This window comes from Methylobacterium terricola, assembly GCF_006151805.1.
In the GTDB taxonomy this organism is placed as follows: Bacteria; Pseudomonadota; Alphaproteobacteria; order Rhizobiales; family Beijerinckiaceae; genus Methylobacterium; species Methylobacterium terricola.
In genome coordinates, this window is record NZ_VDDA01000002.1 from 55,992 (window position 1) to 109,976 (window position 53,985).

At 70.6% G+C, this 53,985-nt stretch carries 60 protein-coding genes and 5 tRNA genes (1 of these 65 cut by a window edge); 31 read left to right on the plus strand and 34 right to left on the minus strand.

Annotation, left to right across the window (positions count from 1 at the left end; genetic code table 11):
* The 3 genes in view from sdhA to sdhC are tightly spaced (at most 22 nt apart) and all read right to left on the minus strand, a layout consistent with a single transcriptional unit that may run on beyond the window.
* On the minus strand, positions 1-1,597 hold the 5' portion of the coding sequence (gene sdhA, locus FF100_RS04340) for a succinate dehydrogenase flavoprotein subunit (RefSeq protein WP_139034364.1). Its footprint begins 230 nt before the window's first position; the window shows 1,597 of its 1,827 coding nt (coding positions 1-1,597); its start codon is at positions 1,595-1,597; its stop codon lies off the left edge, out of view.
* A gap of 22 nt (positions 1,598-1,619) precedes the next feature.
* Positions 1,620-2,033, minus strand: a complete 414-nt coding sequence (gene sdhD, locus FF100_RS04345) for a succinate dehydrogenase, hydrophobic membrane anchor protein (RefSeq protein ID WP_139034365.1) — start codon at positions 2,031-2,033, stop codon at positions 1,620-1,622.
* A 13-nt stretch (positions 2,034-2,046) separates the two neighbouring features.
* Entirely contained in the window at positions 2,047-2,466 is a 420-nt protein-coding gene (gene sdhC / locus FF100_RS04350; RefSeq protein WP_139034366.1) for a succinate dehydrogenase, cytochrome b556 subunit, read from the minus strand.
* A 284-nt stretch (positions 2,467-2,750) separates the two neighbouring features.
* Between sdhC and FF100_RS04355 the strand changes: the two genes are divergently transcribed.
* A complete protein-coding gene (locus FF100_RS04355) occupies positions 2,751-3,641 on the plus strand; it encodes a LysR family transcriptional regulator (protein ID WP_139034367.1) in 891 nt (296 codons plus the stop codon).
* Positions 3,642-3,727: 86 nt separating this feature from the next.
* Here FF100_RS04355 and FF100_RS04360 read toward each other — a convergent pair whose 3' ends face one another.
* Both FF100_RS04360 and FF100_RS04365 read right to left on the minus strand, forming a co-directional pair.
* Positions 3,728-4,339 carry a hypothetical protein gene (locus FF100_RS04360; RefSeq protein ID WP_139034368.1) on the minus strand — a complete coding sequence of 204 codons (612 nt, stop codon included), beginning with the start codon at positions 4,337-4,339 and terminating at the stop codon, positions 3,728-3,730.
* A gap of 51 nt (positions 4,340-4,390) precedes the next feature.
* Entirely contained in the window at positions 4,391-5,590 is a 1,200-nt protein-coding gene (locus tag FF100_RS04365) for a TMEM43 family protein (protein ID WP_171070049.1), read from the minus strand.
* 220 nt (positions 5,591-5,810) lie between these two features.
* On the opposite strand from FF100_RS04365, the gene mntR reads away from it, so the two are divergent.
* Positions 5,811-6,269, plus strand: a complete 459-nt coding sequence (mntR, locus tag FF100_RS04370; protein ID WP_139034370.1) for a manganese-binding transcriptional regulator MntR — start codon at positions 5,811-5,813, stop codon at positions 6,267-6,269.
* Between the two features lie 20 nt (positions 6,270-6,289).
* On the opposite strand, the gene FF100_RS04375 is transcribed toward mntR, so the two are convergent.
* Both FF100_RS04375 and FF100_RS04380 read right to left on the minus strand, forming a co-directional pair.
* Positions 6,290-7,576 carry a methyl-accepting chemotaxis protein gene (locus FF100_RS04375; RefSeq protein WP_246101919.1) on the minus strand — a complete coding sequence of 429 codons (1,287 nt, stop codon included), beginning with the start codon at positions 7,574-7,576 and terminating at the stop codon, positions 6,290-6,292.
* Positions 7,577-7,706: 130 nt separating this feature from the next.
* The gene (locus tag FF100_RS04380) at positions 7,707-8,684 is read right to left on the minus strand and encodes an amidohydrolase family protein (protein ID WP_139034371.1); all 978 of its coding nucleotides are present in this window, start codon (positions 8,682-8,684) and stop codon (positions 7,707-7,709) included.
* 94 nt (positions 8,685-8,778) lie between these two features.
* Between FF100_RS04380 and FF100_RS04385 the strand changes: the two genes are divergently transcribed.
* On the plus strand, positions 8,779-9,747 hold the full coding sequence (locus tag FF100_RS04385) for a LysR family transcriptional regulator (RefSeq protein ID WP_205824761.1): 969 nt from the start codon (positions 8,779-8,781) through the stop codon (positions 9,745-9,747).
* 83 nt (positions 9,748-9,830) lie between these two features.
* Here FF100_RS04385 and FF100_RS04390 read toward each other — a convergent pair whose 3' ends face one another.
* The 3 genes from FF100_RS04390 to FF100_RS04400 are packed head-to-tail and all read right to left on the minus strand — an operon-like array spanning position 9,831 to position 11,632.
* The gene (locus tag FF100_RS04390; protein ID WP_342778983.1) at positions 9,831-10,973 is read right to left on the minus strand and encodes a MaoC family dehydratase; all 1,143 of its coding nucleotides are present in this window, start codon (positions 10,971-10,973) and stop codon (positions 9,831-9,833) included.
* Positions 10,974-11,006: 33 nt separating this feature from the next.
* Positions 11,007-11,339: a DUF167 family protein gene (locus tag FF100_RS04395; RefSeq protein WP_139034884.1), complete on the minus strand. Its 333-nt coding sequence runs from the start codon at positions 11,337-11,339 to the stop codon at positions 11,007-11,009.
* A 5-nt stretch (positions 11,340-11,344) separates the two neighbouring features.
* On the minus strand, positions 11,345-11,632 hold the full coding sequence (locus FF100_RS04400) for a YggT family protein (protein WP_048452221.1): 288 nt from the start codon (positions 11,630-11,632) through the stop codon (positions 11,345-11,347).
* A 109-nt stretch (positions 11,633-11,741) separates the two neighbouring features.
* On the opposite strand from FF100_RS04400, the gene FF100_RS04405 reads away from it, so the two are divergent.
* The 12 genes from FF100_RS04405 (at position 11,742) to FF100_RS04460 (ending at position 21,680) form a co-directional block, all read left to right on the plus strand.
* Positions 11,742-11,817: transfer RNA gene (locus tag FF100_RS04405), tRNA-Ala, on the plus strand.
* 109 nt (positions 11,818-11,926) lie between these two features.
* Positions 11,927-12,002, plus strand: a tRNA-Ala gene (locus tag FF100_RS04410).
* Between the two features lie 410 nt (positions 12,003-12,412).
* On the plus strand, positions 12,413-13,300 hold the full coding sequence (locus FF100_RS04415) for a manganese catalase family protein (protein WP_139034373.1): 888 nt from the start codon (positions 12,413-12,415) through the stop codon (positions 13,298-13,300).
* A gap of 181 nt (positions 13,301-13,481) precedes the next feature.
* Complete coding sequence (locus FF100_RS04420; protein WP_139034374.1) at positions 13,482-13,793, plus strand: metal-sensitive transcriptional regulator; 312 nt, start codon at positions 13,482-13,484, stop codon at positions 13,791-13,793.
* Between the two features lie 142 nt (positions 13,794-13,935).
* Positions 13,936-15,303: an ABC1 kinase family protein gene (locus FF100_RS04425; RefSeq protein ID WP_139034375.1), complete on the plus strand. Its 1,368-nt coding sequence runs from the start codon at positions 13,936-13,938 to the stop codon at positions 15,301-15,303.
* A gap of 246 nt (positions 15,304-15,549) precedes the next feature.
* Positions 15,550-15,843: an aa3-type cytochrome c oxidase subunit IV gene (locus FF100_RS04430; RefSeq protein WP_139034376.1), complete on the plus strand. Its 294-nt coding sequence runs from the start codon at positions 15,550-15,552 to the stop codon at positions 15,841-15,843.
* Positions 15,844-16,040: 197 nt separating this feature from the next.
* Complete coding sequence (locus FF100_RS04435; RefSeq protein ID WP_139034377.1) at positions 16,041-17,183, plus strand: Re/Si-specific NAD(P)(+) transhydrogenase subunit alpha; 1,143 nt, start codon at positions 16,041-16,043, stop codon at positions 17,181-17,183.
* Positions 17,184-17,213: 30 nt separating this feature from the next.
* Positions 17,214-17,663: a proton-translocating transhydrogenase family protein gene (locus tag FF100_RS04440; RefSeq protein ID WP_139034378.1), complete on the plus strand. Its 450-nt coding sequence runs from the start codon at positions 17,214-17,216 to the stop codon at positions 17,661-17,663.
* 4 nt (positions 17,664-17,667) lie between these two features.
* Positions 17,668-19,071, plus strand: coding sequence for an NAD(P)(+) transhydrogenase (Re/Si-specific) subunit beta (locus FF100_RS04445; RefSeq protein WP_139034379.1), 1,404 nt, complete (start codon positions 17,668-17,670; stop codon positions 19,069-19,071).
* 376 nt (positions 19,072-19,447) lie between these two features.
* A complete protein-coding gene (recJ, locus tag FF100_RS04450) occupies positions 19,448-21,235 on the plus strand; it encodes a single-stranded-DNA-specific exonuclease RecJ (protein WP_171070050.1) in 1,788 nt (595 codons plus the stop codon).
* A 126-nt stretch (positions 21,236-21,361) separates the two neighbouring features.
* Positions 21,362-21,446 (plus strand) — tRNA-Tyr (locus FF100_RS04455).
* A gap of 149 nt (positions 21,447-21,595) precedes the next feature.
* Positions 21,596-21,680, plus strand: a tRNA-Tyr gene (locus tag FF100_RS04460).
* On the opposite strand, the gene FF100_RS04465 is transcribed toward FF100_RS04460, so the two are convergent.
* A complete protein-coding gene (locus FF100_RS04465; protein WP_246101920.1) occupies positions 21,643-22,356 on the minus strand; it encodes a sigma-70 family RNA polymerase sigma factor in 714 nt (237 codons plus the stop codon). The genes FF100_RS04460 and FF100_RS04465 overlap by 38 nt on opposite strands.
* Before the next feature lie 259 nt (positions 22,357-22,615).
* Between FF100_RS04465 and ppk2 the strand changes: the two genes are divergently transcribed.
* A complete protein-coding gene (gene ppk2 / locus FF100_RS04470) occupies positions 22,616-23,536 on the plus strand; it encodes a polyphosphate kinase 2 (protein WP_139034382.1) in 921 nt (306 codons plus the stop codon).
* A 203-nt stretch (positions 23,537-23,739) separates the two neighbouring features.
* On the opposite strand, the gene FF100_RS04475 is transcribed toward ppk2, so the two are convergent.
* Together FF100_RS04475 and FF100_RS04480 are read right to left on the minus strand one after the other, a co-directional pair.
* Positions 23,740-24,054, minus strand: coding sequence for a cupin domain-containing protein (locus tag FF100_RS04475; RefSeq protein ID WP_139034383.1), 315 nt, complete (start codon positions 24,052-24,054; stop codon positions 23,740-23,742).
* 69 nt (positions 24,055-24,123) lie between these two features.
* Positions 24,124-25,134: an SDR family oxidoreductase gene (locus FF100_RS04480; RefSeq protein WP_139034384.1), complete on the minus strand. Its 1,011-nt coding sequence runs from the start codon at positions 25,132-25,134 to the stop codon at positions 24,124-24,126.
* A 247-nt stretch (positions 25,135-25,381) separates the two neighbouring features.
* On the opposite strand from FF100_RS04480, the gene FF100_RS04485 reads away from it, so the two are divergent.
* The 3 genes from FF100_RS04485 to FF100_RS04495 all read left to right on the plus strand — a co-directional run bounded on the left by FF100_RS04485 (position 25,382) and on the right by FF100_RS04495 (position 28,652).
* On the plus strand, positions 25,382-26,395 hold the full coding sequence (locus tag FF100_RS04485; RefSeq protein ID WP_139034385.1) for a zinc-dependent alcohol dehydrogenase family protein: 1,014 nt from the start codon (positions 25,382-25,384) through the stop codon (positions 26,393-26,395).
* An 88-nt stretch (positions 26,396-26,483) separates the two neighbouring features.
* Entirely contained in the window at positions 26,484-27,704 is a 1,221-nt protein-coding gene (locus FF100_RS04490; protein ID WP_139034885.1) for an NAD(P)/FAD-dependent oxidoreductase, read from the plus strand.
* Between the two features lie 45 nt (positions 27,705-27,749).
* Positions 27,750-28,652, plus strand: coding sequence for an alpha/beta hydrolase (locus tag FF100_RS04495; protein WP_246101921.1), 903 nt, complete (start codon positions 27,750-27,752; stop codon positions 28,650-28,652).
* A 15-nt stretch (positions 28,653-28,667) separates the two neighbouring features.
* On the opposite strand, the gene FF100_RS04500 is transcribed toward FF100_RS04495, so the two are convergent.
* Both FF100_RS04500 and FF100_RS04505 read right to left on the minus strand, forming a co-directional pair.
* Entirely contained in the window at positions 28,668-30,353 is a 1,686-nt protein-coding gene (locus tag FF100_RS04500) for a methyl-accepting chemotaxis protein (protein WP_139034387.1), read from the minus strand.
* A gap of 198 nt (positions 30,354-30,551) precedes the next feature.
* Entirely contained in the window at positions 30,552-30,845 is a 294-nt protein-coding gene (locus tag FF100_RS04505; protein ID WP_139034388.1) for a helix-turn-helix domain-containing protein, read from the minus strand.
* A gap of 261 nt (positions 30,846-31,106) precedes the next feature.
* Here FF100_RS04505 and FF100_RS04510 point away from each other — a divergent pair, with 261 nt between their 5' ends.
* From FF100_RS04510 to FF100_RS04535, 6 genes are all read left to right on the plus strand, one after another.
* Positions 31,107-31,619, plus strand: coding sequence for an META domain-containing protein (locus FF100_RS04510; protein WP_425463278.1), 513 nt, complete (start codon positions 31,107-31,109; stop codon positions 31,617-31,619).
* A gap of 307 nt (positions 31,620-31,926) precedes the next feature.
* Complete coding sequence (locus FF100_RS04515) at positions 31,927-33,072, plus strand: ABC transporter substrate-binding protein (protein WP_246101922.1); 1,146 nt, start codon at positions 31,927-31,929, stop codon at positions 33,070-33,072.
* Between the two features lie 339 nt (positions 33,073-33,411).
* Positions 33,412-34,293: a branched-chain amino acid ABC transporter permease gene (locus FF100_RS04520; protein ID WP_139034390.1), complete on the plus strand. Its 882-nt coding sequence runs from the start codon at positions 33,412-33,414 to the stop codon at positions 34,291-34,293.
* 5 nt (positions 34,294-34,298) lie between these two features.
* A complete protein-coding gene (locus FF100_RS04525) occupies positions 34,299-35,138 on the plus strand; it encodes a branched-chain amino acid ABC transporter permease (protein WP_139034391.1) in 840 nt (279 codons plus the stop codon).
* Between the two features lie 5 nt (positions 35,139-35,143).
* Positions 35,144-35,938: an ABC transporter ATP-binding protein gene (locus tag FF100_RS04530; protein WP_139034392.1), complete on the plus strand. Its 795-nt coding sequence runs from the start codon at positions 35,144-35,146 to the stop codon at positions 35,936-35,938.
* Entirely contained in the window at positions 35,935-36,669 is a 735-nt protein-coding gene (locus tag FF100_RS04535) for an ABC transporter ATP-binding protein (RefSeq protein WP_139034393.1), read from the plus strand. Before FF100_RS04530 ends, FF100_RS04535 begins: the two co-directional genes overlap by 4 nt.
* Before the next feature lie 81 nt (positions 36,670-36,750).
* On the opposite strand, the gene FF100_RS04540 is transcribed toward FF100_RS04535, so the two are convergent.
* Positions 36,751-38,835 carry a transglycosylase domain-containing protein gene (locus FF100_RS04540; protein ID WP_246101923.1) on the minus strand — a complete coding sequence of 695 codons (2,085 nt, stop codon included), beginning with the start codon at positions 38,833-38,835 and terminating at the stop codon, positions 36,751-36,753.
* 354 nt (positions 38,836-39,189) lie between these two features.
* Here FF100_RS04540 and FF100_RS04545 point away from each other — a divergent pair, with 354 nt between their 5' ends.
* Both FF100_RS04545 and FF100_RS04550 read left to right on the plus strand, forming a co-directional pair.
* The gene (locus FF100_RS04545; RefSeq protein ID WP_205824765.1) at positions 39,190-40,464 is read left to right on the plus strand and encodes a hypothetical protein; all 1,275 of its coding nucleotides are present in this window, start codon (positions 39,190-39,192) and stop codon (positions 40,462-40,464) included.
* Positions 40,465-40,834: 370 nt separating this feature from the next.
* A complete protein-coding gene (locus tag FF100_RS04550; protein ID WP_139034395.1) occupies positions 40,835-42,469 on the plus strand; it encodes an ABC1 kinase family protein in 1,635 nt (544 codons plus the stop codon).
* A 71-nt stretch (positions 42,470-42,540) separates the two neighbouring features.
* Here FF100_RS04550 and FF100_RS04555 read toward each other — a convergent pair whose 3' ends face one another.
* Positions 42,541-42,738: a hypothetical protein gene (locus tag FF100_RS04555; RefSeq protein ID WP_139034396.1), complete on the minus strand. Its 198-nt coding sequence runs from the start codon at positions 42,736-42,738 to the stop codon at positions 42,541-42,543.
* Positions 42,739-43,317: 579 nt separating this feature from the next.
* Here FF100_RS04555 and FF100_RS04560 point away from each other — a divergent pair.
* The 4 genes from FF100_RS04560 (at position 43,318) to FF100_RS04575 (ending at position 46,094) form a co-directional block, all read left to right on the plus strand.
* On the plus strand, positions 43,318-43,845 hold the full coding sequence (locus FF100_RS04560; RefSeq protein WP_139034397.1) for a cupin domain-containing protein: 528 nt from the start codon (positions 43,318-43,320) through the stop codon (positions 43,843-43,845).
* Between the two features lie 320 nt (positions 43,846-44,165).
* Positions 44,166-44,510, plus strand: coding sequence for a hypothetical protein (locus FF100_RS04565; RefSeq protein WP_139034398.1), 345 nt, complete (start codon positions 44,166-44,168; stop codon positions 44,508-44,510).
* Between the two features lie 93 nt (positions 44,511-44,603).
* Positions 44,604-44,693: transfer RNA gene (locus FF100_RS04570), tRNA-Ser, on the plus strand.
* Positions 44,694-44,888: 195 nt separating this feature from the next.
* Positions 44,889-46,094, plus strand: a complete 1,206-nt coding sequence (locus FF100_RS04575; RefSeq protein WP_246101924.1) for a tyrosine-type recombinase/integrase — start codon at positions 44,889-44,891, stop codon at positions 46,092-46,094.
* On the opposite strand, the gene FF100_RS38580 is transcribed toward FF100_RS04575, so the two are convergent.
* From FF100_RS38580 to FF100_RS04655, 17 genes are all read right to left on the minus strand, one after another.
* Positions 46,043-46,156: a hypothetical protein gene (locus tag FF100_RS38580; RefSeq protein ID WP_425463286.1), complete on the minus strand. Its 114-nt coding sequence runs from the start codon at positions 46,154-46,156 to the stop codon at positions 46,043-46,045. The genes FF100_RS04575 and FF100_RS38580 overlap by 52 nt on opposite strands.
* A gap of 99 nt (positions 46,157-46,255) precedes the next feature.
* Positions 46,256-46,495, minus strand: a complete 240-nt coding sequence (locus FF100_RS04585; RefSeq protein WP_139034400.1) for a hypothetical protein — start codon at positions 46,493-46,495, stop codon at positions 46,256-46,258.
* 256 nt (positions 46,496-46,751) lie between these two features.
* The gene (locus tag FF100_RS04590) at positions 46,752-46,976 is read right to left on the minus strand and encodes a hypothetical protein (protein ID WP_139034401.1); all 225 of its coding nucleotides are present in this window, start codon (positions 46,974-46,976) and stop codon (positions 46,752-46,754) included.
* Between the two features lie 14 nt (positions 46,977-46,990).
* Positions 46,991-47,191, minus strand: coding sequence for a translation initiation factor IF-1 (locus FF100_RS04595; protein ID WP_139034402.1), 201 nt, complete (start codon positions 47,189-47,191; stop codon positions 46,991-46,993).
* On the minus strand, positions 47,188-47,448 hold the full coding sequence (locus FF100_RS04600; protein ID WP_139034403.1) for a hypothetical protein: 261 nt from the start codon (positions 47,446-47,448) through the stop codon (positions 47,188-47,190). Before FF100_RS04600 ends, FF100_RS04595 begins: the two co-directional genes overlap by 4 nt.
* Positions 47,435-47,668 (minus strand): hypothetical protein, encoded by a 234-nt coding sequence (locus FF100_RS04605; protein ID WP_139034404.1) that lies wholly within the window; start codon positions 47,666-47,668, stop codon positions 47,435-47,437. Before FF100_RS04605 ends, FF100_RS04600 begins: the two co-directional genes overlap by 14 nt.
* Positions 47,658-47,927 (minus strand): hypothetical protein, encoded by a 270-nt coding sequence (locus FF100_RS04610; protein ID WP_139034405.1) that lies wholly within the window; start codon positions 47,925-47,927, stop codon positions 47,658-47,660. Before FF100_RS04610 ends, FF100_RS04605 begins: the two co-directional genes overlap by 11 nt.
* A gap of 2 nt (positions 47,928-47,929) precedes the next feature.
* A complete protein-coding gene (locus FF100_RS04615; RefSeq protein ID WP_139034406.1) occupies positions 47,930-48,322 on the minus strand; it encodes a hypothetical protein in 393 nt (130 codons plus the stop codon).
* A complete protein-coding gene (locus FF100_RS04620; protein WP_139034407.1) occupies positions 48,315-48,740 on the minus strand; it encodes a hypothetical protein in 426 nt (141 codons plus the stop codon). The genes FF100_RS04615 and FF100_RS04620 overlap by 8 nt, the downstream gene beginning before the upstream one ends.
* Positions 48,727-49,314, minus strand: a complete 588-nt coding sequence (locus FF100_RS04625) for a hypothetical protein (protein WP_139034408.1) — start codon at positions 49,312-49,314, stop codon at positions 48,727-48,729. Before FF100_RS04625 ends, FF100_RS04620 begins: the two co-directional genes overlap by 14 nt.
* Before the next feature lie 199 nt (positions 49,315-49,513).
* Positions 49,514-49,891, minus strand: a complete 378-nt coding sequence (locus FF100_RS04630; protein ID WP_139034409.1) for a hypothetical protein — start codon at positions 49,889-49,891, stop codon at positions 49,514-49,516.
* A complete protein-coding gene (locus tag FF100_RS04635) occupies positions 49,888-51,429 on the minus strand; it encodes a DUF3850 domain-containing protein (protein ID WP_139034410.1) in 1,542 nt (513 codons plus the stop codon). The genes FF100_RS04630 and FF100_RS04635 overlap by 4 nt, the downstream gene beginning before the upstream one ends.
* A 2-nt stretch (positions 51,430-51,431) precedes the next feature.
* Positions 51,432-51,683 (minus strand): hypothetical protein, encoded by a 252-nt coding sequence (locus FF100_RS04640; RefSeq protein ID WP_139034411.1) that lies wholly within the window; start codon positions 51,681-51,683, stop codon positions 51,432-51,434.
* A gap of 45 nt (positions 51,684-51,728) precedes the next feature.
* On the minus strand, positions 51,729-52,493 hold the full coding sequence (locus FF100_RS04645) for a hypothetical protein (RefSeq protein WP_139034412.1): 765 nt from the start codon (positions 52,491-52,493) through the stop codon (positions 51,729-51,731).
* A complete protein-coding gene (locus FF100_RS38585) occupies positions 52,486-52,701 on the minus strand; it encodes an NrdR family transcriptional regulator (protein ID WP_425463279.1) in 216 nt (71 codons plus the stop codon). Before FF100_RS38585 ends, FF100_RS04645 begins: the two co-directional genes overlap by 8 nt.
* Positions 52,701-53,078, minus strand: coding sequence for an HNH endonuclease (locus FF100_RS04650; protein WP_139034413.1), 378 nt, complete (start codon positions 53,076-53,078; stop codon positions 52,701-52,703). Before FF100_RS04650 ends, FF100_RS38585 begins: the two co-directional genes overlap by 1 nt.
* A 241-nt stretch (positions 53,079-53,319) precedes the next feature.
* On the minus strand, positions 53,320-53,886 hold the full coding sequence (locus FF100_RS04655; protein WP_139034414.1) for a hypothetical protein: 567 nt from the start codon (positions 53,884-53,886) through the stop codon (positions 53,320-53,322).
* Positions 53,887-53,985 lie beyond the last annotated feature (99 nt).

Here is a 53,985-nt window from a genome sequence, read left to right on the forward strand (position 1 = left end):
GGTTGTCGAATTCCAGGGTCTCGAGCAGGTCGGTGTTCCAGACCAGCGAGCGGTCGGTCACCTTCACGTCCTCGGCGCCGGCCCAGACCTTGTGGATCAGGCCCTTGCCCTCCTCCAGCACCTCGCCGGTGCGGAACACGGCGCAGTTGTTCTGCATCGTCTTCTGCATCTCGAGGCGCAGCTCCGCCGTCGGCGTGCCGCCATTGGCGTAGCGGAAGCGGTCGAGGCGGCCGAGCGCCTTGTCGGCGGAGTCCTTCGGCAGCTCCGGCAGGCGGCCGCCCTTCTCCACCGTGTCGGCGCAGCGCAGGCCCGCGGCGCGGCCGAACACCACGAGGTCGATGAGCGAGTTCGAGCCGAGGCGGTTGGCGCCGTGGACCGAGACGCAGGCCGCCTCGCCGATCGCCATCAGGCCCGGCACGACGTGGTCCGGGTTGCCGTTCTTCAGCGTCAGCACCTCGCCGTGATAGTTCGTCGGGATGCCGCCCATGTTGTAGTGCACGGTCGGGATGACCGGGATCGGCTCCTTGGTCACGTCGACGCCGGCGAAGATCTTCGCGCTCTCCGAGATGCCGGGCAGGCGCTCGTGCAGGATCTTCGGGTCGAGGTGGTCGAGGTGGAGGAAGATGTGGTCCTTGTTCTTGCCGACGCCGCGGCCGGCGCGGATCTCCATGGTCATCGAGCGCGAGACCACGTCGCGCGAGGCGAGGTCCTTGGCCGACGGCGCGTAGCGCTCCATGAAGCGCTCACCCTCGGAATTCGTCAGGTAGCCGCCCTCGCCGCGCGAGCCCTCGGTGATGAGGCAGCCGGCGCCGTAGATGCCGGTCGGGTGGAACTGGACGAACTCCATGTCCTCGAGCGCCAGCCCCGCCCGCAGCACCATGGCGTTGCCGTCGCCGGTGCAGGTATGGGCCGAGGTCGCCGAGAAATAGGCCCGGCCGTAGCCGCCGGTGGCCAGCACCGTCATGGCGGCGCGGAAGCGGTGGATCTCGCCGGTCGACTGATCCATGGCGATCACGCCGCGGCAGCGCCCCTCCTCGTCCATGATCAGGTCGAGGGCGAAGTACTCGATGAAGAAGTTGGTCTGCGCCTTCACGGCCTGGCCGTAGAGGGTGTGCAGCATGGCGTGGCCGGTCCGGTCGGCCGCCGCGCAGGTGCGCTGGGCGGTGCCCTTGCCGTAATCGGTGGTCATGCCGCCGAACGGGCGCTGGTAGATCTTGCCCTCGGCGGTGCGCGAGAACGGCACGCCCCAATGCTCGAGCTCGTAGACCGCGGCCGGGGCGTTGCGGACCAGGTACTCGATCGCGTCCTGGTCGCCGAGCCAGTCCGACCCCTTCACGGTGTCGTACATGTGCCAGCGCCAGTCGTCCGGGCCCATGTTGCCGAGCGAGGCCGAGATGCCGCCCTGTGCCGCCACGGTGTGCGAGCGGGTCGGGAACACCTTGGTGATGCAGGCGGTGCGCAGGCCCGCCTGCGAGCACCCGACGGTGGCGCGCAGACCCGCACCGCCGGCGCCGATGATCACGACGTCGAAGGTGTGGTCGATGATGGTGTACGCCTTGCCGTTCTGGGCCGGCGCGGCGGAAGCGGTGGAGGCCATGGACGGTGTTCCTGTTCTGGCGTTACGCGAAGGCCCGCAGGCTCACGCGCACGATGGCGTAGAGGCAGGCGACCGCGACGACGACGCAGTAGAAGTTGTTGGCGATGACTGCGGCGATGCGCAGTCCCTTGTCGTGGACATAGTCCTCGATGACGATCTGCAAGCCCATCCGCATGTGGTTGGTGACCGAGAGGACGCCAAGGATCAGCAGGATCGCCACCAGCGGGTGCGACACCAGGGCGACCGCCTCGGGGTAGGGCCGGCCGGCCATCAGGGCGACGATCACCACGAAGGCGAGGACGAGGGGCACGTTCGAGACCGCGGTGACGCGGTGCATCCACCACTCGCGGGTGCCGTGATGGGCGGCGCCCAGGCCGCTGACGCGGGCGCGCGGGGTGCGGATCGAGGGGCGGATGTCGGGGCGGTTGTCGACCATCTGTCTTCGTCCTTCAGCGCGCCACCAGGGCGACGATCCAGATCAGCACCGTCAGGGCGACCGAGCCGATCAGGGTGAAGCGGGCCATCGCGATGCGGGTGCCGGGCTCCATGCCGTGGCCGAAATCCCAGACCAGGTGGCGGATGCCGCCGAGCATGTGGTGCAGCAGGATCCAGGTATAGACGAACAGGATCAGCCGCCCGAGGATCGAGCCGAAGAACCACGCCACCGGGCCGTAGGCGCCGGGGCCGGCGGCGAGCGCCACGAGCCAGAGGGCGAGCAGAGCCGTGCCGCCGTAGAGCGCCACGCCGGTGATGCGGTGCGCCACCGACATCGCCATGGTCCAGGTCCAGCGATAGATCTGGAGATGGGGCGAGAGCGGTCGGACGACCGGTCTGCCGGCGGGGTTCGTGGGCCTTGCGGTGTCCGCCATCGTGATCCTCGGAATTCCCTGGTCTGTACCGGCTCTAAACTAGGTCACCTACCGGCTCCGCCGCGCGCGTGCAACGCGGCCGTCGGCCCGAGCGAGTGACAGACGTAGCAAGCTGTTTCCCTGGAATGCATCCAATTCGCAATGCGGTTCTCGTTGACCCAGGCTTCGTGGAACGCGAAGGCTGAATCCGGCCCTGGTCATCGTGGGCCGGCGCGATCTACCTTCGCGCCTGGCGAAACGATAGGGCGGGATCGCGACCGCCGGCAGCCCCGGGAGGCGACGTCATGCATTTCGACCTGGTCGACCTCAGCCTGTTCCGCCACGTGGTCGAGGCGGGTTCCATCACCCATGGGGCGACCCGGGCGAACCTGGCGCTCGCCGCGGCGAGTCACCGCATCCGCAGCATGGAGGCGTCGCTGGGCGCCGCCCTTCTCACCCGGGCGCGCCTCGGCGTCACGCCGACGCCGGCCGGACGCACGCTGCTGGCCCATGCCCGCCAGATCCTCGGCAACGTCGAGCGCCTGCAGGGGGATCTTGCCGCCTTCGCGGGCGGCGCGGCGGGGCAGATCCGCGTCCTGTCGAACACCAACGCGCTGACGGAATTCCTGCCCGAGGTGCTGTCGGCCTATCTCGCCGAGCATCCGGGGGTGAGCGTCGACATCGAGGAGCGGTTGTCGGACGAGATCGTCGGGCTCGTCGCCGAGGGCGCGGCGGATCTCGGCCTCGTCGCTGGCACGGTCGAGACCGGCAGCCTCGAGACCTATCCGTTTCGCCGCGACCGCTTCGTGCTCGTGGTGGCGGCGGACCACCCCCTGGCGGCGCGCGCCTCGGTGACCTTCGCGGAGGTGCTGGGCCACGATCTCGTCGGGCTCGACCGGGCGAGTGCGCTGACCCGCTTCCTCGCCGGCAAGGCCGGGCGCAGCGGCCAGCCCCTGCGCCTGCGGGTGCAGCTGCGCGGTTTCGACGCGGTCTGCCGCCTCGTCGAATGCCGGGTCGGCCTCGGCATCGTGCCGGAGACCACAGCGCGTCGGGCCGCCCGCACCATGGCGATCGCCATCGTGGCCCTGGAGGATCCTTGGGCGGTGCGCGACCTGACGATCTGCCTGCGCGATCTCGCCGCCCTGCCCCCCTTCGCCCAGGATTTCGTCGCCCACCTTCGGACGCCGGGGGAGTGATGCCGCCGCGCCTTCGAACCGATCCGTTCGACGGCGCGAGGCAAGCCCGAACGGGCGGCGACGCCGGCACGAGGGGATGAGGCGTTTCAGCGGGCCGGGTTCGCCTTGGTCCAGGCTGCCACGAAGGCCTCGCCGATCGCGGTGCCGAAGCCCGGCATCCGACCCGGCAGGGCCGCAGCGCCGATCAGAAGGGCGGCGTCGTGCGACCACAGGCCGATGGGCTTCTGCTCGAGCATTTGGCCGGTCGCCACCACCCGCGCCCCGGCGAGAGCGGCGCGCAGCTCGGTGAAGGCGCTCGCCGCGCAGACGATCTCCTCCCCCACCTTCACCGCCTGGATGCTGACCGTTGCGAGAAGGGCCGGCGCCGCGGGGTCGTTCGGCTGCGGGATCACCAGCGTGAGGGTGGGAGTGGTCTGCATCGTCTGGCGTCCCGGCGCGACGGTCAGGCCCGCCTGCGCGACCCTGGCGCGCAAGGCCTCGTTGAGGGCGGCATCGATCTCGGCCGTGATCCCGCAGGCCTCCCGCACCACCGGCTGGGCGTTGATGCCGCTCGCGACGCGCAGGCTGCGCAGGGACGTGAGCGGCGTACCCGGGACCGTCTTGTCCGCCGAGCCGGCCTGCTGCGCGGCGGCGGGGCCGGCCGCGAGGTCCAGGATGAAGGCGATCGGAAGGACGAAGGCGATGGGGAACCGGAGCATCGGCGTCTCCTCTCCTGTCGGGGCGCTTGTCGTGTCGAGGATTCAGGCGGGTCAGGCGGGCATCGGCCGGGCGGGACCGGCGGACCGGGTCCGTCGCAGCCCATAGAGCAGCAGGGCGACGACGACCGCCCCCGCGACGAGACCGCCGGCGAGGAGCGGGCGGTAGGCGATCCAGGCCGCGCCGATCACCGTCGGGCCGACGAGGGCGGTCGCGGCGAGCGCCACCACGGTGATCGCCCCCGACACGATCGCGCCGAGCACCGGCACGGTGCGGGCCAGCACGTTGACCGGCGCGAAGAGACCGGTGAAGCCGAGGAACAGGACGATCAGGCCGAACGCACGCAGGAGCCAGGTCTGGACGCGGTTCTCCGTCTCGCCCTTGGCGACCAGGGCTTCGGCCGGGTGCAGGCCGGCGGCGGCGAGCAGCACGCCCTCGCCGGCCCTCGCCCGGTACGGCGTCAGGCCGTCGGCGCCCTGGCGGCCGAGGAACGAGGCCGGTCCCTCCGGGGCCTGGGTGTAGGTGATGCGCAGGTCGCCGACCCGCGGCGCCTCGGGCGCGAGGCCGACATGGTAGACCCCCGCGCTCGCCCGCACCGGGCGCCCGAGGGCCTGCCGCAGGGCCGTGGCCCCGGTATCGTCCGCCGGCAGCAGGCCCGGCGCCGGCAGCAGCCGGGTCGCCTCGGCCCCCACCGGCACGGCCTCCACCCGGGCGTCGGCGGCGCCGAAGCGGCGCGAGCGGACGGGCAAGGCCGGGTTGTCGTGGCCGGGGACGCGGAAGCCCGCGGAAGGGACAGGCTGCTCCGACCATTCGCGCCGGTAGGTGAACTTCCGGTCCGCCCCCGCGCCCTGCTCGCTCTCGCGCCACTGGTACATCTCGACCTTGCGGGCGAGGGCAAGCCCGCGCGAGCGCTGGCCGAGCTCGTCGTCGGCGGCGCCGGCCGCGGTGGTGGCCGGGCCGGCGAGATGGACGAGCGTCCCGTCGAGGGACGGATCGCGCCGGTCGGTCGGCACGGTGCGCACCACCGAGCCGGCCTCCGCCAGGGAGCGGGCGACGCGCACGGCGCGGCCCTCGTTCCAGAACAGGCCGATGCAGGCGAGCGGCACCAGGACGAGCCCGAGGATCATCGACCCGACGCTGTCGGAGAGCCGTTCGGCCAGCCCCTGGGGTGCGGCGACCTCATGGTCGTCCTCGCGAAGCTCCGTATCCGGGGGGAGCTCCTCCCCCTCGCTGGCGCCGGTCTCGTGAGTCATGGCCGCCTCCGCGCCCGGGCGTGCCCCGCCACCCGTCGCCCGGCCCATTCATCCCGGCGGGCGCGGCCTGCGTCTCTCCCCAGAAGTGACGATGGGAGAGAAAATACCCGTGCCCGGGCGCCGCAGCGGCGGCCGGGATCCTCACCCTCTGCACACCCGGCCCGTCCTCGGGTAAGACAGCGGCATCCCGAGCCGAGCGACGAGGCGACGACCCCCTCCCATGCAGGATCCCCAGCACCCGCCCGAGCCCGCCGCCCTGGTCGATGCCGAGGCGCATTCCGCCGGCTTCCGGCAGGTGCGCGAGGCGCGCCGGCTCGAGCTGGTCGAGGATTACGTCGAGCTGATCGCCGACCTGATCGGCGATGGCGGCGAGGCGCGGCAGGTCGACATCGCGGCCCGCCTCGGCGTCGCGCAGCCGACGGTGGCCAAGATGCTCAAGCGCCTGGCCGAGGATGGCCTGGTGCAGCAGCGGCCCTATCGCGGCGTGTTCCTCACCGAGGCCGGCCGCGCGCTGGCCGCGGAGGCACGGGAGCGCCACCGCATCGTCGAATCGTTCCTGCTCGCCCTCGGCGTCAGCCCGGACGTGGCGCGCTGCGATGCGGAGGGCATCGAGCACCATGTCAGCGGCGAGACCCTGGAGGCGTTCCGCCGCTTCACCGCCGCCCGGGCCCCGGCCTGAGCCGCGGCACGCGCCGTCGGTCAGGCCGCCCGGACGCTCCGGAGGAACGCCTCGGTCTGGTTCTTCAACTCGCGCGAGCGCTCCGACACCTCGGACGAGGCGGTGGTCACCCGCGCGGCGGTCCGGCCGGTCTCCTCGGCGGAGGCCGACACGCTCGCCGTGCCGCTCATCACCTCGCCGGCCCCGGCGGCGGCCTGGGCGACGTTGCGGACGATCTCGTGGGTCGCGGCGTTCTGCTCCTCGACCGCGGCGGCGATCGTCGTCGTCAGGCTGCTGATCTCGCGGATCCGCGCGCCGAAGCCACTGATCGCCGTCACCGCCTGCGCCGTCGAATCCTGGATCCGGGCGATCTGCGAGGAGATCTCGTCCGTCGCCTTGGCGGTCTGGTTGGCGAGCTCCTTCACCTCGGCGGCCACGACCGCGAAGCCGCGCCCCGCCTCGCCGGCCCGCGCCGCCTCGATGGTGGCGTTGAGTGCCAGAAGATTGGTCTGGCCGGCGATCGACGAGATCAGGCTGACCACGTCGCCGATCTTGCTCACCGCGCCGCTCAGCTCCTGCACCAGGCGCGCGGTCCCGTCGGCCTCGACCACCGCCGCCTCCGCGAGGCCGGCCGAGCCCTGGATCTGGCGGCCGATCTCGGTGACCGAGCCGCCCAGCTCCTCCGAGGCCGCCGCGACCGTGCCGATATTGGTCGAGGTCTGCGTGGCGGAGCCCGCCACCGCGCTCGATCGCGCGCTGGTCTGGTCGGCGGTGCCGGCCATCGCGGCGGCCGCCGCCTGCATCTCCGCGGCGGCGTTCGACAGGCTGGCGAACAAGGCCGAGGATTCCGCGGCGAAACCGGCGATGATCTCCTCGAGCTGGCGGGCCCGCGCCTCGTCCTTCGCCTTGGCTTCCATCTCTTCGTTGATGTCGACCAGCGAGCCGCAGATCCGCAGCGGCACGCCGTTGGCATCGTAGGACGCGCCGCCGGTGGCGCGGAACCAGCGCGGCTGGCCGTCCGGCATCACGATCCGGTACTTGACGTCGTAGGCGCCCTGGTTCTTGACGTCCTTGATCGCCCCCGCGAAGGCGGTCATGACGCGGTCGAGATCCCCGGAGTAGATCCGGCTCGACCAGGATTCCAGCTTGTCCGGGTATGACTCGACGGTCGAGTAGCCGACGACGCGACGGAATTCCGGCGTCCAGGTGACCCGGGTCTTCGGATGCGCGAGGTCGCCCTGATGCGGGACGACCTCCCACAGCCCGACGCCGGCGCGCGTCGCAAGCAGTTCGAGGAATCCATCCTTGCGTGAGAAGCGCGTCAGCATCGGGTCACCGGGTCGTTCGTTCTGACGACCTCTTTACGACAAGAAGGTGAAGGAGACGTTACGGCAGCGTTCCGGTGCCTATACCGCAAGCACGCGGTCGAGACGTGCGCGAGTATCCGCGGCACACATCTCAGCTTGCCTTGGTCAAGCGCTCCCAGTTGCCGTGCGCGAACATCGCCCGTTCCGCCTCGCCGAGCGGCCCACGTTCGAGGAAGCCGCGCGCATCGCGCCCGGGGCGATACTGGTAGGGGTAGTCGGTCGAGAACAGCAGGCGGTCGGGTCCGACGATCTCGACGCAGCGCGCCAGGTACGCGTCGCTGAACATCCCGCTCGCGGTGACGTGGAGATTGTTCCGCGCGACCTCGGCGATGCGCCGCTCGAGCCCGGCCGCCCGGTCGAGGGCGGCGAGCCGTTCGAGGTAGAACAGCACCACCTCGCCCCAATGGCCGAGGATGACCTGCAGGCTCGGCAGGCGGTCGAACACGCCGGCCGCGACGAGGCGGACGAACTGCACCCCGGCCTCGTAGTGCCAGCCGAGCCCGTAGGCCGACAGCGCCAGGTCGACCTGGGGTGAGATGCCCGTGTAGAGCGCTTCGCACACCGCCCGCTGCGGCACCTGCGGGTGGATGAACAGCGGCACGCCGAGGACCGCCGCGCAGTCCAGGAGCGGCCGGAACTCCGGGTGGTCGAGGTTGCGCTCGCGGGTACGGCCGCAGAGCATCGCGCCCTTGAGGCCGAGATCGCGTACGGCGCGCTCGAGTTCGCGCGGCGCCGCGTCCGGCGCGGGGGTCGGCAGCGCCGCGAGGCCTTGGAAGCGCCCGGGATGCCGCCCCGTCGCCTCGGCGATGCGGTCGTTGACGCGCCGCGCCAGATCCACGGCCCGGTCGGGTGCGAGGGTGTGCAGGCCCGGGGTCGTGAGGGACAGCACCTGCACGTCGACGCCAGCCTCGTCCATCAGCCGCAGCCGCTCCTCGCCGAGATCTTCCAGGCGCCGGCCGATCTCGCCGACGTCGAAAGCGCAGGCCGGGTCCGGCACCGAGGCGGGGTCGGCCCAAGCCTCCCTGACCTCGGGAGTGAGCAGGTGCTCCTCGACGGCGATCAGCTTCATCTCTCGTCCCTCCTGGGTCGCTGGCATCCGGAGCGTCGGAGGTAGACCGTTGGCGAACCGTGCGGAACGCGCAGCAGGCACACGCGATTGATGCATGGTGCGCAGTCCCGCCGAGGCGAGCCGCGCCGCGGAATGCACGGCCATGCCCGACCTCAGCCTTCTGCCCGCGCTCGACGCGCTTCTGACCGAGGCCAGCGTGGTCCGCGCCGCACGCAGGATCGGCCTCTCTCCGTCCGCGATGAGCCGGACGCTCGACCGGCTGCGCGCCGCGACCGGCGATCCCCTCCTCGTGCGGGCGGGACGCGGCCTCGTGCTGACGCCGCGCGCCGAAGCGTTGCGCGACCGCGTGCAGCGGGTGACCCACGACGCCGTCTCGCTCCTGCGACCGGTCGACGGGACGCTCGACCTCGGCTCGCTCACCCGCACGTTCACGATCCGCGCCAACGACGGCTTCGTGGAGGTTGCCGGCGCGAGGCTGGTCGCCGCGGCCAAGGAGGCGGCGCCGGGCGTGCGGCTGCACTTCAGGGCCAAGCTCGACAAGCAGGCGCGGCCGCTGCGCGACGGGACGGTCGACCTGGAGATCGGCGTGCTGGGCGAGAGCGGCCCGGAGATCCGCGTCCAGGCCCTGTTTCGCGACCGGTTCGTCGGCGTCGCGCGCCGGCATCATCCCCTGTTCGAGGGGCCGATCACGCCGCAACGCTACGCGGCGTGCGAGCACGTGGTGGCCTCGCGGCGCGGCGTCCGGTCGGGCCCGGTGGACGAGGCGCTGGCCGGGCTCGGCCTCACGCGGGAGGTGATCGTCGTGGTGCCGGGCTTCGCAGCGGCCCTGGCCCTCGCCGCGGGCTCCGACCTCGTGGCGCTGCTGCCGCGATCGTTCGCCGTCGCCCGCGCGGCGGCCGGCTTGACGCCGCCCGTCGCGATGTTCGCGCTACCGCTGAGCGTGGCCGGGATCACGGTCTCGCAGATGTGGCATCCGCGCCTGGACGCGGATGCGGGCCATCGCTGGCTGCGAGGGCTGGTGCTGGAGACCATGTCGCTCTGGTCGAAGACCGGCGGGCCGTGATCCGGTTCGCCTGGCCGTGCTTGGAGCGGAAGCCGCATCGAGGGCCGGGGCGCCGTCCGATCGCAGCGTGATCGGGCGACGCTCTAGCGCGGCATCAGCACCCAGTAATCGAGGTCGAGGATCACCGCCGGGTCGTAGCCGTCGCCGGTCTTGTCCGGATGGGCGCCGCAGGGCTGGTTCTTGGTCGCGACGGTGCGCAGGCGGAGCGCCCCGACGTCGCTGCGCCCCGGCAGGTCGGCCACCGCGAGGACCTCGCTCCAGGCATAGACCGTATCGCCGGAGAACAGGGGGGCGACGTGGCGCCCGGCATTGATGCCGGCGATCGCGAAGGCGTTGCCGAGGCCGTTGAAGCTGAGGGCGCGGGCGAGCGAGATGACGTGTCCGCCATAGATCAGCCGCTTGCCGAACCGGGTGTCCTTGGCGGCGTAGCCGTCGAAATGGACCTTGGCGGTGTTCTGGAACAGCCGGGTGGCGATCTGGTGCTCGGCCTCCTCGACGGTCATGCCGTCGACGTGGTCGATGCGCTCGCCGACCGCGTAGTCGCCGAGGCGGTGCGGGCTGCCGGCGAGGCCGAGATCGTAGGCCTGCGCGTTCAGGGGCGGCAGGCCGGCGGCGAGATCCTCCGGCGCCACCGCCTTGGCCAGGGTCGGCACCGCCTCCACGGCGATCGCCGCCTCGGGGTCGCGCTTGCGCACCAGCACCCAGCGGCAATAGCTCAGCACCACCTCGCCCGCCGCGTCGGTGCCGGTGGAGCGGACATAGACCACGCCGGTCTGCCGGTTCGAGCTCTCCTTGAGGCCGATCACCTCCGAGACCGTGTTCAGGGTCTCGCCCGGATAGACCGGCCGCAGGAACCGCCCCTCGGCGTAGCCGAGATTGGCGACCGCGTTGAGCGAGATGTCCGGCACGGTCTTGCCGAAGACGACGTGGAACACCAGCAGGTCGTCGAGGGGCGCCCGGGTGTAGCCGAAGGCAGCCGCGAAGGCGTCGGACGACTGGACCGCGAAGCGCGGGCCGTAGAGCGCGGTGTAGAGCGCCACGTCGCCGGCGGTCACGGTGCGCGGCGTGGCGTGGCGGATGGTCTCCCCGAGGCGGAAATCCTCGAAGAAACGGCCCGGATTGGTCTTCATCGTCGCCCCTCGTGCGAGAGCCTGCCGGGCGCGAAGGCGCCGGGCAGGCTCCGGATCGTTTTGGCCGGCCGGGAGCGTGCCGTCCGGCCGGTGCATCGGGGAGAGTTGAGGGTCAGCCCCCTCGGACGGTCAAGCCCTACCGACGGGTGGTTCGCCGGTCAGGGCCGCGAGCCTGTCCGCCAGGGCCGGGCCGTCGCCGTCGACGCGGAACAGCTTGATCCGGGCCGTCGCCCCGGCGGCCAGGGTCACCGCCGAGGCCGGCAGGCCGAGGGCGCGCCGCAGCACGTCCCGGACCGCCGCGTTGGCCGCGCCGTCCTCCGGCGCCGCCCGCACCCGCACCTTGAGCACGGGCGACCCGTCGTCCCGGGTCTCGACGCCGTCGAGCGCGTCGCGCCCGCCGCGCGGGGTGGCCCTGACCCGGATCTCGATCCCCTCTCGGGTGATCCGCCAGGGAGCGGCCACAGCCGTCACGCCATTCCGGCGAAGATCTCGAACATCAGGTTGCGCAGGAAGAACAGGCCGAGGACCAGGATGATCGGCGAGATGTCGATGCCGCCGAGGTTCGGCAGGATGCGCCGGATCGGCCGCAGGGCCGGCTCGGTCACCCGGAACAGGAACTCCCCGATCTGCGACACGATCGGGTTGCGCACGTTGACCACGTTGAAGGCCACGAGCCAGCTCAGCACCGCGCTGGCGATGAGCAGGTACACGTAGAGCGTGATGATGTTGTCGATGAGCCAGAGAATCGAGCGCATGCGCGGTCCGTGCGAGCCCGGGGCGCCCGCGCGCAGTCGCGGCGCGGCGAGGCCACCAAGGGAATTGACAGGCTGAGAAAGGGCGGCCTAAAAGGCACCCGCCTCGGACGGGGCTGTAGCTCAGATGGGAGAGCGCCGCAATCGCACTGCGGAGGTCAGGGGTTCGAATCCCCTCAGCTCCACCAGGCCCACCTTGCATGGTTAACGCAGGGTTGGCCGGGGACGAGGAAGGTGGTACGGAGCCACCGGGTAAGTCAGATCGCCTCCGGCGATCGGTTAATACCCGCTTTCGGCGGGGCTGTAGCTCAGATGGGAGAGCGCCGCAATCGCACTGCGGAGGTCAGGGGTTCGAATCCCCTCAGCTCCACCAAACCCCTCGGTTGGTGGTCGTCGTGACTGATATGAGGTGACCGGGGATCGGCGAAGGCCGTGCCTCGGTTTCGTCGCGTCCGGCGAAGGCCGGCGGGTCCGGCACGGCCCGATGTGGCCGGCTTCTTCGTGGCTCCAGGCCGCGTCGATGCGGTCCTCTCCCCTGGAGAGTAGGGCCGCCTCGACGAACCTGCGCTCCTCCTGGCACCGGAGCTTTGGCCGGACGGTCCGGCACCCCGCGTGGGAGCCAACATCCCGCGGCGCCAAAAACCGCCCGTCACGCTCGAACCACTCCACCGGCCGGGCGTTGGTCGGCGATTCCAAATACCCATACTGAGTATGACTATTCAGGGGTGGGTGTGAGCGGCGCACGGCGCCCGGGATCGCCGGATCACGGCCAGGAGGGCCCCGATGTACTATCACGACAAGCGCCTGCAGTACCCGGTCAGGGTCGAGAAGCCCGATCCCCTGTTCGCCCGCCAGCTCCAGCAGGCGATCGGCGGCATCGAGGGCGAGATCCGCGTCTGCCTGCAATACTTCTTCCAGGCCTGGGGGGCGCGGGGCCCCAGCACCAAGTACCGCGACGTTCTGCTCAACACCGCCACCGAGGAGATCGGCCACATCGAGATGCTGTCGACGGCGGTCGCGCTCAACCTCGAGGATGCGCCGGCGACCTTGCAGGAGACCAGTGCCCAGGCCAATCCGATCGTCGGCGCGGTGATGGGCGGAGAGCGGCCGCGCCACGTCGTCGAGGGGATGCTCCAGCGCCACCTGCTCTCCACCGGCCTGGCGGCCGCGCCGGTGAATTGCGACGGCGTGCCCTTCGACTGCTCGCACGTCTATGCCAGCGGCAACCTCGCCGGCGACATGTTCTGCAACGTGGCGGCGGAGGCGACCGGCCGCACCCTGGCGGTGCGCCTCTACAACTCCACCCACGACAAGGGCATGCAGGACATGCTCAGCTTCCTGATCGCCCGGGACACCATGCACCAGCAGCAATGGCTGGCGATCATCGAGGACCTGGGCGGCCTCAAGGAGTCGCTGCCGGTGCCCAACAGCTTCGACCAGTCGAAGGAGGCGCAGGAATTCAGCTACATGTTCATGGGGACCGCGCGCGACGGCACGCCGGTTCCTCCCGGGCGGTACTCGGAGGGCCCGTCGATCGACGGCAAGGGCCAGTTCCACTTCAAGGCGTTCGAGCCCCTCGGCGAGGAGCCGGTGCTCGGCCCCGCCCGGCCCGATTCCGGCGCGCAGAAGGAGCAGATGACCTCGCCCCCGGTCACCAACAGCAAGACCTAATCCAACGGGACGGGGCAGGCGCGCGGATCGGGCCTTGAGAATGAGCTTGACCTGCGCGCCCCTGATGGAGGATCGATTGCCGTTCCTTAGGGACAGGGCGGTACTCGATCACCAGACCCGACGTCGCCCGGGCCGACCGCGCCCTCCCGGACGAGCGGCCCCCGGTCGGGGAAGGCACATCATGGATTACCAGTACGTCGACGGCCGGCTCCAGATCCGCCGGACCGAAGAGGAAAAGAAGCCGATCCTCCAGCGCCTCAAGCGCATCGAGGGACAGGTGCGCGGTCTCCAGGCGATGGTCCAGGAGGATCGCTACTGCCTCGACGAGGTGCAGCAGATGAACGCCATCACGGCGGCGGTGCGCGAGGCGGTGCTCCAGCTCATCAGCACCCATCTCGACGCCTCCGTCGCCTACGCGGTGCGCGCCGAGGACCATGACGGCGCCGTCGAGGAGATGATCCGGGTGCTGCGCGCCGCCCTGCGCCAGACCTGACCGGCCCGCGGCCGGCGAGAGCGGACGACGCGGGCGCCCCGCGCTGTCCGGTCGCCCTGGCGGCGGCGGGACCCGGGCTTATCTAGGCCTCATGTCCGATGCGCGGTGTGCCGCGCGCCACCTCGCACGAGCCTTGCCCCCGATGTCCGCCTCCGACAGCGAAGCCAATCGCTTCTCCGCCCGCGCCGCCCGCTACGCCAAGGTCGGCGCCAATGTCGGCGGCGTCGCCGCCCGGATGGCCGGCGCGCGGCTTCTCGGCCGCAAGGGCGAGGACGTGACGAGCGCTGCCGCCCTCGCCCAGGCGCTCGGCGGCCTCAAGGGCCCGATCATGAAGGTGGCGCAGCTGCTCGCCACCGTGCCGGACCTGCTGCCGCCCGAATACGCCTCCGAGCTGCAGAAGCTGCAATCCGAGGCGCCGCCGATGGGCGCGGCCTTCGTCAAGCGCCGCATGGCCGCCGAGCTCGGGCCGCTATGGCGCGCGCGTTTCGGCCAGTTCGACCTGCGCCCCGCGGCGGCGGCCTCCCTCGGCCAGGTTCACCGGGCCGAGACCCTGGACGGCGTGCCGCTGGCCTGCAAGCTGCAATACCCGGACATGCAATCCGCCGTCGAGGCTGACCTGAAGCAGCTCGAACTCGCCTTCGCCCTGCACCGGCGCATCAGCTCGGTCATCGACACCCGCGAGATCGCCAAGGAGATCGGCGACCGGGTGCGCGAGGAGCTCGACTATACCCGCGAGGCCAAGAACGCCGCGCTCTACGCCGACGTGCTGGGCGGCGTTGAGACCGTGCGGGTCCCGGTCGTCCATCCCGACCTGTCGACGAAGCGCCTGCTGACCCAGGGCTGGCTCGAGGGCGAGAAGATCCTGAACTTCACCGCCGGCCCGCTGGAGGTGCGCAACCGCCTGGCGCATGCGATGTTCCAGGCCTGGTGGCACCCCTTCAGCCGCGCGGCGGTGATCCACGGCGACCCCCATCTCGGCAACTACACGGTGTTCTCGGAGGGCGGCGAGCCGCAGGGCATCAACCTGCTCGATTACGGCTGCATCCGCATCTTCCATCCCCGCTTCGTCGGCGGCGTGGTCGATCTCTACAAGGGCCTGCTGCACGGCGACGAGGCGCGCATCGTCCACGCCTACGAGAGCTGGGGTTTCCGCAATCTCACCCGCGAGCTCGTCGACATCCTCAACATCTGGGCCCGCTTCATCTACGGGCCGCTGCTCGAGGACCGGGTCCGCACGGTGGCGGACGGCGTCAAGCCGAGCGAGTACGGACGGCGCCAAGCCTTCGAGGTCCATCGCGCCCTCAAGGAGCGCGGTCCGGTGACCGTGCCGCGGGAATTCGTGTTCATGGACCGGGCGGCGGTCGGCTTGGGCGCGGTGTTCCTGCACCTGCGCTCGGAGCTGAACTACCACCGCCTGTTCGAAGCACAGATCGATCGCTTCTCCCTCGACGAGCTGGCCGCCCGCCAGCACGCCGCCCTGGAGAAGGCCGGCCTGCCGCAGCCGGCCTGAGGCGGCGCGCCGCCCAGCCTGGAACCGGAAAAAGGTGCGGATCCGCACCTCCGGCCTGTGCTCCATGACGGTCCCGGATCGCGGTCCGGACCGCTCTCCGTGCCGAAGACGCGAGCCCCGCCAAGGATTTGTCGCCGAACCGGGTGCTGCCGTCACGGGCGCCCGGCCCGCCTATCGGCCGATTGCCGGGACCTTGGGCATGCGCTAAAGCCCGGCCAACGAGCACAAGACGGGGTCTACCGCATCATGGCCAACATCGATCACGCCACCGACTCCGCCTACAGCCCGGAGATGGACGGCCCGACCCACGAGGCCACCTACCGGGGCTTCGTCACCTTCGTCGAGATCGCCACCGGCGTCGTGATCTGCTGGGTCCTGTCCCTCGCCGTCGGCGGCGTGCGCGAGGCCTGGATCACCGCCATCGTGGGTGTCGTGCTCGGCGGTGCCGCCGGAGCGGTCGGCGCCCTTTCCCCGGCGATCGGCTGGCGCGCCCCCGCGGCCGTGGCGGCGCTGCTCGCCGTGCTGCTCGCATTCTACTAGGAGGCGGGCGGCCTGCCCGCCCTTTCTCCACAGCGCATATAAATTGTGCGTGACTTAATCGTTAAAGATTTGTAACCGGAGCCGTTCCCTCACGCGAGGGAACGGCTTTACAGTTGTGGGGCAGGCGTGGCCTTGTACATGCCGACCCTCAGGGGGGATCGGCGCACCGCGCCGTGTATCGACCAAAGGAAGTCTGAATGCGGATCGCGGTCCTATCCGAGACCGATCCGGCGGAGCCGCGGGTCGCGGCAGTCCCGGAAACGGTGAAGAAGTATAAGGCTCTCGGGGCCGAGGTAACGGTGCAGTCCGGCGCGGGCCTGAAGGCCGGCGTGCCGGACGCCGATTACGAGGCCGTCGGCGCCTCGATCGCGCCCGACGCCAAATCCGCGGCCGAGGGCGCGGACGTCGTCCTCAAGGTGCGCCGCCCCGGCGCCGACGAGCTGCCGGCGTTGAAGCGCGGCGCGATCGTGGTCGCCATCATGGATCCCTACGGCCACGAGGCCGAGGTCAAGGCGATGGCCGATGCCGGCGTGTCGGCGATCGCCATGGAGCTGATGCCCCGCATCACCCGCGCCCAGGTCATGGACGTGCTCTCGAGCCAGGCCAACCTCGCGGGCTACCGCGCCGTCGTCGACGGCGCCGCCGTGTACGGCCGGGCGCTGCCGATGATGATGACCGCGGCCGGCACCGTCCCGGCGGCCCGCATCTTCGTGATGGGCGCCGGCGTCGCGGGCCTCCAGGCCATCGCCACCGCCCGCCGCATGGGCGCGGTGGTGACCGCCACCGACGTGCGGCCCGCCGCCAAGGAGCAGGTCGAGTCGCTCGGCGCCAAGTTCGTCGCCGTCGAGGACGACGAGTTCAAGCAGGCCGAGACCGCCGGCGGCTACGCCAAGGAGATGTCGGCTGAGTACCGCAAGAAGCAGGCGGAGCTCGTGGCGAGCCACATCGCCAAGCAGGACATCGTGGTCACCACCGCGCTGATCCCCGGGCGGCCGGCGCCGAAGCTCGTCACCGCCGACATGGTGGCGGCGATGCGGCCGGGCTCGGTCCTCGTCGACCTCGCGGTCGAGCGCGGCGGCAACGTCGAGGGCGTCAAGGCCGACGAGGTCGTCGAGACGCAGAACGGCGTCAAGATCGTCGGCTACGCCAACGTGCCGGGGCGCCTCGCCGCCACCTCGTCGAGCCTCTACGCCCGCAACCTCTACGCCTTCGTCGAGACCCTGGTCGACAAGGCCTCGAAGGCGCTGGCGGTGAAGTGGGACGACGAGCTCGTCAAGGCGACCTGCCTGACCCGCGACGGCGCCGTCGTCCACCCGAACTTCCAGCCCAAGGCGGCCTAAGGCCGCTCGCCCGCAATCGGAGGAGACCTCATGGCCACCCTTCCCCCCGACCAGGCGGCCGAGCAGGCGCGTGCCGCCGCCGCCGCCGCCCGCAACGCGGCCGACATCGCCGCCCGCGCCGCCGACCAGGCGGCGATCATCGCCGACGGCCTCGGTCACGGCGTCGCCGCCGCGACCCACGGCGCCATCGACCCGACCGTGTTCCGCCTCGCGATCTTCGTGCTGGCGATCTTCGTCGGCTACTACGTGGTCTGGTCGGTGACCCCGGCCCTCCACACCCCGCTGATGTCCGTCACCAACGCGATCTCCTCGGTGATCGTGGTCGGCGCGCTCCTCGCCGTCGGCGTCCCGCTGATCGAGAAGGGCACCGGCTGGGCCCGCTTCTTCGGGTTCATCGGCCTGGTCTTTGCCAGCGTGAACATCTTCGGCGGCTTCCTCGTCACCCAGCGCATGCTCAGCATGTACAAGAAGAAGGCCTGAGGCGATGTCGGAGAACGTCTCCTCGCTCCTCTACCTCGTCTCCGGCGTCCTGTTCATCCTGGCGCTGCGGGGCCTGTCCCACCCGACCACCTCCCGGCAGGGCAACCTGTACGGCATGATCGGCATGGGCATCGCCATCCTGACGACGCTGGTCGGCCATCCGCCGGCCGGCGCCAGTGCCTGGTTCCTGGTGATCCTCGGCCTCGGCATCGGCGGCGGCGCCGGCGCGCTGATCGCCAAGCGCGTGCCGATGACCGCGATGCCGCAGCTCGTCGCGGCCTTCCACTCCCTCGTCGGCCTCGCGGCCGTCGCGGTGGCGGCCGGCGCGCTCTATGCGCCGCAGGCCTTCGGCATCATCGAGAACGGTGCCATCCACAAGCAGTCGCTGTTCGAGATGGGCCTCGGCGTCGCCATCGGCGCCATCACCTTCACCGGCTCGGTGATCGCGTTCCTGAAGCTCGACGGCCGCATGTCGGGCAAGCCGATCATGCTGCCGCAGCGCCACGTCATCAACATCGTGCTCGCGGTGGTGCTGGTGGCCCTGCTCGCCGGCTTCATCGGCGGCGGCAGCAAGCTGCTGTTCTGGCTGATCGTGATCCTGTCCTTCGTGCTCGGCGGCCTGCTGATCATCCCGATCGGCGGCGCGGACATGCCGGTCGTGGTCTCGATGCTCAACTCGTATTCGGGCTGGGCGGCCGCGGGCATCGGCTTCACGCTCGGCAACCTCGCGCTGATCATCACCGGCGCGCTGGTCGGCTCGTCGGGCGCGATCCTGTCCTACATCATGTGCCACGCGATGAACCGCTCGTTCATCTCGGTGATCCTGGGCGGCTTCGGCGGCGACGCCGCGGCGGCCGGCGCTGGCGGCGGCCAGGTCGAGACCCGGCCGGTCAAGCAGGGCTCGGCCGACGACGCGGCCTTCATCATGAAGAACGCCGAGAAGGTCATCATCGTGCCGGGCTACGGCATGGCGGTGGCGCAGGCCCAGCACTCGCTCCGCGAGATGGCCGACCAGCTCAAGAAGGCCGGCGTCGACGTGAAGTACGCCATCCACCCGGTGGCGGGCCGCATGCCGGGCCACATGAACGTGCTGCTCGCCGAGGCCAACGTGCCTTACGACGAGGTGCACGAGCTGGAGGACATCAACGGCGAGTTCCCGCAGGCCGACGTGGCCTTCGTGATCGGCGCCAACGACGTCACCAACCCGGCCGCCAAGACCGACCCGGCCTCGCCGATCTACGGCATGCCGATCCTGGACGTGGAGCGGGCCAAGACCGTGCTGTTCATCAAGCGCGGCATGGGCTCCGGCTACGCGGGCGTCGAGAACGAGGTGTTCTTCCGCGACAACACCATGATGCTGTTCGGCGACGCCAAGAAGGTGGTCGACGAGATCGTCAAGAACTTCTGATGCGGAACACCCCGCGAGGGGTGGACGAGACGGGGCTTCGAGCCCTGGAACGGAGAAGCGGGGCCCTCGGGCTCCGCTTTTTTTCTTTGACAGGCGCGTAGGTGAACCCTCCCCCCTCGGCGGGGGAGGGTGGCGAGCGGATGCGAGCCGGGAGAGGGGCAGCGCGACGCTGATCGGGGTGGCGCCCTTCATGGAATGCGCGACCTTTCCGGAAGCGGCGTCCCCTCTCCCGGCCCCCTCCGGGGCCACCCTCCCCCGCAGAGGGGGGAGGGTTAAGGCGGCGCCCTTCCGCCATGAGGCGGGACATCGACCCACAGGTGTCGCCCGGCTGCGGCAGCGCCCGCCCGCGAATCCCGCTACACTCCGCCCCGTGTCCATGCTCCTCGATCTGCCCCGCCCGCTCCTCGACGTTCACCGCTCCGCCCTCGGGCGGCCCTGGCACGAGCGCTGCGCCTCGGCGCCGGCGCAGAGCCTGGCGGTCGCCATCGCGCAGGGGCACGGCCTGCCGGAGGTGCTGGCCCGGGTGCTGGCCGGGCGCGGGGTCGACCTGCACGCCGTGCCGGGCTTCCTTGAGCCGCGCCTGCGCGACCTGATGCCCGACCCGTCGGTGCTGGTCGACATGGAGGCGGCGGCCGACCGCCTGGCCACCGCGATCCAGGCGCGCGAGAAGGTCGCGATCTTCGGCGATTACGACGTCGACGGTGCGGCCAGCGCCGCCCTGCTGGCGAGCGCGCTGCGCGACCTCGGCGTGCCCTACCGGCTCCACATCCCCGACCGGATCACCGAGGGCTACGGCCCCAACGTCGCGGCGGTGCGGATGCTCGCCGAGGAGGGCGCGACGCTCCTCGTCACCGTCGATTGCGGCACCGCCGGGCACGAGCCCCTCGCCGAGGCCGCCCGCCTCGGGATGGACGTGGTGGTGCTCGACCATCACGGCGCGCCGGAAGTGCTTCCCCAGGCCCGGGCCGTCGTCAACCCGAACCGCCTCGACGACCTGTCGGGCCTCGGCCATCTCTGCGCCGCCGGCGTCGTCTTCCTCACCCTGGTGGCGCTCAACCGGCGCCTGCGCCGCGACGGCCTCGCGATTCCCGACCTGATGGCCGGGCTCGACCTCGTGGCGCTCGCCACCATTGCCGACGTGGTGCCGCTCCACGGCCTCAACCGCGCCTTCGTGCGCCAGGGCCTCGCGGTGATGCGCGGGCGCGGCCGGCGCGGGCTCGCCGCCCTCCTCGACGCGGCCGGCCTGTCGGAGGCGCCGCAGGCCTGGCATCTCGGCTTCCTGCTCGGTCCCCGGATCAATGCCGGCGGGCGCATCGGCGATTCGACGCTGGGCGCCCGGCTGCTGCTCTGCGAGGACCCGATCGAGGCCGCCGGCATCGCCGCCCAGCTCGACCTGCTCAACCGCGAGCGCCAGGCGATCGAGGCCGCCGCCGTCGCCGAGGCCGAGGCCGAGATGGGGATGCGCCTGGAGCGCGATCCCGACCAGCCGGTTCTCGTCGTCGGCAGCCCGGACTGGCATCCTGGTGTGGTCGGGCTGATCGCGGCGCGGCTGAAGGAGCGGTTTGGCCGCCCCGCCTTCGCCTTTGCCCTGCGCCAGGACGGTACCGCCACCGGTTCCGGCCGCTCGATCCCCGGTGCCGATCTCGGCCGGGCGGTCAGGGCCTGCGTCGAGGCCGGGCTCGCCGCCAAGGGCGGCGGCCACGCCATGGCGGCGGGCGTGACGCTCGCCGCCCTCGACCTCGACCGCTTCCGCGAGGCGCTGTCCGGCGACCTCGCGGCCTCGGTGGCCGAGGCGCGCCTCGGCGAGGCGCTGCTCGTCGACGGTCTCGTCTCGGCCGGCGGCGTGCAGCCGGACCTGGCCGATGCCGTCGAGCGGGCCGGCCCGTTCGGCCAGGGCGCGCCGGAGCCGGTCTTCGCGCTGGCCTGCCACCGGGTCGCCGATGCACGGGTCGTCGGCACCGGCCACGTCAAGGCGCAGCTGCGCGGCCGGGACGGCGTCGCGGTCGGCGCCATCGCGTTCCGGGCGGCGGAGTCGCCGGTCGGGCGGCTCCTGCTCTCGCATATCGGCCGCGACGTCCACGCCGCCGGCACCCTCTCCCGCGACCGCTGGCGCGGCGCCGACCGCGTCGAGCTGCGTCTCTGCGACGTGGCGGAGGCCGGCTGAGCAACCGCGCGCGGCCGACCCGGATTTGCCATCCGACCCGGGTCTGTATCCGGCTTGACACCCCCCGGCCGCCCCACCATAAGGGCCCCGTCGCCGAGAGGCGGCCCCTGCCGGCGACGGCAGCGTGGGGGAATGTCCCGAGCGGCAAAGGGGGCGGACTGTAAATCCGCTGGCTATGCCTTCGTAGGTTCGAGTCCTACTTCCCCCACCATTTCGTCTTTCAGCATCCTCCCTTGATCGCGGTGCTTCGTGGCACCTGTCTTGGGAACCGTTTGGGGTTGTGCTCACCTTGACAGGGGCGGGCCGCCCCATCTAAGAACCCGCCGCCGACGCGGCGGCTCCTGCCGGTGACGGCAGCGTGGGGGAATGTCCCGAGCGGCAAAGGGGGCGGACTGTAAATCCGCTGGCTATGCCTTCGTAGGTTCGAGTCCTACTTCCCCCACCATCTCTCCCCCTCGATTCCCGCCGAGGCGCCCGCGTCCTGCGGATGACTGCTCCGTCACCTCGCCGAGCGCCGTCAGCAGCGCCGCCCGGGCCCGGCTCACCCGGCTCTTCACCGTGCCGACCTGGCAGCCGAGACGGAGCGCCGCCTCCTCGTAGGTGAAGCCCTCGGCGCCGATCAGCAGCAATGCCTCGCGCTGGGCCTCGGGCAGGGCCTGCATCCGCTCCTGGACCACCCGCAGGGTGCTGGCATGGTCCTGGTCGGCGGGGGCCGCCAGTTGACCGGCCAGCAACCCGTCGCCGTCCTCGACTTCCCGGCGCCCCTTCCGCAGGTCCGTGTAGAACTGGTTGCGCATGATCGTGAACAGCCAGGCGGTGAAGTTGGTGCCGGGCTGGAATCGATGCTGGTTGGCCCAGGCCCGGGCGCAGGTTTCCTGCACCAGATCGTCGGCCCGCACCCCATCGTGCGACAGCGAGAGGCCGAAGGTGCGCAGGGCCGGCAGCGCTGCCATCAGAGCGTTACGGAAGTCGAAGCTGATCGCCTCTCCCCGTGCCGCCAGCACTGCCTCGAACCGCGCCAGCAACTCGGCAAGACGCGCCGGGAGCGCCGCCTGCCCGGTCGGCGTGAAGTAATCCTGCAGAGACTGACGAAGATGGTCTCCGAGAATATGGCGGGACAACGAGCTGGTCGGCACGGGTGATTCGGTCAGGGATATAGTCTGATCGGTCTTCATTGTCGGGACGTGGCCCCGTATTCGGAGTGGACTGTTTCTTTTTAACGGTTCGAAGCTGACTGACAAGGCAAGCCTGACGGTATCGCGCGGCGCGGCCGTTCTCGCCGTCCCCGGCATGCCGGCGCTGCGAGGCCCGGCGCTTCTCACGGCTGTCATGCGCCGCTGCTTCAAGGCGAACCCGGGACGAGAGAGGGGTGGGTCGGCCATGGACGAGTTCGAGGCGTCGCGGCAATCGGCGGTGATCGAGGCGCTGCGGCGCGAGATCGCGGAGGCCTACGACGAGGAACTGGAGCTCGAGATCGAGGAGGAGCGCCTGGCCGGGCTCGTCCCGCCGCCCGAGGGCACGGGGCCGGCGCTCGACCGCCGGATCTACTTCCGCGAGCTGCTACGCCTCCAGCACGAGCTGGTCCGGCTCCAGGACTGGGTCCACACCCACAGGCTCAAGCTCGTGGTGCTGTTCGAGGGGCGCGATTCCGCCGGCAAGGGCGGGGTCATCAAGCGCATCACCCAGCGTCTCAACCCGCGGGTCTGCCGCGTCGCCGCCCTCCCCGCCCCGAGCGAGCGCGAGCGCGGCCAGTGGTACTTCCAGCGCTACGTCAGCCACCTGCCGACCGGCGGCGAGATGGTGCTGTTCGACCGCTCCTGGTACAATCGCGCCGGCGTCGAGCGCGTCATGGGCTTCTGTTCCGAGGCGGAGGTCGAGGAGTTCTTCCGCGCGGTGCCGGAGTTCGAGCGCATGCTGGTGCGCTCGGGCGTCGTCCTGGTGAAGTACTGGTTCTCGATTACCGATGCCGAGCAGGCCCACCGCTTCGAGATGCGCATCCGCGATCCGCTCAAGCAGTGGAAGCTGAGCCCGATGGACGTCGAGTCGCGCCGGCGCTGGGAGAGCTACACCCGGGCCAAGGAGGACATGCTGGCCCGCACCCACATCCCGGAGGCGCCGTGGTGGGTGGTCGATGCCGTCGACAAGCCGCGCGCCCGCCTCAACTGCATCAGCCACCTCTTGGAACAAGTGCCCTACGGCACGGTCGAGCGCCCGCCCGTCCATTTGCCCGAGCGGGTGCGCAATCCCGACTACGTCCGCGGCCCGATCCCGGCCGCGATGTACGTGCCGGCGCGGTACTGACACCGCCGCGCCTTCGAACGGATCGGTTCGAAGGCGCAAGGCAAGCCCGGACGGGTGCCGGCGCTGATGCGCCGGACGCCGTGGCGGTGCGGGACCGAGCGGCGAATGGCCGGCGCGCTCCGACAGGCCCTCGGGCATCCGAGGCAGGGAAGGCCGACGACGAGCGGTCGGGAATACCCCCGACCACGCATCGAAACCGCCGCTCACCCCGCCGCCGTGAACAGGATCACCTCCGCCCCCTCCCGCGACCGGCCCCGGTGCTCGGCGCCCACCGGCACCACGCAGCACTGGCCGGGGCCGAGATGGAGCGTGTGGTCGCGGAACTCGACGCTGAAATCGCCGCTCCAGACAATGACGGTCTCGGTCGTCCGGTCGTGGCGGTCCCAGCGGCCCTCGCCGCCGCCGGCCACCCGCACCAGCCGGACCGCGACGCCGCCGAGAACGGTCGTGCTCTCGCGTTCGCCCTGGTCGGCGAGGCGCCGGAACTCCTGTCCGAAATCCAGGCCACTCAGACTCATCCCGTCCTCCCATGCGTGAGGCAAGGCTGACCGGGGGCCCGCCGGCTGTCGAGCGGCGGGCCGGCTCGATCAACGCCGCCCGCTGCGTCTTGCCGCCGCGAGCGCCGTCCCGCCGACCAGCCCTGCCGCCGCGATCAGGCCGATATGCAGCCACATCGGATCGGCGGCGACGACGCTCCCCTTGGCGCGCGCGTCGAACCGGCCATGGGCACCATGGTCGCGTCGGGCATCGACCGGGTCGAACAGGTTGTCGGGCCTTCCCTTCTGCGCGGCTTGCGACGTCATCTCGCCGCGGTAGCCGTGGCGGGCGAGGTAGTGGTCGGTGAGGGCGGGGGCGGCCTGCGCCCCGAAGATCGCGAGCCAGGACGGGGTGCCGATCCACAATTCCCGCGGCGCGTCGTGGGCGGCGCGGATGATCTCCTCGGCGATCGCCTCGGGCTGGAAGATCGGCGGCACCGGCTCGAGCTTGCGCGGCAGGCGCGAGCGGGCCCAGTCGAATTGCGGCGTGTTCACCGCCGGCAGCTGCACCATGGTGAGGCGGATGTGGCTCCGATGGTGCAGCAGCTCGGTGCGCAGGCTGTCGACGAAGCCGCGCACCGCCGCCTTGGCGGCGCAATAGGCCGATTGCAGCGGGATCGACCGGTAGGCGAGCGCCGAGCCGACATGCACGATGGTGCCGCGATCCGCGTTTCGCATGTGGCGCAAAGCCGCGAGCGTGCCGTGGACCTGGCCGAGATAGGTCACGTCGGTGACGCGCTGGAACTCCTCCGCGGTCATCTGCTCGACCTCGGCGTAGACCGTCACCATGGCGTTGTTGACCCAGACGTCGATGCCGCCGAACTCCTCGACGAAGGCGTCCGCCGCCCGGTCGACCGCCCGCGGATCGGCGACGTCGGCCCGGTAGCCGAGCGCCTGGCCGCCGACCGACCGGACCTCCTCGACCGCCGCGGCGATGCCCGCCCGGCCCCGCGCCACGATGCCGACGTTCCAGCCCCGGCGCCCGAACGCGACCGCGACTGCGCGCCCGACCCCGGCGCTCCCGCCGGTCACCACCACGGTGGGGCGCGAATTCCCGCTCATGCGACTGCTCCCGATGACATTGCGTCAGCCCCGACAACGCGCCCGGAGCGTTTCGGGTGCAGGGCCTCACAGCGATGCGGCGGCGGCGTCACGATGGGGTCGGGCCAAGGCACGCCGCCGGACGACATCGGCATGGCAGCGCTCCCGAAAAACCGCATCCCTCGGCTCGAATCCCCCTTCCCCCGTTCTACCTCCGTCCCCCTACCCTCATCCGCCGCCCGCGGCGGCGACCGGTCAGGAGGAGAGGATGAAGGCCTTCGTCGTCCGACAGCCCGGCGGCCTCGACCGCCTGGAGATCGCCGAGCGGCCCGATCCCGGGCGGCCCGGACCCGGCGAGATCCGGGTCGCGATCCACGCGACCTCGCTCAATTTCCACGACCTGCTGGTGGCGGGCGGGCGCTCCCCCGCCGCCGATGGCCGGATCCTGATGTCGGACGGGGCCGGGATCGTCGAGGCGGTCGGCGACGGCGTCACCGCGTTCGCGCCCGGCGACGCGGTCGTGTCCTGCTTCTTTCCGCACTGGGCCGACGGGCCGCCCCAGACCCCGGTCGGCAACTTCGCGCAGGTGCCCGGCGACGGGATCGACGGCTTCGCCCTCACCCATGCGGTGCGGCCGGCGGGCGCCTTCACCCATGCCCCGCGCGGCTGGAGCTTTGCCGAATCGGCCACCATCACCACGGCGGGCCTCACGGCGTGGCGGGCGCTCGTCGGCGATGGGGGCTTGAAGGCCGGCGACACCGTGCTGGCGCTCGGCACCGGCGGCGTCTCGATCGCGGCGTTGCAGATCGCCAAGGCGATGGGGGCGGCGGTGATCGTCACCTCCTCCTCCGACGCCAAGCTCGAGCGCGTGCGGGCTCTCGGCGCCGACCACACCGTCAACTACCGCACCCAGCCCGATTGGGGCCGGCAGGTGCGCGACTGGACCGGCGGGCGCGGCGTCGACCATGTCGTCGAGGTCGGCGGGCCCGGCACCCTGGCGCAGTCGATCGAGGCGGTCCGGGTCGGCGGCCACATCGCGCTGATCGGCGTGCTCACCGGCCGGGCCGGCGAGGTGCCGACCGCCGCGCTGATGGCGAAGCAGGCCCGGCTCCAGGGCCTGATCGTCGGCAGCCGGCGGCAGCAGCAGGATTACGTCGCGGCCCTCGACCGCACCGGGATCCGCCCGGTGATCGATCGCAGCTACGGCTTCGACGAGCTGCCCGAAGCCTTCCGCCACCAGGAGAGCGGACGCCATTTCGGCAAGCTCTGCGTCGCCTGGTGAGCCGGCGCCTTTGCGGCGCGCGAGGGGTCGCGGCGGCGCGCGACGCCCACGCTCGACGGCGTCGCGGCTTCCGGGATATGTCGTGTCCATGAACGGAATCGTGGTGGTCGGCACCGGCCAGGCCGGCTTTCAACTCGGCGCCTCCTTGCGGGAGAACGGCTATGCCGGGCCGGTCACCCTCGTCGGCGACGAGGCGGGCCTGCCCTACGGCCGGCCGCCGCTGTCGAAGGCCTACATGCTCGGCAAGACCGACGCGTCCGGCCTCTCGCTGCGGCCGGACGCCTTCTTCGCCGAGCACCGGCTCACCCTGCGTGCGGGGGAGCGGGCGATCGCGATCGACCGGGCCGAGCGACGGCTCCGCCTCGCCTCGGGGGAGGCGGTCCCTTACGACCACCTCGTCCTGGCGACCGGCTCGCGCAACCGCCCGCTTCCCGTGCCCGGCGCCGACCTGCCCGGCGTGCACCAGCTGCGCACGCTCGCCGATGCCGACGCGCTGAAGGCGGCGCTCGCCGGGGCCCGGTCGGTCGCGGTGGTCGGGGCCGGCTTCATCGGGCTCGAATTCGCGGCGGTCTGCGCCCAGACGGGCGTGCCGGTCACGGTGATCGAGGGGCTGGACCGGCCCCTCGCCCGCTCGGTCTCGGCCGGCATGGCGGCGTCGATCGAGGCGTCCCACGTCGCGGCCGGGGTGCGGTTCCTGTTCGGCAGCGCGGTCGCCGGCATCGTCGGGCCCGACCGCGCCCGGGCGGTCGCCCTCGCGGACGGGTCCGAGATCGAGGCCGACCTCGTCCTCGTCGGCATCGGAGTGGTGCCGAACGCCGAGCTGGCGGCCGCGGCGGGCCTGCGGGTCGAGAACGGGATCGCGGTCGACGCGATGCTGGCGACCGAGGATCCGGCGGTCTCGGCGATCGGCGACGGCGCCAGCTTCCCCTCGCCCCACGCCGAGGGCGCGCGGGTGCGGATCGAATCGGTGCAGAATGCCGTCGACGGCGCCCGCTGCGTCGCCACCCGCCTCACCGGCCGGCCCGCCGCCTTCACGGCGGTGCCGTGGTTCTGGAGTGACCAGGGCCCGCTCAAGCTCCAGATCGCCGGCCTGTGCCAGCCGCACGACCTCGCCGTGCGCCGGGGCGACCCGGAGCGGGGCGGGGTCTCGATGTTCTGCTACCGGGGCGGGCGGCTGGCCGGCGTCGAATCGCTCAACCGCCCGGCCGACCACATGATCGCCCGCCGCCTGCTGCAGGCCGGCCGGTCCCCGACTCCCGACCAGGCCGCGGATCCCGGCTTCGACCTCAAGGCCCTCGCGCTCGGCTGACGCGCCATGCTACGGCCGCGTCACGTCTCACCGGAGATGCACGCGATGTCAGCCGCGCCAGCCGTCGATCTTCACGCGCGGGGGCCGGGCGGCCTGCTCGAAGGCACGTGGCAGCCGGCGGCGCCCGGCGCGCCGGTCGTCCTGATCGTCCCCGGTTCCGGCCCGACCGACCGCGACGGCAACAACCCGGGCGGGGTGGCGGCGGGCACCTACCGGCTCCTCGCCGAGGGGCTGGCGGAGCGCGGGATCGCCTCGCTCCGCATCGACAAGCGCGGCATGTTCGGGAGCCGGCCGGCCGCTTCCGATCCCAATGCCGTTACGCTCGGCGACTATGTCGACGATGTCCGGGCCTGGATCGCCGAGATCCGCCGGCGCGAGGCCGCGGCGCCGGTCTGGCTGCTCGGCCACAGCGAGGGCGGGCTGGTCGCCCTGGCCGCGGCGGCGGGCGGCCCCCTCGGCCTCGCTGGGGTGATCCTGGCCGCGGCGCCCGGCCGGCCGCTCGGCGCGGTCCTGCGCGAGCAGCTCGCCGCCAACCCGGCCAATGCGGGCCTCATGGACGAGGCGCTGGGCGTCTTGGCGCGGCTCGAGCGCGGCGAGCGGGTGGACAGCGTGAGCCCGGTCCTGCGGCCGCTGTTCCGGCCCGAGGTGCAGGATTTCCTGATCAGCCTGCTGCGGGTCGATCCCGCTGCGCTGATCGCCGGACTGCGCGGGCCGGTGCTGATCCTCCAGGGCGGGCTCGACCTTCAGGTCGGCCGGGCCGACGCCGAGACGCTGCACCGGGCGAACCCGGCCTCGCGCCTCGTGCTGCTGCCGGAGGCCAATCACGTCTTCAAGGCGGTCGCCGCGGACGACCGGGCCGCGAACATTGCGGCCTACAGGGATCCGGCCCTTCCCCTCGCCCCGGGCCTCGTCGAGGCGGTCGCCGCCGCCGTCGCCGGCGCGCCATGACGGCGTGCGCGGGCGTCACGCGGCGCGGATCGTCTCGACGAAGCGGCGCATCTCGGCGCTCAGGCGGTCGGATTGCCGCGACAGGCCGGTGGCGGCGTCGAGAACCTGGGCCGCGGCCCGGCCGGTCCCCTCCGCCGCCTCCGCGACGCCGCCGATATTGCCGGTGACCTCCCCGGTGCCGGTGGCCGCCTGGGTGACGTTGCGGACGATCTCCTGGGTCGCGGCGTCCTGCTCCTCCACCGCTGCGGCGATCGCGGCGACGACGCCGCTGATCTCGCGGATGCGGCCGGCGATCCCGTCGATGGCCGCGACCACCGAGCCGGTCGCCTCGCGCACCGCCCCGACCTGGCCGGCGATCTCGTCGGTGGCGCGCGTCGTCTGGTCGGCCAGCGCCTTCACCTCGGCCGCCACCACGGCGAAGCCGCGCCCCGCGTCGCCGGCCCGGGCCGCCTCGATCGTGGCGTTGAGCGCCAGGAGGTTGGTCTGGGCCGCGATCGTCGAGATCATCGCGGTGACGTCGCCGATGCGCGCGGCGGCCCGGCTGAGCCCATGGACCGCCTCGTCGGTGCGGGCGGCCTCCGCGACCGCCGCCTCGGCGAGCCGGGCCGAGCCGTCGACCTGGCGGCCGATCTCCTGCACCGATACGCCAAGCTCTTCGGCCGCGGCCGCGACGGTGTGGACGTTCGCGGCGGCCTGGTCGGCGGCGACCGCGACGGTGGTGGACCGGCTCGCGGCGGCGGAGGCGGTCGCGGTCATGGTCCGGGCGGATTCCTGGAGCCCGGCGGAGGCCGAGGCGATCTCGCCCGAGATGCTCCCGACCTCGCGCTCGAACGCGTCGGCGAGGCCGAGCAGCAGGCGGCGGCGCTCCCGGGCGGACGTCGCCGCGGCGTCCTGTCCGCGCTCGAGATCCTCCGCGGCCTTGTGGGCCACCATCGCCTTGATCCCCTCGACCGCGCGGGCGACCGACCCGATCTCGTCGCCCCGCCGGGTCTCGGCGAGGCGCGCCTCGACTTCGCCCCGCGCCATGCGCTCCATCGCCCCGATCAGGCGGCCGAGCGGGCGGGTGATGCCGAGGACCGACAGGAGCATCGCCACGGTGAAGCCCACCACCAGGATGACGATGGCGAGCAGGAGGTTCGTCCGGTGCGCGGCGGCGGTGTCGGCGGCGATCTGGCCGGCCTCGACCTCGACGGCGGCGACGATGTCGCTGGCCAGCGCGCCGATATTCTCATGCGCCGTCTTCATCAGCGGATCGACCACCTGGCGGACGTGAGCGGCGGCCCGGGCGGTGTCGCCCGCCTCGATCATCCGGCGCGCCGCGAGGCCCTCCGCCATGAAGCGGTCCATCTCGGCCGCCCGGGCGGCGATCCGCGTCGCGAAGGCCGGCTCCAGCGCCGGCAAATCGGTCAGGATCCGCCGCAGCCCGACCTGGGCGCCGTCGAACGCGGCGAGGTACGACTGCCGGGTCGCGGCATCCGGAGCGGCCAAAGCGCGGTCGAGATCGTAGCCCGCCTCGAACAAGAACCGGTTCGCGCGTCGCGCATCGGCGGCGCCACGGCTCTCGTGCTCGACGAAATGCTGGTAGCGGGCCGCGATCACGGTCATCTGCGAGGTCGAGTACCACAGGGCGGCGCCGGCGAGCAGGCTGAGGAGGCCGGTAACCGAGGTGATCCTCGCAGTGATCGGAAATCGTAAGGACATTTTTCCTCGCGCGGCGGCGTTCATCCCGCTCGCGAGAATTCGGTTCTAAATATTAAAAATTCAATTTACTCAACGGCATTGAAAGAACTATATGATTACAACTTGTGATTTTATCAGGCTGTGACAGATATCCGCCATCGAAGAGACGGCACCGCCGGGAGCGCGACGCGGCCGGACTGCGGCCGCGTCGCGCTCCCGTCAGCGGTCGTTCTCGGTGGTGAGCTCGCTCGGGTGGATGCCCTTGTCCAGTGCATCCTCCGGCCGCAGCCGGGCATCCGGATCGGCACCGTTCGTCAGCTCGATGCCGGCGGCCACGAGGGCGCCGCGGATCGCGGCCCGCTGCTCCGGCGAGGGTGGGTAATGGCCCTCCTCGAACTGGCGGATGCTCGCCGCGTCGACGTTGGCGCGCAGGGCCAGCGCGTCCTCGGACCAGCCCAGCAGGTCCCGCGCCCGGCGCAGCTGCGCCGCCGTGATGTCGTCTCCACCGTTCACTGAGAGCCGTCTCCGCTGTCTCGTGGATCGTTGGCGCCGCGTGCGGCGCCTCTCGGATCGTTGGCGCCGTCCCCGACGCCTGGGCTAACGGCGAGGCTCCGCTTTCGTTGCCACATCGGCAAGGTTTCGCGAGTCGTGCCACATTATGGTCAAGCTTGCCGCATAAATGCAACAGTCGTCGGCAAGATGCCGATGGGAGGCGGCCTTCCCCGCGGCCAGGGTTGCGGGCCGGGAGGTGCCTCTTTAGGGTCCGCGACCATTATGACGATGCAGATGGGGATTGCGATGAAGGCGATGCAGGTTGCGCTGGCCGCCGGTGCCGTCGCGCTGTTGGCGTCGGCCACGCAGGCTTCGGCGCAGAACATGCTCGGCTACGGCCAGAAGAACCGGGACAAGGCCAACACGCCGCAATACATCCCGCCGCCCAAGGCGCAGGAGAAGGTCTTCCCGCTCGATTCGACCTGGACCGCGGTGAGCCTCAACGGCAAGCCGTTCGCCGGCGCCGAGCGGCCGAGCTTCATCATCGACAAGCAGTACCGCGCCCGCGGCTTCGGCGGCTGCAACACCTTCGCGGCGACCGCCTTCCCGCTCAAGGAGCAGCACCTGGCGGTCGGCCCGCTGGCGCTGACCAAGCGCAATTGCGACAAGGCGGTCGGCGCCTCGGAGATGCAGTTCCTGACGGCGCTCCGCACCTCGGGCCAGTGGGACCTCGTCGGCTCGCAGCTGGTCATCAAGAGCCAGGCCGGCGAGCTGCGCTTCGACCGCGCGCTCTAGAGCCCTGCCCGATCGCGCTGCAATCGGACAGCGCTCTGCATCTTCGAGTTCGCCGCATCGGCTTCGACGGGCCGGGATCCGCGTCGTCGGACGATGATCTGAGCCTCGTTCTGTCGCATGGGATCGGAACGGCCCCGCCACCCGGCGGGGCCGTTCCCGCATGGGCGGGCCATCGGAATCGATTTACCGCCGCTCCCCAGTGCTTTAAGGCGCTTCTCGATTCCAGTGCCGGAGCCCGGCGGGCGAACGTGATCCGGCGCCGGCCAACCAGAAACAGCGGATGCGAGGAGGAACCGGGATGCGGTCGATGTCGAGGAGAGTGCTGCTCGCGGCGGCACTGCTGGGAAGCAGCCTGCTGGGGGGGCCGTTGACCGGCGCGCAGGCGCAGGACAAGACGCCGGTGAAGCTCGGCGCGATCGAGATCCTGACCGGGCCGAACAGCCGCTACGGGATCGCGATCCAGCGCGGCTTCGACCTCGCGCTCGCCGACATCAACAAGGCCGGCGGCGTGCTCGGCGGCCGGCCGCTGGCCCTCGCCTACGAGGATTCGGCCGGCGCCAAGGAGCAGGCGCTCAACGCCGCCCGCAAGCTCATCGGCCGCGACAAGGTTCCGCTGATCCTCGGCCCCACCCTGTCGAACGAGATGTTCGCGGCCGGCCCCGTCGCCAACGAGCGCAAGGTGCCGATCGTCGGCACCTCGACGACGGCCAACGGCATCACGGCGATCGGCCCCTACGTCTTCCGCACCTCGCTGCCCGAGGCCGACGTCATCCCGGTCACGCTCAAGACCGCGCAGACGAAGTTCGGCATCAAGCGCGTCGCCGTGATGTACGGCAACGACGACGCCTTCACCAAGTCGGCCTACGACGTGATGAAGGCCTCGCTCGAGAAGCTCGGCATCGAGACCCTGACCACCGAGACCTTCGGCTCGAAGGATTCGGATTTCTCGGCCCAGCTCACCAAGATCAAGGCGCTGAACCCCGACGCGATCGTCCTGTCGGCGCTGGTCGAGGCGGCGTCCGGCATCGAGCTCCAGGCGCGCCAGCTCGGCATCCCCGAGAAGGTGTTCTTCATCGGCGGCAACGGCCTGAACTCGCCCAAGCTCGGCGACATCGCCGGCAAGGCGGCGGACGGCACCCTCGTCGGCAGCCCGTGGTTCATCGGCAAGCCGGACGCTGCCAACCAGGCCTTCGTCAACGCGTTCAAGGACAAGTACGGCGGCGACCTGCCCGACCAGTTCGCGGCCCAGGCCTACGACACCCTGTTCATCGTCGCCAAGGCGATCGACGCGGCCGGCGCGCCCGACTCCGAGAAGATCAAGGATGCGCTGATCAAGGTGAAGCACACCGGCGTGATGGGTCCGTTCTCGTTCTCGGACAGCCGCGATCCGGCGGACACCTCGGGCGTCGTGGTGCTGGTGATGAAGGGCGGCAAGTTCCAGCTGCTGCAGTAATCGCGTCGTTCGACAGTGTATCAAGAATAGGTCGCGGGATCCCCTCTCCCGAGCGGGAGAGGGGCAGGGGTGAGGGTGTGACGCCTCCGCGTGAAGCACCGACCGTCGTGCTGGCAGCGGGATGGTCTGAGCCCTCTGCGGAACTGGAGCACCCTCACCCCTCACCCCTCACCCACACGGGAGAGGGGAACCGCGCGTCAACTTTTTGGCGCTGCGCCACCAACCCCCACCGATTGACCCGCCGCGTAATATCGGCCACGTCGCAGCCTCGTCATCCCGTTCGGCCCGCCGGCCGAAAGCCGCGGGCGCCGGGCGCGCCCCCACTCCCAAGCCCCCACCATGCTTGAGCAGCAGCTCGTCAACGGCGTCGTGCTCGGCGCGACCTATGCCCTCTTCGCCATCGGCTTCACGCTGATGTTCGGGGTGATGGGCGTCATCAACCTCACCTACGGCGTCTACTTCGCCCTCGGGGCCTTCGCGGCGCTCTGGAGCACGCAGAGCCTGGGGCTGCCGATCTGGGCCGCGCTCCCGGTCGGCGCGCTGATCGCCGGGCTGATCGCGATCGTCCTCGACACGCTGCTCCTGACCCGCCTGCGCAAGGCGAAGGCGCCGGAGCTCGCCTCGCTGATGGTGACGCTCGGGGCGACCCTCTTCCTCTATGCCGGCATGGCGGCGTCGCTCGGCACCGAGATCCGGCGCTTTCCCGCCGACGTGTTCTCCGGCGGCGCCTACAGCCTCGGCGACGTGCGGGTCGGCACGACCCAGATCCTCATTCTCGCCGCCGCGATCGTGCTGATGCTGGCGCTGCTGGCGCTGGTGCGCGGCTCGCGGATCGGCCTCGCCATCCGGGCGGTGGCCGAGAACCCGGACGCCGCCGCCCTGATGGGCATCAACGGCGCGCTGATGCTGCGGGTGGTCTCGTTCCTGTCCGGCGCCATCGGCGGCGCGGCCGGCGTGCTCGTCGGGCTCAACTTCAACGCCATCCAGCCCTTCATGGGCGAGCACATGATGCTGCGGGGCTTTGCCGTCATCATCGTCGGCGGGCTCGGCGACCTGCGTGGCGCCCTGCTGGCCGGCTTGCTGCTCGGCCTCGCCGAGGTGCTCACCGCCGCCTACCTCTCCTCGACCCTCAAGGACATGATCGCCTTCGCGCTCCTCGTCGCCACCCTGTGGTTCCGTCCGCTCGGCCTGTTCGGCCGCGCCGCCGCCAAGCGGGCCTGAAGACCATGTGGGAAGCTCTCGACGACTTCTACTGGACCTACCAGAGCCTGATCCACGCGATCGGCGTGAACGGCATCCTGGCCCTCTCGGTCTACGTGGTGCTGGCGGTGGGCCAGCTCTCGCTCGGCCAGGCCGCCTTCATGGGCGTCGGCGCCTATACCGGCGCGCTGCTGACCGTGAAGTTCGGCGTGCCGTTCGGCGTCTCGATGGTCGCCGCCGCCCTGGTGCCGGCCCTGCTGGCGCTGGTCGTCGGCGGGCCGACGCTCCGGCTGACCGGCGTCTACCTCGCCATCGCGACGATCGGGCTCGGCGAGATCACCCGCATCGTGTTCCTGAACTGGGACTATGCCGGCGGGGCGCTCGGCCTCTCGAACATCCCGGAGCGCGGCGGCATCGCGGCGATCTACGGCACGCTCGCGGTGCTGCTCGTCGGCCTGACCCTGGTGGCGCGCTCCCGCGTCGGCCGGGCCATGGAGGCGATGCGCGAGGACGAGGCCGCGGCCGGCGTGATGGGGGTGAACCTGCCGCGCTATCGGCTGGTGGCGCTCGTCGTCTCCTCGGCGATGGCCGGGGTGGCGGGTTGCCTGTCGGCCCACGTCTCGTCGTTCATCGGCCCGAACGAGTACGGCTTCGAGGCCGCGGTGACGATCCTGAGCTACGCGCTGTTGGGCGGCATCGGCTCGCCGCTGGCGCCGGTTCTCGGCTCGACCATCCTGACCCTGCTGCCGGAGGTGCTGCGGCCGCTCGCCGATTTCCGCCTGATGGTGAACGGCCTGATCATCGTGCTCGCCGTCCTCTTCATGCCGCGGGGCATCCTGCCCTGGCGCATCGCCCGGACCGGCTGACGATCATGGCTCTTCTCACCGTCCAAGGGCTGACGCGCCGCTTCCAGGGGCTCGTCGCCGTCGATGCTGTCGACTTCACCGTCCAGCCCGGCACCGTCCACGGCCTGATCGGCCCGAACGGTGCCGGCAAGACCACCCTGTTCAACCTCGTCTCCGGAGTGCTGGAGCCCAGCGCCGGCAGCGTGCGCCTCGGCGACCAGCCCCTCGACGGGCTGGCGCCCTACCGGCGCACGGCGCTCGGCCTCGCCCGCACGTTCCAGAACATCCGCATCTTCTCCGAGATGACGGTGCTGGAGAACGTGATGACCGGCCTGCACACCCGGCTCTCGTCCACCTGGGGCATCCTGCTGCGCGGCTCACGCTTCCGCGCCGAGGAGCGCCAGGCCAAGGCCAAGGCCCGCGACCTGCTCGCCTTCGTCGGCCTGTCCGAGGCGGCCGAGACTCGCGCCGGCGACCTGCCCTACGGCGACCAGCGCCGCCTCGAGATCGCACGGGCGCTCGCCTGCGAGCCGCGCCTCGTCCTCCTCGACGAGCCCGCCGCCGGCATGAACCCGGCCGAGACCCACGCCCTGCTGGGTCTCCTACGCCGCCTGCGCGACGAGCGCGGCCTGACCCTGCTGCTCGTCGAGCACGACATGCCCCTGGTGATGAGCCTGTGCGACCGCCTGACGGTCCTGAATTTCGGCCGCCGGATCGCCGACGGCACGCCGGCGGAGGTGCGCGCCCACCCGGCGGTGATCGAGGCCTATCTCGGCACCGGCAGCCACGAGGTCAGCGTCAGCCGGGGAGCGGTGTCGTGAGCGAGCGAGGTTCCGCCGAACTCCTGGCCGTCGAAGGCCTGCGCCTCGGCTACGGCCGGGCCGACGTGGTCCACGGCATCGGCCTGACGGTCCGGCGCGGCAGCATCGTGTCGCTGATCGGCTCGAACGGCGCCGGCAAGACCACGATCCTGCGCAGCCTGTCGGGCCTGATGAAGCCGCGGGCCGGCAAGGTCCTGTTCGGCGACGCGGATCCGGTCGACATCGCCGGCGAAGCGGCCCACCGCATCGCCCGGCGCGGCATCGTGCAGGTGCCGGAGGGCCGCCAGGTCTTCGCCAACATGACGGTGGCCGAGAACCTGCGCCTCGGCGCCTACCACGTCCCGGGCCCCGAGGCCGCGCGGCGGCAAGCGGCGGTCGAGGCGCGTTTCCCGCGGCTTGCCGAGCGGCTGCGCCAGCAGGCCGGCTATCTCTCGGGCGGCGAGCAGCAGATGCTGGCGATGGGCCGGGCGCTGATGGCAGAGCCGGTCCTGCTCCTCCTCGACGAGCCCTCGATGGGTCTCGCGCCGCTGATCGTCGACGAGATCTTCGCGATCATCGCCACCCTGCGGGCGGAGGGCCGCACCATCCTGCTCGTCGAGCAGAATGCCAGCGCGGCCTTGGCCATCGCCGATTACGCCTACGTGCTGGAGACCGGCCGGATCCGCTTGCAGGGCCAGGCGGCGGAGATCGCCCGCAATCCGGAGGTGACGGCGGCGTATCTGGGGGTGTGAGGGCGGGGCGACCGGTGGCAGGGTCGCTCAGGCGCGCGTTCGAACCGTCGGGACGGTCGGCACACGCCTCGGACGCGGTCATCACTGCCACATCCCCGCCTTGCGCGCCTTCGCGTTCGCCTCCGCGGCCTGCAACTCGGGCGGGGCGCCCGGCGCAGCCCGTCCGGCGCCGTTGAACAGCACCACCTCGGACAGGTCCTGGTCGCCGGCGCGGCAGCGGTAGAGGTCCGCCCCGCCCGCCGGCTGGCACGTCACCTCGCGCCGGCGCAGGTACTGGCGGAACTCGCGGGCGAGCGCGCCGCCCTGCCCCTCGACCCCGGCGAGGCGGACCGCCTGACCGTCGAGACGCAGGCGGCCGGTATCGATCACGCGCGGCACGCCGCGGAGCGCCGGGGATGCGGTGGGGCGTTCGCCCGGGTTCTGCCAGGCCGGGCGGGACGCAGCCCGGGGCGTGCTGCCGGTCTCGCGGGCGGTCTCGCGCGCCTCGGCGACCGGCGCCGGGCGGGCCTTGGCGATGCCCGCCGCAAGATCCTGGAACAAGGCCTCCGGCCCGTCGCCGGCACCGGTCTCGGCTGCACCGCCCGAGACGTAGGTGCCGATCAGGAGGTCGCCGACAGGGCCGACGAACAGCCCATCCCGGCCCGCCTCGTCGTCGCCACCTGCCGGCGGCCGGGCGAGGCCGGAGAGCAGCGTGAGCAAAGCCGTCCGCCGCTCCGCCGCCGGCATCGCTCCGGCGACCAGGCGGTCGTAGACCGGGCGCCCGTCGCGGCCGAGATGGCGCAGGCTCGCCGAGGCGGCGCGGCGGGCCTCCGGCGTGTCGGCCAGCGGCGCGCCGCCGGCGATCACCGCCTGCACGCCGCCATCCGGTCCGAGAATCAGGAGGCCGGCCCGCGCCGAGCCGCGGCCGGCGGCGTCGAGGCGACGCTCCACCGCCTTCTCGGCCAGGGTCTGCACGGCGCGGTCGAGGGTGGTGCGCAGCACGGCCTCGCGGGGCGTCCCGGGCCCGAGCCGGCCGGCGGCCTCGGCGAGCACGAGGTCGGGAAAGCCGCTGCGGGTCACCGGCGTGGTGCCGAGCGGGCTGAGCCCGTCGAGGGCCCGCCCGGCCTCCGCCGCCTGCCCGGCGGTGAGGCGTCCCATCATCATCATCTCGTCGAGGACATCGCGGCCGAGCCCCCGCACGGCCAGCACGTCGCGGTCCGGCTGGAGGTCGGGCGCGCGGGACAGGCCGGCGAGGACGGCCGCCTCGGCGGTGCCCAAGGATGCGGCCTCCTTGCCGAACAGCGCCCTCGCGGCGGCGTCGATCCCGGTGAGGCCGGGGCCGAAACGGGTGAGGTTCAGCGCCCTCGCGAGGATGCGCGGGCGGTCCTCGCGGGCCTGGAGCCACAGCACCAGCATCGCCTCGCGGACCCGGTCGGCGAGGCTGCGCGGTTCACCCGGCCCGGCTCCGATGAGGTCGCGCCGCACGAGGCGCTGGGTCAGGCGCGGGCTGCCGGCCCGCGGGCCGTCGCTGATCGTGTCGCGGAACGCCTGGTTGATCACCGCGGCGATTCCCGACACGTCGAGCCGATAGCGGTCCTCGAACCAGGGATCCTGCGCGGCGACGAAGGCCTGGCGCATCACCGGCGCCACCGCGTCGAGGGCCAGCGCATGCCCCTGCACGCCGCCGCGGCGGGCGACCGGCGTGCCGTCCTCCGCCTGAACGGTGAGGGTCGAGACCGGCGTCTGCGGCCCGGCGAGCGGCGGCAGCGTCGCGGCGCACCAGACCAGGAACAGGCTGCCAAGGCCGAGGGCGCCCAAGGCCGCGAGCAGCACGGCCCGGCCCCAGGGCAGCGCCCCGGCCCGCTGCGCCGCGTCGCCGGCGCGGATCGCCAGCGGATGGGCGCCGAGGCGTCCGGTCGCCCGCTCCCAGGCGGGCGAGAGCCGGCGCAGGGGCGCGGCGGCGGCCGACAGGACGGGCTGGAGGCGCCCGGCCGCGGCGATGCCGGCCCGGGCGGCACCGGCGCGGAGCAGCGCGACGCGCTCGGCGGCGAGCGTGCGACCCGCGGAGAGGCGCGGCGGCGCCGGTGGGTCCCCGGGTTTCACCTCCCGGGGGCCGGATTGTGCCTCCCGGGGGACCGGCGGCGGGCTGGCGAGGTCGAGCCAGTCCCGGCCCGGTTGCGTCGTCATCGGCTCCGCCACCATCCTGCGCGATCACCTCCGGTTCCGATGCCCTCGCCGACGGGCGCGCGGACGGCCCGGCCCGCGAAACGGCTACGGTCACCGAGAACGTCGGCCCGGCGGAAACAGTTCCGGCAGACCACGGTCGCGCGGCGCGTGCGAGGCGGCGGGTGCAGTCCGCGCCATGTCCCAGGCCCATCAGGCCGCGATGCAGCAAGTCTTCATTCGCAAGCTTGACGGTTTCTCGCGCTGGCACGTCGAAGTGTGTCTGAATAGTTCGGAACGATAATTTGAGGACGGCGTTTTGAAGCATCTTCGAGGCGCCGGCACCCCAAGTGTCGGCGCGCAGGGAGGCGAACGACCATGAACAGAGTGACAGTTGGACTGGCCGCGCTGCTCCTCAGCACTTCGGCTTACGCCCAGACAGCTGGCAGCCCGGCGTCGGGCGGGACCCCTGGCCGCGGCGGCGAGATGAGCCAGTCCGGTCCCAAGGCGGGAGCTGCCGCCGGGGCGCAGGCCCGCGGCGAGGTGGGCCGAGGCGAGGCCGGCAAGGCGGACGGACAAGCCGGGATGCGCGCCGAGCAGGGCCGCCAAGGGGCCGAGCAGGGGCGCGCCGGCGGGATGGACCGCAAGGACACGGCCGACCGGAAGGATCCGACCGACCGCAAGGATATCGATCGCAAGGACATGGCCGACCGCAAGGGCGACCGGGACGGCCGCCGGGCGATGGACGAGCGCCGCGAGGGCGACCGCCGGCTTGACCGCCGGGACGAGCGCGCCGAGCGCGTCGAGCGTCGCGAGGGCCGGGCCGGCTTCCGCAGCGAGGCCCGCGAGGACCGGTTCACCACCATCGGCGGCCGCCGCTACGTGACGATCTCGGGCCAGCGGGTGCTCTACGGCTCGCCCGAGTATCGTCGCCTCGTCGTGGTCGAGCAGCGTGAGCAGCGCGTGCGCCCCGGCCGGGTCGAGTACGTGACGATCTCCGGCCGCCGGGTGCGGGTCGGCTCGCCCGAGTACCGCCGCCTCGTGATCCGCGAGAAGAGCGGTCCGCGCCGCTATGTCGTGGTGCGCGGCCAGCGGGTGATCTACGGCTCGCCGGAATACCGTCGCCTGATCGTGTCCGAGCGCACCGGTGCCGACCGCTACGTGACGATCTCGGGCCGCCGCGTCCTGATCGGGTCGCCGGAATATCGCCGCCTGTCGGTGAGCGAGCGCACCAGCGTCACCGGCAGCGTCCGCAGCCGCGAGGACGTGCGCGCGAGCGAGCGCCGCGAGGATCGCCTGAGCCGCGGCGAGTCCCGCCGCGACGGGATGGCGGACCGCGAGCGCAACCGCGACCTGTCGCGGGGCGAGGCCAGGCAGGACGGCAAGAACCGCCGCGAGATGGGTGAGCGCGACACCGCCCGGCCCGAGCAGGCGGCGGGCAACCAGCCGGGCCGCAACGCCGGCGAGCGCGGCATGAACGAGCGTCAGGCCAACGACCGCCAGATGGGCGGCCGCGGCCCCGGCCCCGAGACCACCGGCAGCACCCAGCGCGGCGCCCGTCCGGGCCAGGAGGGCGGTGCCAAGTCGATGGACAACAAGGCGATGCCCGAGGGCGGCGCCAAGGCCGGCGCGGGCGCCGGCGGCCGGATGTAATCCGCCGCGACCGTCCACCGTCGAGGGCCGAAGAAGGCCGGTCCCGGGGCAGCCCGGGGCCGGCCTTCTCCGCGTGGGGGCGCCCCGCGGGAGCCCCGGAGCCGCGACCCCGGATGCGATTGTGCTGATCCGGGTCATGCGCTACCGCCGTTCAGCCCTCGCCGGCCGCCCCTTTCCCGCCCGGTTGGCGCTCCATGAAGGCGCATGACCGCGTCGCGCGGAGAGCGGGACGGCCCGGACGGACCGGGGTCGAGAGTACCAGGATGCCGATGCGTGCGCCCATCCCCATCGCCGGCCCGGGCGATTCCCTCGCCCGGCCCGCCCCGGCCGGCCCCCCCACCCATGCCAGCCGAGCAGATTCGACGCGCAGATGCTGAAAACCGCCATCGTCGCGGCGCGCGACCGCCAGCGCCTCCAGGAAATCGCCGGCATCCTGATCGGATTCGGGGTCAACAAGGTCGTCGACCGCCTCGGCCTGCGGGCGATCCCGCGGCTCGCCTGGCGCAGCGCCCCCGCCGTCGACCTTGCGCGTCTGTCGCAGCCCGAGCGCCTGCGCCGCGCGATCGAGGCCCTGGGGCCGACCTTCATCAAGCTCGGCCAGGTGCTGGCGAGCCGCGCCGACCTCCTGGCGCCGCAATGGACCGAGGAACTCGGCAAGCTGCACGACAAGGTCGCGCCCCTGCCCTGGGACGTGATCCGGCCGCAGCTCGAGGCCGATCTCGGCGCCCCGCCGGCCGAGATCTTCTCGGAATTCGACACCAACCCGATCGCCTCGGCCTCGATCGCCCAGGTCTACCGCGCCCGGCTCGAGACCGGCGAGGAGGTGATCGTCAAGGTCCGGCGCCCGGGCCTCCAGAAGATCATCGAGGCGGACCTGCGGCTGCTGTCGCACGCGTCGCGCATCGTCGAGACCGAGTGGCCCGAGATGGCCCGCTACCGGCCGACCGAGCAGATGCGCCACATCGCCAACGGCCTGCGCGAGGAGCTCGACCTCGCCAACGAGGGCCGCAACTGCGAGATGCTGGCGGCCCTGTTCACCGACCGCGAGGACGTGGTCTTCCCCAAGGTCTATTGGGAATACACCTCCGAGCGGGTGCTGGTGCAGGAATTCATCCACGGCATTCCGCCGACGGACACCAAGCGCCTGGAGGAGGCCGGGCTCGACCGCAAGGTGCTGGCCCAGCGCGGGGTCGACGCCTTCCTGCAGATGGCGATGATCGAGGGCCTGTTCCACGCCGACCCGCATCCGGGCAACCTGCTGGCGATGCCGGGCAACCGCATCGCCTTCATCGATTTCGGCATCGTCGGCCGGCTGTCGCAGCGCCGCCGCTCGCAGCTGCTGATGCTGATCGGCGCGATGCTGCAGGAGGATGCCGACGGGCTGATGGCGGTTCTGCTCGACTGGACCGGTGCCAGCAACCCGGACCTCACCAAGCTCGAGGCCGCCTCGCAATCCTTCGTCACCCGCCACAACGGCGCGACGCTCAATCTCGGCCTCGTGCTCACCGACTTCATGACGATGGCGCGCGAGAACGATCTCGCGATGCCGACCGACCTCGCGATCCTGTTCAAGGGGCTGGTCACGGCGGACGGCGTGATGCGCCAGCTCGACCCCGCCTTCGACCTGTTCGCGGCGGCCGGCCCGACGGTCAGCCGTCACATGCGGGCGCAGTTCTCGGTCAAGGACATCAAGGGCAAGTTCCAGGGACTGGCGACCGGCCTCTACGGCGCCGCCTCCGAGCTGCCGACGCTGATCCACCTGATGCTGGTGCGGCTCAAGCAGGGCCGGGTCACGGTCGAGATCGAACTGAAGGGCATGGACAAGCTGACCCGCGGCATCGAGCGGGCCGCCGCCCGGGTCGCGGTCGGCCTCGTGGTCGCGGCTTTCGCCACCCAGCTCGCGCCGCGGCTGATGGAGCACGGCACCCCGGCCTTCGCCACCATCGGCATCCTGGTCCTGACGATCGGGATCGGCTGGATCCTGCTGCTGGCCCGAAACCGCTGATCAGGCCCCCCGACACGGGCAGGGGCCGCCCCCGGAGGGACGGCCCCTGCCCTTTCGCGTCTCCGGTCCGCTCAGGCGGCGAGGCGGCGGCCGCGCCGACGCGCGTGCAGGTCCTGCGCCGCCCGGGTGGCGTGGCGCGGGCTGCGGAACACCTGGCCCTCCAGTGTATGGAAGTCCGGGTGGGCGGAGAAGAAGCGGAAGCCGTCGGGGTCGGGAACCACGATGCCGGCGGAGGTCTCGCCGACCTCGACGATGCGGGCAGGCTGCATGGGCGAATGTCTCCGGTCGCGGCCGCTCGGGGCGCCGCGGAAATCACGTCATGGCATGGGGTAGCAAGAGTCGGGCCGGCCTCTGGCGGCCCTGGCGGACGGCGCGCGCCTCAGGCGCGGCGGCCGCCGCAGCGACAGGGCGCGCGAAGGAGCGAGGCCGGAACGGGACGGCCGGCGAAGGGCATGCGGCAGGGCAGCATCGCTTGTTTGTCTCCGGGTTGGCCCATCGGCGCCGCGCGGGCGCCGGGGTGCTTTAGCGTTTGGTCTCGCGGCGCAATCAGCCTCAAATCACCGCGGCGCCGGGGCCGGCAACCAGCCCCGACTGCCAGGACAGCATCGGCCGGCAGCGCCTGCTTGTCAACGAGAATGTTCTTTTTATGGAACAGTTTGAAAGACAAGAAGCTTCCCGTTCCGAGCTTTGCCAGAGGACGATCGCTGCGTCACCGCCCGTTACTCCGCCAATGGCTCGCGTGCGATCGAAGCTCGTTCTTTAAAACAAACACGGCGCGGTGGGGTTGCCCTGGCGTGGCGCCACGCCGTGGCGCAGGATGCGGGCCTGACCCTTTCCGGAGAGCGCCGATGACGGACGAGCCGCACGACCACGCCCACCCCCACGATCACCACCCCCACGATCACCACGCCGACGAGACGTCGCGCTGGAAGCATGACGGCGTCCGCGTGATCACGGGCGACAGGCTCGATCCCAATACCGCCCAGACCCCCGGCATGTTCCGCCAGGCGGCGATCAACCACGCCCGGGTCGGCGCGCAGAAGATCTGGGCCGGCACCGTGGCGATCGAGCCCGACGCCAAGACCGGCGTGCACCATCACGGCGCCCTCGAGAGCGTGATCTACGTGGTGCGCGGCCGTGCCCGGATGCGCTGGGGCGAGCGGCTCGAATTCGTCGCCGAGGCGGGCCCCGGCGACTTCATCTACGTGCCGCCCTTCGTGCCGCACCAGGAGATCAACGCCTCTCCGGACGAGGCGCTGGAATGCGTGCTGGTGCGGTCCGACAACGAGGCGGTGGTGGTCAACATCACCGACATCGAGCCCGTCGAGCGGCCCGAGGCGGTGTACTGGGTCGACCCGATCCACAAGCATCCGTGACGCCCGCCTCCGGCCCCCCGCGGACGCTGGAGGGGCAGGATAACGCCGGAGTGTAGTTCCGGTTCCCTGCGGGCGGTTTCAAACAGCCCGCAGTCTCCCGCGGGGCGGTGTCTCAGGTTTCACCCGGATCTCACACCCGCTGCATTGCGCCCGGGACCACCCCGCGGAGCCGGGCGGAGGCCCGCCCTCCGCGACGACAGTGGCCCCTGCGCACCAGGTCTCGTGATGACTTGGAAACCGAGGATTTCGTGGCTGCGGTTAATCCGCTGTTAAGCACGCCGGGCGACCCTGAGGGCAATCCAGAACCTCCGAGGACCCTCATGCCCGCGCCGCAGGCCCGCTCGCCTTCCCCCGACGATTGCCCGGTCTCCCTCGACGTGCTCGGCACGCTCTACCGCGGCGATGCCGAGGCGGTGGAGACCGTCCTCGCCGACATTCCGTCGCGCACCCGCGCCCGCCTGGCCGCCTACCTCTATGGCAAGAGCCACCTCCACGCGCTGGGCTTGCGCGTCGCCTCCGCCTGCAGCGAGACCGATCTGGTGCGGGTGGCCGGAACGGCCGGGGCGGTCCTGTTCGCCCAGTCCCGCACCGCGCCCCGCCCCGCCGAGGCCCGTCACCCCGGCCAGCGCCGCATCAGCCTGGCGGGCAGCCGCTCCGTCGCCTGATCGGCGCCCGGCACACGATTTCTCGCCGATCCCGCTTGTGGTTCGGCGAGAACCCATGCTAATGCCCCGCCTGCGCTGGCAACGGCGCGCCGCGGAGAGGTGGCAGAGCGGTTGAATGCACCGCACTCGAAATGCGGCATGGGCGCAAGTCCATCGGGGGTTCGAATCCCTCCCTCTCCGCCAATAGTCAATCCGATCGCAAAAGATCCTAAGCGATCATACGGTGTCAGAACCGGCGATTTGCTCGCTGACACCAAGGGGTTAGATCCGCCAGATGCGGATCTAACCCAGCCCGAGGGGTGTTGATAGCCGATCATGTCCGGTCCTATGGTCTCATCGCAATGGTGGGGCTGATGGTAGGGTGCCGTGGCGCGAGAGGTGAACCGCCTGTCTGCTCGTAGGGTGCAGACGCTTTCCGAGCCCGGGCGGCACGCTGACGGCGGCGGCCTTTATCTCGTTGTGGACAAGAGCGGGGCCAAGCGGTGGGTCTTTCTGTTCCGCTTTGCCGGCACGCGGCGAGAGATGGGCCTTGGGCCGGTCAACGCCGTGCCTCTGGCTCGGGCGCGCGAATTGGCGAGCGAGGCGCGGCAGCAGGTCGCTGGTGGGGTTGACCCTATCGCGGAACGCCGCGCTCCACCAGAAGCGCCCCCGCCGCCGAAGGTCATCACCTTCGCAGAGGTGGCAGACGGATACATGGCCGATCGGGAGAAATCCTGGCGCAACCCGAAGCACCGTGCCCAGTGGCGAACGACCCTCATGGTGCAGGGTAAGCACGTATGGTTGATGCCGGTCAGCGCCGTTGATACGGAAGCGGTGCTGGAGGTGCTTCGGCCGCTCTGGCACGAGAAGTCGGAGACGGCCAAGCGCCTGCGAGGCCGCCTCGAACGCATCCTCGACGCGGCGCGGGTCGCCGGCCATCGATCCGGCGAGAACCCGGCGCGCTGGCGCGGGCACCTTGAGGTCTTGCTGCCGCGCCCTGGAAAACTGGTGCGGGGACATCATGCAGCCCTGCCATTCAAGGCAGTCCCCGCTTTCGTGCAGATGTTACGCGCCCGGAAGGCCCCGACCGCCAGGGCTCTTGAGCTTCTGATCCTGACGGCGGCTCGCTCCGGGGAGATCCGGGGGATGCGCTGGGGCGAAATCGACATAGCAGGGGCGCTTTGGACGGTCCCCAAGGAGCGGATGAAGGCAAAGCGTCCGCATCGCGTGCCACTGTGCCCGCAGGCTATCGCGATCCTGTCGGCGCTCCGCCCGGCTGAGCCATCAGACGACCAGCTTGTCTTCCCGAACGGCAACGGTAACGTGCTGAGTGACATGGCGTTCGCTGCGCTTCTGAAGCGTGCCGAGCATGAGGACATCACGGCTCACGGCTTTCGCTCATCGTTCCGAGACTGGGCCGCGGATGAGACCGATCATCCCCGCGAGGTTATCGAAGAAGCCCTGGCGCACCTTGTCGGCAGCGCTACCGAGCGAGCCTATCGGAGAGGTGATGCGCTCGGTAAGCGACGGGCGCTCATGAACGACTGGGGAGCCTATGTCTGCGCACCACCCAAATCGTCCCCTTCCAATAAGGCGACAAGCTGAGCATAGGGGATGACGGTGTTTCTCCCGATCCGCACAGCGCGTAGCTTGCCGCTACGGATCATGCGCCACACTGTCGGCTCGCTCACGTCGAGCTTCTTGGCCGCTGCGGGCACCTTCAGCGATAGGGGCGTGTTCTCGGTGATGGGCACGCTACTCACGCTTTATCTCCTTTCGGCTTGAGTGTTGCCAGTTGGCAACTGTGAGGTGGGGAGGGCTTTGCGAGGGTCGTTCCGCTCGACGTAGGCAACGACCGCGGCTGCCTCGGTCCTGCTGACGCGCTTGCCGTGCGCCACGGCCTTGACGATCTCGAACGTGAGCGCCGAGACTTCGCAGAGGAGGCGGTCGTAATCGCGGGCTGCGCGTGCGCGGTCCAAAAGGTTCTCAGCTTCTGCGATCGTCATCCTCTACCCCTCCCCTTGTGTGGTGACCGGTGCGGGGCGGCGCTCGAACCCTCCACACCAATCGTCAAACGCGACCCACGGCCACTCGCCACGGGACACCGTCATCGGCTGTGACGGCAGGCCCGTTTCGAAGCCTCGCGTGGTCAGAGCGCCCGGCACCGTGAAGACCGGCGGCATTCGCCGGCAGCGGCCCCACGGACGGTCTTCTTGGTGGGCGCGCTCGGCGCCCCACCAGCGGCAAACTTCGCACCAGTCATCACCCGACATCGCCACCTCCCCGCCGATGCTCGGCCGGCACACCGCAGAGATGTTTCCACTTCACCAGCTCGTCGCCCTCGGGGTTGTCGAAGAAGCGCACGTAGGCGTCGCCGTCCGGGAAGACGCTCACCAGGGTTCCGTGGCGGGTTCCGAACTGGCACTGCACCTCATCTGGAGGGCGCACCGTGACACCGTTGCCATCCACAAATCCGGGCTCAATCACGCTCGCCTCCCTCGCTAGCCCCGCACAGATGATCGGCCTCGGGCCTTGCTCGGGATCCTGCCCTGACTGGCATCAACGCCCAGGCTGAACGCAGCGCTGTTGAGCACGGCCTGCGCGTGAGGGTCGTTCATGCTGCGGGCGCGATCGGCGAGCCAGGTCACGTCGGCGCGGAGGCCGTCGCGGTAGCCGCGGCCGTAGTCGGGGAGGCTGCTCATGGCTTGCCCGCCTCGGCTGCTCGCAGGTAGGCCCCGTCGAGTTCCATCTTCCAGAACACCGCCTCGTCTATCGCGCTTTGGTCGATCCGGCCGCCGAACAGCACGTAGAGGGCAGCGGCGTTCGCTTCTGCTTCAGCGAGACGCTTCTTCACGTAGGCGACCTCGCGCGGCGTGTTGCCCGCGGCCATCGCCTTTCGCAGGCGCCCGATGCGGATCATGAGATCGTCGGTCAGCGGAACGGTTCTAACCTTGTGCATTCTGTTCACCTCCCTCGTTGACTGGGATGCCGGAGGCGCGGGCGCGGGAGAGGAGAACCCGGTTCGCGGCCGTGATCGCTTCAACGAATGCCGGCCCAGGGCCGAGCTTGCCGTTGTGCCGGGGGCGCCAGGCGTCCCAAGCCGCAGCGATCATCTCCGGGTCGGGTTGCTCAAGGCCGCAGACGAGGACGCGCAGCCCTGCCTTGGTGCTATTCGGCATGGGCGATCTCCCGTCCCTTGTTGATTGCCGCCCAGCAGGCGCACTCGCGCGAAAAACCGCCGTCGTCACGATGAACGCACTGGAAAACCAATCCGCCTAGATCGCGCTCAAGCATGAGATCGTCGAAGTCGTCGTCTGAAAGCCCCTGCGGATTGCTGCGGCGGAAAGCGCACACGTCGCACGCTTTCCGCCAGGGCTTGCCATCCGGGTGCGCCGGCTTGGTGTCGTCGTGGAAGCGGTCGTTGCTGAGATAAAGCATCGTCACCGCTCCCCTTCCGGATGGCTCGGGGTGGGGTACTCAGCGCGGCTGACATCGATCGACGGCCAGCGCTTCGCGTAAAGCGACAGATGCACCTTGGCACCCTCGACCATCTGGGCGGCGCTGATGGTGAGGCTGGGCGCGAAGATGATGCTGTTCGACCCGCCGCGGCTGTCGACGCTGTAGTCCCAGAACGCGAGGGCGGAGTAGCCCTGGGCGCCGAGCCGGGTCAGGGCCGCCACCCTCTCCCCGACGGAAGACGGGAAGCAGAGGCTGCCGTCGAAGCGGGAAAGCGGATGCCTGTAGGTCCGCTCTTGCCGGCCGTTCCCATGCCACAGGAAGTGCCCGGCTTGCCCGTGGCAGCCGAAGTACAGCCAAGGGCGCTCACTACCCATGATCGGCCTCCCGTGCGAGAAGGGCGGACAGGAGGGCGGCGATCAGGGCGAGGCATTCACGATGCGGCCCGTCGCCAGGCTTCAGGTCGGCATGGAAGCCTTCGTGGAAGCGCTCCTCTGGCCATTCAGCCTTCAGCCGCTCGGCCGCCGGGCCGTTGTAGTCGGGGCCGATGCTGGCGTGGCCGGTCAGGGAGCACAGTCCGGAGGATGCCCACCAGTCGGGCAGGACACGGCGGATAAGGTCTCGCGCCTCGTCCACCCGCAACGTCGGGTGAAAGCCAAGGCCAAGCCACCGCTTGGGCCAATCGTGGATAGGGCCGCCGAGCAAGGCCAGCAAATCGGCCTCAAGCATGAGGTCGCCGCCCTCGGCCTCCTCCACCCTCGCCAGCAACGCGCGCAGCTCGTCAGCCCTCGACACGGGAGGTCTCCTGGGTAGGGGTGGATGAAAGGGCTCGATCAAGGGCGCGCAGTTGACCGAGATAGACTGGCACCGTCACGTTGTCGGACGTGCCAGGGGAGCCGCTACGCATGCAGTCCCAGTTGGAGGCTATACGTGCAAGGGGAGCCGCAGCCTTGCTCAGGGTGCTGATAGCCTCCTTCGCCCTGCGCTCGCTTTCCGCGAGGGCGGTGGAGAGAGATTGTATCTGATCTTGAAGGGACTTTAGGTCAGGCGCCTCGACTGCGTCGACCGCGCTGTCGTCCTTCGGATCAAGCCCCTTCGGGTCTTGCCGGCTGACGCCGCTTCCATCGGCTGGCGCGGGCTCTTCGTCGTCCGGACCATCAACCCCGAAACAATGTCCGCCGCAGCATTGCCCGACATCATACAGCGACCGGTTCGGGCAGGGATGCCCGTCATCGGGGGCAAACAGCATCGGCGTCCAGGCCGTCACCGGCCATTCGATTGGCAGCCCAGGCGCATCTTTGCCCGTGAGCGTGTACCAGCGCCCGTCTTTTCGGTAGCCGATACCGCCAGAGATGATGACGATCTCCATCGGGATCACATCATCCGGGTGGTACCAGGCGACCGTGTCCGATCCTCTCAGGCGGCGCTCGCTGAAGCTGCGCGAGGGATCGAAACCCTCCGGGCGGGAACCCGCAGGGGTCCCGGGCGAAGCCTGAGAGCCCGTCCCGGAGGGCGCGCCCTTCTCATCTCCCCCACACACAGGGGCACTGGTACGGTCAGAGGACATCTCAGAGCCCTCCCTGCCGCGGAGCACGAACCAGCGTGACGCCCTGGCGCTGAAGCTGACCGGCGACGAACCGAGCCGTTTCCGTGTCACAGCCGGCAGCCCAGAGCATCACTTCCTCGTCGCTGGCTGGTCGGCCGTCGGCTGCTTCAGGGAACGAGCGCTCAGGTTCGATGCGCTCTTCCAGCACAACGGTTGGCTGGTACATGTCGAGGTCGCGCGCCCAGTCCGCACGGGTCATGCGCTTCTCGGCCTGAAAAGCCTTCTCGTCGGCGAACCGCACGGGGACGCCGATGGCCTTCATGGCGATCTCAATCTCGCCGAGGACTGCAGACTTGCCGCAGCCTACCGGCCCGGCCACGATCACGCGCACGTTGGTCATCGATCGTTCTCCTCTCTGGCGAGGGCGATGCGGCGGCGATAGTCTTGCCAAGCGCGCAGGATCATCAGTCCAACCGCCCCGATGGAAAGCTGTGCGACTCCCACCCAAAATATGAGCGAATTATCTAGTGAGGCGAGGATCAGGACTGCGCCGGCTATGCCTGCGATGAATAGAAAATCATCCAGATCACGCATCCTGGCCCCCGCTCTTCTCCTGGGAGGGAGAGAGAGAGAGAGAGGACGCCATGCCTCGGGCTGCATGCTTGGGCAGTGGTCGACGTTACTGGACCAGCACGCGCCTTCAGACCAGCACGGCGGGTGCTCTCCCTCGCGCGTCGCCTGCCACTGATCGCAGACGTGCTCATTCTCGGTCATGCCAGCTTCCGGCACGAGCTTGGCACGGAAGGTCATAAAGCCAGTCCTGACCTCGACCTCGGTGTCCATCGGCGCCGTCTCTAACGACTGCCAACCGCCGGGCGCCTGGCCTTCGGCCACCGGGCTCGCGGCCTCCGGCCTCGGCAGCATCGTGGCGAGCCCTTGCTTCTCCGACGTGGCGTTGAACTTGGCGACGACAGCCGCATCGAGATCGATGCCGGCGGTGATGGCGCACAGGTCGGCGCAGATCACGACATCGGCGAGTTCCTGCGCCAGGTCATCCAAGGTTGCCCGGGAGCCGCGCCAGCCTTGGCGTTCGCGCTCCAGCTTCTTAATGACGTTCTGCGCCTCGCCGCACTCACCGCCGAGTTCGTTGCCGCGGAAAGACAGGTCCGGCACCTGATCGGGGCACCATTCGGCCTGCCGGGCGATGTTGGCGGCGTGCAGAGCGCGTAGGGTCAGCCCGTGCCCGTCAGGGCGGCGCCCCTCAGTCCGGCTCCCCTCCTCCTGACGGGAGGGAGTGTGGAGATCCCGAATGTGCTTGAAGATGGCTGCCGACGCCTGCCGCATCTTGCCAGCGTTAAGCATGACCGAAGCTGCATCGGCAGTAGCGGCATGGGGCGTGAGGTAGAACAGGGCTTCGGCCGCTTCCCTCGCCACCTGGATCTCTGTCTGGGTTGGTGGGGATAGCGCCTCGCCTACGGCGATCGGGGCCAGCGACAGGATGCAGTAGCCGTCCTGAAGCCCGAACTCGCCCGGCTTGAGGATGTTGGTGATGCGGCGATCAAGCGCCGGTGCCGGCAGATAGCCGCGGGCGGGATCATAGCAGCGCAGACGCACAGTCTGACCGACATGGTAGCCGCCGCGATCATCCTTCCGGAACTCGAACGTCTTCTCGCCACGAGCCACCGGCCAGAACACGTCTGGGTGCGACTTGAACTCGTGGTCGATCTTTTCCCCCTCTATCAAGGAAGGGGGAGCATCCTGGGCCATACCTGCGGTATCGGTAGGCAACTCCTTCACAGCTTGGTAGGCCGCATAAAAGCTGTCGGTCCGCGCTATGCCAAGCGCGCCGCTATGATCCGGCGAGAAGTTGCAGGCAGCGGCGTGCCGGAGCTTCTGAATTGCCTCAAGGGCTGCTTGGCGGGAAATGAGATCGATCATGCTCAGGCCTCCCGGGTCGGGAGGGAGGAAGGCTCTTCAACCGGCAGGCGCACGATGGCCTCAACCGATTTCAAGTCGAGGCTGTATATGTCCAGCCAAGTCTGATGCGGCGCGCCCTGCTGGTTCATGCGCACGCCGTTCAGCGATCCGTCAGTGCCCGCCCGAGCACCATATTCCGTGACGCCGTCGATGATGACGCTGTTGCCGGACTTGAAGAAAATCTTCATGCGAAACACAGTGCCTTGTTCGATCACGGCTCTATTCTCCTGGCGTAGCGGGGTCAGGCGGAGGGGATAAGCTCAAGAGAAGCAGGCGCCCACTTCGGCTTGTCCGCCTCGATTTGCGCGAAGTTCGTCGGGTGCTGCCGGCGGAGATCCGGCGTTCGAGGACCGGCGATCCAGCCAGCCGCCAGGGCAGAGCCAACTCGTCGGCGAAAGCTGAAGGTGCTTGAAATCGGCACGGGTGACCGGCCGCTCGCCAGCCAGGATCAGGAGCTTGATCGCCTTGACCTTCCACGCCGTGAGGCTAACCGGTGCTGGGACTCCTGCGGCCACATCCGGCACATAGTCCGGCAGTGCGCAGCGCTTCTGCGGCAACCATTCGTGCCAGAGCTGCATGTCGTGCCGCCAATAGCTCTCAACCGGAAGGGCGGGGCTAAACTCAGGGCCACGAGCCCATTTATCGTAATAGCCTTCGCCTGGGCCGCCGTGGTGCTCAATCACGGTGATGCCGAGGGCATCGCAGATCGCCCGGACATCGCTGTTGCACTTCCCCGCCGGCACCAGGACGGCGCGGTAGTCGGGTCCCTCGTGATCTCCGTACCAAGACATGCGCGGCGGCAGGACCTGGGCGACGACACGGGGGTTGAGCGCCAGCTTCGCCTCGATACCGACCTGGACACCGTCCGACGCCCTGACCAGCAGGATGTCGAACCCGGCGGTCTCTGGGTAGGCGACCCACTGAGGCTCGTCCCGGCGATGCTTCGTTGCCGCGGCGACGAAGGAAGAGCAGAGGTCGGCTTCCGAGATCGCCCCACCCTGCCTCTTTGAGAAGTGATCACCCACGCCTCACCTCCCCTGAGAGAGGGAGAGCGGAAGACGAAAGAAGCTCATAGACAGCTGTCAGAGCGTCATAGTCGCCCTCTGGCACCTCGTAGGTGTTCCAGGTGTATCCGCAGTCGGTACAGCGACGACGCCTCTTGACCGTCTCTGCGGTTGATCGGCTATCGATGACCCGCACCTCGGGCCACTGGCAGTGACGGCAGATCATCATCAGACGCCCTTTCTCACGTAGCCAGAAGCGCGGCGCTGCGGCGGGGCCTTGTCGAACCCTCGGCTTTGCAGCTTCTTCGCACCGTTCTTCGGGATGCCGAGGTTCTGAGCCTTGGCCCGGCGAGCGTGACCGGCAGCGGCGTGGTCGGCTGCGTCCTTCTCAGCCTTGCAGCCGTAGTGCGCGGGGCCGCAGTTCTCGTCGATGTCAGGGCCGCCGAGTTCAAGCGCGATGCGGTGCTCGATGAACCAGCGGTCACGCGTGCCGTCGATCGGTAGCCCGCAGGTGATGCAACGACCTCCTGCGGCCTCCCAGATGCGCAACACACGGCCGCGGCTCATGGATCGGCGCTTGGTAGTGCCCACGTCTACGAAGGCCATCAGCGACGCCCCCTGAGGTGCGCAGCCACCATCCTCGCAGGGATGATCGCGTAATTGACTGGACGCCCCTCGTAATCGCGCTCCCATCGCCCGCCGTAGATCCGCCCGTCGGGATGCTCGGCGGCCTGTAAGACCCGATACCGCTCGGCAGCCGTCTCTATGACGGACTCAAGGGATCCGGTGCTGATAGGGGTGAGGGCCGAGATGGCGCGGCCCTGGCAGAGGCAGAGGCTCCACTGCATCACGCGGCATCCCTCTGCCACATCTCGAACTCAGCGGTTAGAGAGCCCCAGCGATCATTAGCGTAAGCATCGCCGCTGATCTCGCGTCTGCTCTCAACTCCGCAAAAGATGCGGACGACTTCGGCGGCGACCTCAACATCAGTCAGCGGCTTGCCGCGCTGTCCACAATTGTAGCCTGCGGTGTCCCATAGGCTTGGGCGAGAATGCTTTAGCCAATGCTGAAACGTCAGGCTGCCACACGTCATCGCGACCTTGCCGGCAAGAGACACAGGCTTGCGCTCAGAAGCGGGAGAGGCCGATGCCGGCCGGCTGCCCTCGCTGACGCGAAGGCGATCGGCCTCTCCCTGGGCTGAGTGGTTTGAACGCTGCTCAGCCGTCTCTTGCTGCCGGCGATCGTGCGCCGTAGCAGCCTCTTTTGTGATCCTTGCGAGTGCGATGGACGTTCCAGGGCTGCCGAGAAGACTGAAGGCATCAGCCGCAGCGCTAGGCTCGACATCGAGGACAATACGCATCGTGCCGTCCACGAGTGTGCTCATCTTGACGTATGAAGCGAGGACGGCGCTCATTCGACATCCTTTCGGCGCTTGAACACGGCCACGGGCCTGTGATGGCAAGTTGAGCGTCCGCTATTCGCATGTCCGACCTTCACCCATTCATTGCGAGTG

Coding starts and splice junctions, on each gene's coding strand:
- FF100_RS04380 (WP_139034371.1), bottom strand. CDS start 8,684: ATGAAGCTGATCGCCGTCGAGGAGCACCTGCTCACTCCCGAGGTCAGG.
- FF100_RS04520 (WP_139034390.1), top strand. CDS start 33,412: ATGCTTGAGCAGCAGCTCGTCAACGGCGTCGTGCTCGGCGCGACCTAT.
- FF100_RS04365 (WP_171070049.1), bottom strand. CDS start 5,590: ATGACTCACGAGACCGGCGCCAGCGAGGGGGAGGAGCTCCCCCCGGAT.
- FF100_RS04430 (WP_139034376.1), top strand. CDS start 15,550: ATGGCCAACATCGATCACGCCACCGACTCCGCCTACAGCCCGGAGATG.
- FF100_RS04540 (WP_246101923.1), bottom strand. CDS start 38,835: ATGACGACGCAACCGGGCCGGGACTGGCTCGACCTCGCCAGCCCGCCG.
- FF100_RS04360 (WP_139034368.1), bottom strand. CDS start 4,339: ATGCTCCGGTTCCCCATCGCCTTCGTCCTTCCGATCGCCTTCATCCTG.
- FF100_RS04400 (WP_048452221.1), bottom strand. CDS start 11,632: ATGCGCTCGATTCTCTGGCTCATCGACAACATCATCACGCTCTACGTG.
- FF100_RS04545 (WP_205824765.1), top strand. CDS start 39,190: ATGAACAGAGTGACAGTTGGACTGGCCGCGCTGCTCCTCAGCACTTCG.
- FF100_RS04475 (WP_139034383.1), bottom strand. CDS start 24,054: ATGAGTCTGAGTGGCCTGGATTTCGGACAGGAGTTCCGGCGCCTCGCC.
- FF100_RS04560 (WP_139034397.1), top strand. CDS start 43,318: ATGACGGACGAGCCGCACGACCACGCCCACCCCCACGATCACCACCCC.
- FF100_RS04525 (WP_139034391.1), top strand. CDS start 34,299: ATGTGGGAAGCTCTCGACGACTTCTACTGGACCTACCAGAGCCTGATC.
- FF100_RS04595 (WP_139034402.1), bottom strand. CDS start 47,191: ATGAGCAGCCTCCCCGACTACGGCCGCGGCTACCGCGACGGCCTCCGC.
- FF100_RS38580 (WP_425463286.1), bottom strand. CDS start 46,156: ATGATCCGTAGCGGCAAGCTACGCGCTGTGCGGATCGGGAGAAACACC.
- FF100_RS04510 (WP_425463278.1), top strand. CDS start 31,107: ATGACGATGCAGATGGGGATTGCGATGAAGGCGATGCAGGTTGCGCTG.
- FF100_RS04555 (WP_139034396.1), bottom strand. CDS start 42,738: ATGCAGCCTGCCCGCATCGTCGAGGTCGGCGAGACCTCCGCCGGCATC.
- FF100_RS04515 (WP_246101922.1), top strand. CDS start 31,927: ATGTCGAGGAGAGTGCTGCTCGCGGCGGCACTGCTGGGAAGCAGCCTG.
- FF100_RS04485 (WP_139034385.1), top strand. CDS start 25,382: ATGAAGGCCTTCGTCGTCCGACAGCCCGGCGGCCTCGACCGCCTGGAG.
- FF100_RS04480 (WP_139034384.1), bottom strand. CDS start 25,134: ATGAGCGGGAATTCGCGCCCCACCGTGGTGGTGACCGGCGGGAGCGCC.
- FF100_RS38585 (WP_425463279.1), bottom strand. CDS start 52,701: ATGATGATCTGCCGTCACTGCCAGTGGCCCGAGGTGCGGGTCATCGAT.
- FF100_RS04440 (WP_139034378.1), top strand. CDS start 17,214: ATGGCCACCCTTCCCCCCGACCAGGCGGCCGAGCAGGCGCGTGCCGCC.
- FF100_RS04445 (WP_139034379.1), top strand. CDS start 17,668: ATGTCGGAGAACGTCTCCTCGCTCCTCTACCTCGTCTCCGGCGTCCTG.
- FF100_RS04500 (WP_139034387.1), bottom strand. CDS start 30,353: ATGTCCTTACGATTTCCGATCACTGCGAGGATCACCTCGGTTACCGGC.
- FF100_RS04650 (WP_139034413.1), bottom strand. CDS start 53,078: ATGGCCTTCGTAGACGTGGGCACTACCAAGCGCCGATCCATGAGCCGC.
- FF100_RS04390 (WP_342778983.1), bottom strand. CDS start 10,973: ATGCACCGGCCGGACGGCACGCTCCCGGCCGGCCAAAACGATCCGGAG.
- recJ (WP_171070050.1), top strand. CDS start 19,448: ATGCTCCTCGATCTGCCCCGCCCGCTCCTCGACGTTCACCGCTCCGCC.
- FF100_RS04565 (WP_139034398.1), top strand. CDS start 44,166: ATGCCCGCGCCGCAGGCCCGCTCGCCTTCCCCCGACGATTGCCCGGTC.
- FF100_RS04495 (WP_246101921.1), top strand. CDS start 27,750: ATGTCAGCCGCGCCAGCCGTCGATCTTCACGCGCGGGGGCCGGGCGGC.
- FF100_RS04630 (WP_139034409.1), bottom strand. CDS start 49,891: ATGACCAACGTGCGCGTGATCGTGGCCGGGCCGGTAGGCTGCGGCAAG.
- FF100_RS04605 (WP_139034404.1), bottom strand. CDS start 47,668: ATGCCGAATAGCACCAAGGCAGGGCTGCGCGTCCTCGTCTGCGGCCTT.
- FF100_RS04435 (WP_139034377.1), top strand. CDS start 16,041: ATGCGGATCGCGGTCCTATCCGAGACCGATCCGGCGGAGCCGCGGGTC.
- FF100_RS04655 (WP_139034414.1), bottom strand. CDS start 53,886: ATGAGCGCCGTCCTCGCTTCATACGTCAAGATGAGCACACTCGTGGAC.
- FF100_RS04425 (WP_139034375.1), top strand. CDS start 13,936: ATGTCCGCCTCCGACAGCGAAGCCAATCGCTTCTCCGCCCGCGCCGCC.
- FF100_RS04415 (WP_139034373.1), top strand. CDS start 12,413: ATGTACTATCACGACAAGCGCCTGCAGTACCCGGTCAGGGTCGAGAAG.
- FF100_RS04625 (WP_139034408.1), bottom strand. CDS start 49,314: ATGGAGATCGTCATCATCTCTGGCGGTATCGGCTACCGAAAAGACGGG.
- FF100_RS04530 (WP_139034392.1), top strand. CDS start 35,144: ATGGCTCTTCTCACCGTCCAAGGGCTGACGCGCCGCTTCCAGGGGCTC.
- FF100_RS04600 (WP_139034403.1), bottom strand. CDS start 47,448: ATGCACAAGGTTAGAACCGTTCCGCTGACCGACGATCTCATGATCCGC.
- sdhC (WP_139034366.1), bottom strand. CDS start 2,466: ATGGCGGACACCGCAAGGCCCACGAACCCCGCCGGCAGACCGGTCGTC.
- FF100_RS04610 (WP_139034405.1), bottom strand. CDS start 47,927: ATGCTTTATCTCAGCAACGACCGCTTCCACGACGACACCAAGCCGGCG.
- mntR (WP_139034370.1), top strand. CDS start 5,811: ATGCAGGATCCCCAGCACCCGCCCGAGCCCGCCGCCCTGGTCGATGCC.
- FF100_RS04385 (WP_205824761.1), top strand. CDS start 8,779: ATGGTGCGCAGTCCCGCCGAGGCGAGCCGCGCCGCGGAATGCACGGCC.
- FF100_RS04585 (WP_139034400.1), bottom strand. CDS start 46,495: ATGACGATCGCAGAAGCTGAGAACCTTTTGGACCGCGCACGCGCAGCC.
- FF100_RS04615 (WP_139034406.1), bottom strand. CDS start 48,322: ATGGGTAGTGAGCGCCCTTGGCTGTACTTCGGCTGCCACGGGCAAGCC.
- FF100_RS04420 (WP_139034374.1), top strand. CDS start 13,482: ATGGATTACCAGTACGTCGACGGCCGGCTCCAGATCCGCCGGACCGAA.
- FF100_RS04375 (WP_246101919.1), bottom strand. CDS start 7,576: ATGCTGACGCGCTTCTCACGCAAGGATGGATTCCTCGAACTGCTTGCG.
- FF100_RS04635 (WP_139034410.1), bottom strand. CDS start 51,429: ATGATCGATCTCATTTCCCGCCAAGCAGCCCTTGAGGCAATTCAGAAG.
- FF100_RS04490 (WP_139034885.1), top strand. CDS start 26,484: ATGAACGGAATCGTGGTGGTCGGCACCGGCCAGGCCGGCTTTCAACTC.
- ppk2 (WP_139034382.1), top strand. CDS start 22,616: ATGGACGAGTTCGAGGCGTCGCGGCAATCGGCGGTGATCGAGGCGCTG.
- sdhD (WP_139034365.1), bottom strand. CDS start 2,033: ATGGTCGACAACCGCCCCGACATCCGCCCCTCGATCCGCACCCCGCGC.
- FF100_RS04355 (WP_139034367.1), top strand. CDS start 2,751: ATGCATTTCGACCTGGTCGACCTCAGCCTGTTCCGCCACGTGGTCGAG.
- FF100_RS04550 (WP_139034395.1), top strand. CDS start 40,835: ATGCTGAAAACCGCCATCGTCGCGGCGCGCGACCGCCAGCGCCTCCAG.